44 protein-coding genes (1 of these 44 running past the window's edge) are annotated in these 57,671 nt (G+C 43.6%); 17 read left to right on the top strand and 27 right to left on the bottom strand.

The annotated features are described in order from the left end of the window. The 27 genes from ONB37_05770 to ONB37_05640 form a co-directional block, all read right to left on the bottom strand. Nucleotides 1–2, bottom strand: partial view of a hypothetical protein gene (locus ONB37_05770; GenBank protein MDZ7399657.1) — a 2-nt sliver only. 1,009 nt of this gene lie to the left of the window's left edge; just 2 of its 1,011 coding nucleotides fall inside the window; the start codon is cut by the window's left edge — 2 of its three bases fall inside, at nt 1–2; its stop codon lies off the left edge, out of view. Nucleotides 3–182: 180 nt separating this feature from the next. After that, the gene (locus tag ONB37_05765; protein ID MDZ7399656.1) at nt 183–4,925 is read right to left on the bottom strand and encodes a C25 family cysteine peptidase; all 4,743 of its coding nucleotides are present in this window, start codon (nt 4,923–4,925) and stop codon (nt 183–185) included. A gap of 377 nt (nt 4,926–5,302) precedes the next feature. After that, nucleotides 5,303–6,379, bottom strand: a complete 1,077-nt coding sequence (locus ONB37_05760; protein MDZ7399655.1) for a DUF362 domain-containing protein — start codon at nt 6,377–6,379, stop codon at nt 5,303–5,305. A gap of 223 nt (nt 6,380–6,602) precedes the next feature. Further along, complete coding sequence (locus tag ONB37_05755) at nt 6,603–7,475, bottom strand: decaprenyl-phosphate phosphoribosyltransferase (GenBank protein MDZ7399654.1); 873 nt, start codon at nt 7,473–7,475, stop codon at nt 6,603–6,605. A gap of 86 nt (nt 7,476–7,561) precedes the next feature. Next, the gene (locus ONB37_05750) at nt 7,562–8,836 is read right to left on the bottom strand and encodes a glycosyltransferase family 39 protein (protein MDZ7399653.1); all 1,275 of its coding nucleotides are present in this window, start codon (nt 8,834–8,836) and stop codon (nt 7,562–7,564) included. Then, nucleotides 8,823–9,854 carry a hypothetical protein gene (locus ONB37_05745; GenBank protein ID MDZ7399652.1) on the bottom strand — a complete coding sequence of 344 codons (1,032 nt, stop codon included), beginning with the start codon at nt 9,852–9,854 and terminating at the stop codon, nt 8,823–8,825. The genes ONB37_05750 and ONB37_05745 overlap by 14 nt, the downstream gene beginning before the upstream one ends. Nucleotides 9,855–9,941: 87 nt before the next feature. Further along, nucleotides 9,942–11,072, bottom strand: a complete 1,131-nt coding sequence (locus ONB37_05740) for a GDSL-type esterase/lipase family protein (protein MDZ7399651.1) — start codon at nt 11,070–11,072, stop codon at nt 9,942–9,944. Nucleotides 11,073–11,267: 195 nt separating this feature from the next. Then, nucleotides 11,268–12,002, bottom strand: a complete 735-nt coding sequence (locus ONB37_05735; protein MDZ7399650.1) for a class I SAM-dependent methyltransferase — start codon at nt 12,000–12,002, stop codon at nt 11,268–11,270. A gap of 179 nt (nt 12,003–12,181) precedes the next feature. Beyond that, the gene (locus ONB37_05730) at nt 12,182–12,601 is read right to left on the bottom strand and encodes a class I SAM-dependent methyltransferase (protein ID MDZ7399649.1); all 420 of its coding nucleotides are present in this window, start codon (nt 12,599–12,601) and stop codon (nt 12,182–12,184) included. A 91-nt stretch (nt 12,602–12,692) separates the two neighbouring features. Beyond that, the gene (locus ONB37_05725; GenBank protein MDZ7399648.1) at nt 12,693–13,478 is read right to left on the bottom strand and encodes a WecB/TagA/CpsF family glycosyltransferase; all 786 of its coding nucleotides are present in this window, start codon (nt 13,476–13,478) and stop codon (nt 12,693–12,695) included. After that, a complete protein-coding gene (locus ONB37_05720) occupies nt 13,457–14,623 on the bottom strand; it encodes a glycosyltransferase family 9 protein (GenBank protein ID MDZ7399647.1) in 1,167 nt (388 codons plus the stop codon). Before ONB37_05720 ends, ONB37_05725 begins: the two co-directional genes overlap by 22 nt. Before the next feature lie 49 nt (nt 14,624–14,672). Next, nucleotides 14,673–15,851: a glycosyltransferase family 4 protein gene (locus ONB37_05715; protein MDZ7399646.1), complete on the bottom strand. Its 1,179-nt coding sequence runs from the start codon at nt 15,849–15,851 to the stop codon at nt 14,673–14,675. A 30-nt stretch (nt 15,852–15,881) separates the two neighbouring features. Then, nucleotides 15,882–16,703, bottom strand: coding sequence for a polysaccharide deacetylase family protein (locus ONB37_05710; protein MDZ7399645.1), 822 nt, complete (start codon nt 16,701–16,703; stop codon nt 15,882–15,884). A 30-nt stretch (nt 16,704–16,733) separates the two neighbouring features. Beyond that, on the bottom strand, nt 16,734–18,068 hold the full coding sequence (locus ONB37_05705) for a glycosyltransferase (protein ID MDZ7399644.1): 1,335 nt from the start codon (nt 18,066–18,068) through the stop codon (nt 16,734–16,736). Continuing rightward, nucleotides 18,065–19,354: an oligosaccharide flippase family protein gene (locus tag ONB37_05700; protein MDZ7399643.1), complete on the bottom strand. Its 1,290-nt coding sequence runs from the start codon at nt 19,352–19,354 to the stop codon at nt 18,065–18,067. The genes ONB37_05705 and ONB37_05700 overlap by 4 nt, the downstream gene beginning before the upstream one ends. Continuing rightward, nucleotides 19,351–20,499 carry a glycosyltransferase gene (locus tag ONB37_05695; protein ID MDZ7399642.1) on the bottom strand — a complete coding sequence of 383 codons (1,149 nt, stop codon included), beginning with the start codon at nt 20,497–20,499 and terminating at the stop codon, nt 19,351–19,353. Before ONB37_05695 ends, ONB37_05700 begins: the two co-directional genes overlap by 4 nt. Before the next feature lie 139 nt (nt 20,500–20,638). Then, nucleotides 20,639–21,901 carry an O-antigen ligase family protein gene (locus ONB37_05690; GenBank protein ID MDZ7399641.1) on the bottom strand — a complete coding sequence of 421 codons (1,263 nt, stop codon included), beginning with the start codon at nt 21,899–21,901 and terminating at the stop codon, nt 20,639–20,641. 384 nt (nt 21,902–22,285) lie between these two features. Continuing rightward, complete coding sequence (locus ONB37_05685; protein ID MDZ7399640.1) at nt 22,286–23,089, bottom strand: CpsD/CapB family tyrosine-protein kinase; 804 nt, start codon at nt 23,087–23,089, stop codon at nt 22,286–22,288. Between the two features lie 367 nt (nt 23,090–23,456). Continuing rightward, complete coding sequence (locus ONB37_05680) at nt 23,457–24,506, bottom strand: AAA family ATPase (GenBank protein ID MDZ7399639.1); 1,050 nt, start codon at nt 24,504–24,506, stop codon at nt 23,457–23,459. Between the two features lie 92 nt (nt 24,507–24,598). Then, entirely contained in the window at nt 24,599–24,814 is a 216-nt protein-coding gene (locus ONB37_05675) for a helix-turn-helix transcriptional regulator (protein ID MDZ7399638.1), read from the bottom strand. Nucleotides 24,815–25,029: 215 nt separating this feature from the next. Continuing rightward, a complete protein-coding gene (locus ONB37_05670) occupies nt 25,030–26,469 on the bottom strand; it encodes a GumC family protein (GenBank protein ID MDZ7399637.1) in 1,440 nt (479 codons plus the stop codon). Nucleotides 26,470–26,880: 411 nt separating this feature from the next. After that, nucleotides 26,881–27,534 carry a polysaccharide export protein gene (locus tag ONB37_05665; protein MDZ7399636.1) on the bottom strand — a complete coding sequence of 218 codons (654 nt, stop codon included), beginning with the start codon at nt 27,532–27,534 and terminating at the stop codon, nt 26,881–26,883. Between the two features lie 330 nt (nt 27,535–27,864). Further along, complete coding sequence (locus ONB37_05660) at nt 27,865–28,647, bottom strand: sugar transferase (protein MDZ7399635.1); 783 nt, start codon at nt 28,645–28,647, stop codon at nt 27,865–27,867. Nucleotides 28,648–29,021: 374 nt separating this feature from the next. After that, the gene (locus ONB37_05655; GenBank protein MDZ7399634.1) at nt 29,022–29,984 is read right to left on the bottom strand and encodes a T9SS type A sorting domain-containing protein; all 963 of its coding nucleotides are present in this window, start codon (nt 29,982–29,984) and stop codon (nt 29,022–29,024) included. Nucleotides 29,985–30,629: 645 nt separating this feature from the next. Then, nucleotides 30,630–32,333 carry a T9SS type A sorting domain-containing protein gene (locus ONB37_05650; protein MDZ7399633.1) on the bottom strand — a complete coding sequence of 568 codons (1,704 nt, stop codon included), beginning with the start codon at nt 32,331–32,333 and terminating at the stop codon, nt 30,630–30,632. Between the two features lie 463 nt (nt 32,334–32,796). Continuing rightward, nucleotides 32,797–34,131 carry a T9SS type A sorting domain-containing protein gene (locus ONB37_05645; protein ID MDZ7399632.1) on the bottom strand — a complete coding sequence of 445 codons (1,335 nt, stop codon included), beginning with the start codon at nt 34,129–34,131 and terminating at the stop codon, nt 32,797–32,799. Between the two features lie 359 nt (nt 34,132–34,490). Continuing rightward, a complete protein-coding gene (locus tag ONB37_05640) occupies nt 34,491–35,717 on the bottom strand; it encodes a M28 family peptidase (GenBank protein MDZ7399631.1) in 1,227 nt (408 codons plus the stop codon). 553 nt (nt 35,718–36,270) lie between these two features. Between ONB37_05640 and uvrC the strand changes: the two genes are divergently transcribed. From uvrC to cas4, 17 genes are all read left to right on the top strand, one after another. After that, entirely contained in the window at nt 36,271–38,103 is a 1,833-nt protein-coding gene (gene uvrC, locus ONB37_05635) for an excinuclease ABC subunit UvrC (GenBank protein ID MDZ7399630.1), read from the top strand. Further along, entirely contained in the window at nt 38,070–39,509 is a 1,440-nt protein-coding gene (locus ONB37_05630) for an NHL repeat-containing protein (GenBank protein MDZ7399629.1), read from the top strand. The genes uvrC and ONB37_05630 overlap by 34 nt, the downstream gene beginning before the upstream one ends. A gap of 530 nt (nt 39,510–40,039) precedes the next feature. Then, complete coding sequence (locus ONB37_05625; protein MDZ7399628.1) at nt 40,040–40,417, top strand: VOC family protein; 378 nt, start codon at nt 40,040–40,042, stop codon at nt 40,415–40,417. Between the two features lie 644 nt (nt 40,418–41,061). Beyond that, nucleotides 41,062–43,542, top strand: coding sequence for an ABC transporter permease (locus ONB37_05620; GenBank protein MDZ7399627.1), 2,481 nt, complete (start codon nt 41,062–41,064; stop codon nt 43,540–43,542). Between the two features lie 266 nt (nt 43,543–43,808). Next, nucleotides 43,809–45,113 (top strand): aspartate aminotransferase family protein, encoded by a 1,305-nt coding sequence (locus ONB37_05615; GenBank protein MDZ7399626.1) that lies wholly within the window; start codon nt 43,809–43,811, stop codon nt 45,111–45,113. A 227-nt stretch (nt 45,114–45,340) separates the two neighbouring features. After that, nucleotides 45,341–46,252 carry a DUF6206 family protein gene (locus tag ONB37_05610; GenBank protein ID MDZ7399625.1) on the top strand — a complete coding sequence of 304 codons (912 nt, stop codon included), beginning with the start codon at nt 45,341–45,343 and terminating at the stop codon, nt 46,250–46,252. Between the two features lie 667 nt (nt 46,253–46,919). After that, nucleotides 46,920–47,882, top strand: coding sequence for a WYL domain-containing protein (locus tag ONB37_05605; GenBank protein ID MDZ7399624.1), 963 nt, complete (start codon nt 46,920–46,922; stop codon nt 47,880–47,882). Between the two features lie 297 nt (nt 47,883–48,179). Continuing rightward, nucleotides 48,180–49,952, top strand: coding sequence for a CRISPR-associated helicase Cas3' (cas3, locus tag ONB37_05600; protein MDZ7399623.1), 1,773 nt, complete (start codon nt 48,180–48,182; stop codon nt 49,950–49,952). Further along, the gene (locus tag ONB37_05595) at nt 49,937–50,719 is read left to right on the top strand and encodes a CRISPR-associated endonuclease Cas3'' (protein ID MDZ7399622.1); all 783 of its coding nucleotides are present in this window, start codon (nt 49,937–49,939) and stop codon (nt 50,717–50,719) included. The genes cas3 and ONB37_05595 overlap by 16 nt, the downstream gene beginning before the upstream one ends. Continuing rightward, complete coding sequence (locus tag ONB37_05590) at nt 50,716–52,119, top strand: hypothetical protein (protein ID MDZ7399621.1); 1,404 nt, start codon at nt 50,716–50,718, stop codon at nt 52,117–52,119. Before ONB37_05595 ends, ONB37_05590 begins: the two co-directional genes overlap by 4 nt. Before the next feature lies 1 nt (nt 52,120). Further along, on the top strand, nt 52,121–53,008 hold the full coding sequence (locus ONB37_05585) for a DevR family CRISPR-associated autoregulator (protein MDZ7399620.1): 888 nt from the start codon (nt 52,121–52,123) through the stop codon (nt 53,006–53,008). A gap of 10 nt (nt 53,009–53,018) precedes the next feature. After that, on the top strand, nt 53,019–53,786 hold the full coding sequence (locus tag ONB37_05580; GenBank protein ID MDZ7399619.1) for a CRISPR-associated protein Cas5: 768 nt from the start codon (nt 53,019–53,021) through the stop codon (nt 53,784–53,786). Then, nucleotides 53,783–54,460 carry a CRISPR-associated endonuclease Cas6 gene (locus tag ONB37_05575; protein MDZ7399618.1) on the top strand — a complete coding sequence of 226 codons (678 nt, stop codon included), beginning with the start codon at nt 53,783–53,785 and terminating at the stop codon, nt 54,458–54,460. The genes ONB37_05580 and ONB37_05575 overlap by 4 nt, the downstream gene beginning before the upstream one ends. 34 nt (nt 54,461–54,494) lie before the next feature. Then, on the top strand, nt 54,495–55,181 hold the full coding sequence (locus ONB37_05570) for a CRISPR-associated endonuclease Cas6 (protein MDZ7399617.1): 687 nt from the start codon (nt 54,495–54,497) through the stop codon (nt 55,179–55,181). 120 nt (nt 55,182–55,301) lie between these two features. Beyond that, nucleotides 55,302–56,288, top strand: a complete 987-nt coding sequence (cas1, locus tag ONB37_05565; GenBank protein ID MDZ7399616.1) for a CRISPR-associated endonuclease Cas1 — start codon at nt 55,302–55,304, stop codon at nt 56,286–56,288. Nucleotides 56,289–56,492: 204 nt separating this feature from the next. Beyond that, nucleotides 56,493–56,783 carry a CRISPR-associated endonuclease Cas2 gene (cas2, locus tag ONB37_05560; protein ID MDZ7399615.1) on the top strand — a complete coding sequence of 97 codons (291 nt, stop codon included), beginning with the start codon at nt 56,493–56,495 and terminating at the stop codon, nt 56,781–56,783. After that, nucleotides 56,758–57,372, top strand: a complete 615-nt coding sequence (gene cas4 / locus ONB37_05555) for a CRISPR-associated protein Cas4 (protein ID MDZ7399614.1) — start codon at nt 56,758–56,760, stop codon at nt 57,370–57,372. The genes cas2 and cas4 overlap by 26 nt, the downstream gene beginning before the upstream one ends. The last annotated feature ends 299 nt before the right edge of the window (nt 57,373–57,671 follow it).

Here is a 57,671-nt window from a genome sequence, read left to right as displayed (position 1 = left end):
ATTGAGGTCCTTGGTTCAAAAAAAAGACATAAAAGCCGATGTCGGACGCAAAATTACTTCCTTACCCAGAGTTCGTTGATTGTCAATTCAAATTGCTCTCAAGGCAATCTTGAAAGATGCAAACTCGTTTTTTCTTGGCATTACACTCCAGGTTAGAACATTCAATCGGCGAGGATCGAGTTCTATCTCAATTTGGCCAGCTTTTCGATCCGCTCAATTTTTTGATTGCCCTTTCTTGCGATGAATTTCAAATAATAAACGCCATTGGCTACTGGATCGCCTGTTTCATCGCAGCCATCCCAAACATGTTCGATGTAGCCGACTTCATTGGTAAATTCAAAGCGTCGAATCAGACGCCCCGAAACGGTGTAAATGTTAAGCGAAACAAGTTCAGCCTCATCGGTCAACGTATAGGCAATGATGGTTTCATTGACAAACGGGTTGGGGTGATTGGCAAGGGCTTGAAGCGCAAATTCGCCGCTCACCGTGACCGCGAGCGTTTGCTCCGACCAGTTTCCCGCAAGATCCGCAGCTCTGATTTTGATCACATGTTCCCCAGGAACCAGAGTAGGGGAGAAGCGAATGACAGCAATTTTGTTCGATTGTGGACTAAACCACACTGAAGAATTCGTAAGATCGACCTTTTGGTTGTTCAAATACAGCTCTGGCGGCTGGTTTTGGAGATCGATTCCAGATTCATCCTCGATGCTCACGCTGATGATCGGATGAGACGAAACGTAATCCATTCCCGCGAAATTTTGATTCTCGATGCGAATGGACATTAAGGGTGGCGTGGGATCGTTCACGTAAAATAGGCCGAAAATGGCATCGCTAGCGAGGGCGGTGGCGATCAATTTCGCATCGCTGGAATCCAATTGTGCAGGCCGATAGCTCCAATGCTGGTGAACACCATCCCAAGCATAAACGCGAGGCAGCTTTTCCCATTGTTCCTTTGCCCATTTGAAGCGAATAGAAAAGGGCTGTAACAATTGGGCATCCGGAGGATCAAATCGCAACTCATAGCACCGTGGCGGGTTCTCTTGAGACCCGACGGGGATAAAGCCAGATGGGATGGGACAAGTGAGGCTCATCTCCGCGGCGCTGCGCACGTGGATATCCCCTGAACAATTACTGGGCATGCTACTCGGGGATATGGTGATTGAAAAATTGCTATCAGCGCTAACGATTGGACCTGCGCTGCCATGCATCAAAGTGATCAAATGAAGTTGCTTTTGAATTTCGTTGTTGCTCTCATTGGATTCGGGCACATGCTGTTCGGCGTCGATCCTGATCACCAATCGATGGCGGCCGCTGGGTTGATTTGGCCAGGGAGATTGCAAAATAGTATCTTGTCCTGCCGCCAAACGAAAGATTCGCACCGGATCGATTATTTTTTTCTCATCATCGGGATCCCCTTCGAAAAACTCCACCGTAAAGTTGCGGGCATCGGTCTCTCCCTTATTGAAAACTTTGGTTTGTAGCATGACCGATTCCCGACCGAAAATTTGTAGCTCGGGGGCCAAAAATCTGAGATCAGCGCGGCGATTGACGGTAAACGAATAGATTTGGCTGGTTATGGAATTCGATAGGAAATTGCTGGCAGCGCGATAAAAGGCTTGGATTCGATAATAAATTTTTGAACCTTCGTTGGCAATCAGCGGTTGTTCGGTTTGAAAGCGGCCATCTGGCATGTGGTGCATGGAGAAGTTCTCCCAACTGGCTTGAGTGTAACTGATTTGGCAAACCGCTGAATCGATGCCGGACGGCGCGACCTTCGATGCAACTTCAATCTTAGCTCGAAAGAAAATCGAATCTCGATGACCTGGGCTACTTGGTATCGTGCTAATTTCTGTGAATGCCGGGGCTTCAATGCCAAAAGGTGCTGAGCCGATGCCATCACTAGTTTCATTCCAAAAATACGCTTTGGCGAGGGCAGACCCAGCATTAGTGAAAGGCATAGGCAGCGTGAGCTCGAACCGTCCAGCCGATACCGAAGCAGTATGTTCTTGAAATATGGCTTCCGATGAATCAATTAGCTGAACTTTGGCTTGACCATTTAAAGGAAGAGGCAGTTTTCCGCGGATCGTGAAGGTTTCTCCAGCGGGAACTGAGCTCGGATGAATTTCCAGATCGATCGGATGCGATGGGAATCCGATCCGAAGCGCTGGATCGCCCAACAGGTTGTAATTTTCCACATGATCCCAATAGCTGCCAGTCCAGGTGATCATGCGCCATTTGGCCTGGGTGGTGACTTGGCCGAGGTGGCGAAGGCCATTTTTAAATAGCGCTTCGAATAGGGCATTGTTCAAAAAATAATCACCATAAAGCCAGGCCCGACCTGCGGAACCAAAGGTGGCGATACAGCCTTTGTCTTTCGCTCGGAGCAGTTCTTCGCCCAGGGAGGGGGTCCATGGATTATCGAAATAGCCGATGAAACAGGTGAGGCTGAAGATTACTGGCAAGGTCCGAGGGTTTTTAAGGAGAACGATGTCCTCCAACAAGAACAAATCTGCATCGAAAAACACGCCACCGCCGCCATGGCCGATGAAATTGAGCAGCGCGACGCCATTATTGAACAACCCGACCAATTCTTGAGTGCTGCCGAAATATTTCGATCGGGGATTGGTGTAAAGCCGGGGCACTTCGAAACTGGCAGGGATGTAGTCTTGAGCCAGATAATCTGCTGACCGTTCGAAAAACGGATCATCTCCGCAGGCCAAGCAGATTCGTTTTCGCCACTCCCCAAGCAATGGCTGCTTTTCATATTGTATGATTTTATCGATAACTGTCCGCGCTTCTTCGATGGTATTTACTGGCAGTCTTCCGATGAACATATCAGGAAGCCGGTCGTCTCCGCTGACGCAAACAAAAGCATTATCGCTGGAAGTGAGCCCCCACGAATAGGTGTATTTCATGACGCTGGGGATGAAACAAGTTTTGCGCCAACTTCGAGCCAACGACTTATCACATGCCCAAGTGGCGTCGCCTAAAAGAAGCACATAGAGCGGTGCTGGTGGCTGCCAGTTCTCATAGGCATACTTCAGAAATTTTTGAATCGCCCAAGGATCGAAGATGCCATCATTGAACTCGTCGTAAATATCTTGAACATCGATTAGCGCAACGCGCAGGTTCTGAGCTTGACGATGCTCGGCAAGCAACTGAGCCGCATTTCGAAATAACTCATGGGTGATCAAAATGTAATCGGCTCCGTTTTGCGATGATTTGAGATTCGAAGGTTGATCGGACACGATCTGAATCGGTTTTTTTATTGCTTTCGGACTATAAAGAAAATAGTGCAGTCCTTGCAATGTGGGTCGATCCTGAAAAGTAACCTGATAGCCCGAATCAGTTTTTTGTACATCGAAATTGACCAGGCGTCGACCAAAATTATCAATAATTGAAATGTCTGGAGCACTGAAACCATTGATTTTGAATTGATGAAGTGTCCGATCGCCTGCGTCCCAGGGGATCTCGATGAAATCCCCCTCGGCAAAAAGCGCATGCCAGTAGGTGATTTCCGCCCAATTCAAAAATACCTGATCCACTTCACCGGCTGGAGTATCCCCGGGTAGCGTCACGCTTAGCGTATTCTCGCCATGCTTGAGTACTATGATGGGGATATCAGCCGTGACCTCATGCGCAACCTGACCATCCCAGGTCGCCTCTTTGATCAAATAGCCATTCAATTTTACAACAACATGATGATCTGGATTTTTATCTGGGTGGGTAGAACCATGTAGCATCACCCGAATATGAGCTGTGCCATCAGCAGCGGGGTGATTCAGATGAAATTTGAAATCATAGCTGCCAGAAGCATTCATGGTCTCCCAAAACCAATGATCCTGTATTTCATCGGTCACCAGCAGCAATCGATCGAACACATTATCTTGTTCGACATGTAAAGTAAATTGAAAAGCATTTGGTGAGACCAACTGATTTGTGCTCTTCACATAAAGACCACCATCAGTTTCGACTTGCCGTCGACCGATCCCTTCGCCCCAACTGAGCCAATAGACATTGCCATCGGAATAGGGTGAAAAATAGCTATTTCCCCCACGATTGAATTCACCATAAAATTCGATGTAATCATCAGGATCGAAGCGGCCGTCCTTTTCCCCGTGGACATAGATCGGCAGTTCAATGCCACGATTCACCAGCCGCAGCGTTCGAGGATCGATTGTCTCCACTGGGATGCCAGCGCTATCTAATTCGGTCCGAGTCAGCCGATAGATGCCATCTTCGCGGACGCAAATTTTATAGGCAGGTCGCGCAGCACCACTGGAGGTTGGCTTTCCTAAACCAGGCGGGCGATCTTTTTTTGCCCGCCAATTCTTGCCAATTTCATGGTTCGCCACCAGAGGCCGCAGCACTGTTTCGAACTGAGTCTGATCGACAATTGGCAGAGATGATAACATTCCATGCGAAAAATGGATTTGAAACAGAAGGAAACGATAGCAGCGAAGGGTTTTCTGAGCTGCATGATATTCGATGGGAAAAATCTGAACTGGCAGCACGCGTTGATCCCGAATCATCGCTGGCTCGCCCAATCTTACTGGCTGGGCTGGAAACCAGCTATCTGGTTCGTTCAATTTCCTATCGCTGACAATGTGAAGAGGAGTTATGCCGTTTTCGTCAATCAACTTTTCATCTGAAGCGATCAATTCGATCCCCTGATGCACCTCATAAGTTGACTCGATGATCTTGAACTCGGCCGAGCCGTCCATCGGCATTGCCAATAACAGCCCAGTTACTGGTAATTGCGGCTTGCCCAGCTCGGTCGTCATGTTAAAACCGGGGATCGAAATGACATGAAAGCTGCGACCGTCGTTGTTCTGTTCTTGAATAGCGACGCTGTCGATTCTCACTTGAATGATAATATGGTCGGCAGCGGATTCAACAATTTGAATCATATTGCTGTTGCCCATCTGGCCGACTGCTTGGCTGGTGCACAAGATCGCAATTGTTAGGCAAACAAGCAGTATTTTTGATCGGCATTTGGTCATTGCAATTTGGTTGTGATATAAATCAATGGCAAAATGATTAATAGAATGGGCTAAAGCCCAAAACTTCCCACTAGCTTATGAAAGTGTCCGTTCTGAAGAAGGGACCGAATCAAGTAATTAGAGAGAATCTGGGCTGAAACACAAATCTTCTGAATGGCTGACGAAAGTATCCCTTCAGAAGAACCGACTGAATCAAATTTAAAGAGAATTTAAGCTGAAGCCCAGAATTTCTTTTCGGCTCAGCACAATATTCGTTCTGCGGGCAATAGATAATCAAATCACTGAACTTTGTTATTGCTCTAATATTTCGAAAACAATTTTCCCCACTCTGTGTTCATGAATTTGCGAATGCGATTTCGGCCGATCAAGGGATACCAGAGCCAATCATGATAGATATTGGATGCCAACGGCGCCCAGACCACCAATGGCGAGTGCAGCGCGATCTTCTCCAGAAAACGCAATGGTCCCAACCGAAGCATCTGATCGCCCCAGATTACAAAGCTCCTTTTGGTATGAAAACCGAAATTTATATGAGAGATATCCTCCCCAATTATCTCAATCTCGCGCGGATCGGCGACGCCCAGCTTCATGTCGTGGCAGATCTTTAGGTACGGAATTTTAAGTGGATCAAAGCCCATCATTTTCGCAGCTATCGCGTCAATGGCAACTGAATCAGCACTGGCAAGCAGATAATTTTTAATTTTCGGGTTCATCGTTCTCGGACCGGCGCCATCCCCAGCAACCGTACCATCCATCACCGCAAAAATGCCAGGGTGCAGCTCCTTTTGCATCATCACCAGATCGACTAGCACCTCGTGGATGTATTTATGAGCATAATGACGCACCTCCTTCAATAATCCACCGAACGCATTTTTAATCGCCCCAGTGGTGATGGAATGACCGTGGGTCTTTACAGTTGGCAGATGGATCACGTTTTTGCCCACATACATCTTGGGAATTTCGATGCCCTCAGGGAAGATCTGGTTAAGTCGCAGGAGTTTCGTCTTAAACTGATAGACCATCCACTCGACCTCGGGCAATGCAGTGAACGAAAGGCCGTATTTTTCCAGCACTGGCAGCCAGCGATTGTTGCGCACGCCCTTATGGGGATTGGTTACTACAGTCTTATTTTCAACTGGCAAAAGTTTTTGCTTCTGAAATCCATCTGCTAATAGGGTTTTGATCACGCCCTCGACCTGCCATGGTTGCGAGGAACAGGCTGGAAAATATTTGGTCCAAGACAAATTAAGCTTAATCAGCGTATCGTTTTCTCTGGAAATAAATTTTTGATACTCCGCCAAATGGAATAATTTTTGATAATCATCTAAAATGGTTGATGGTGAGGTTTTTAAAACAGCGACTTTGGTTTTTGTCATAGATAAGATTTTCCTTCAATGTTTCGCTTTTGGCCATTCGCTCTTCGCTTTTGGCTTTTCGCTTTCAGCTTTCAATGCTCAGACTCAAATTACCTGATTTCGCTTTTACCACAGTATCCTATTTAACTAATGACGAAATTACCTAATTCCCCAATCACCCAATTACCCAGTTACTTAATTGCCTCCTTACCTCATCACCTGATTACCCAATTGCCAATTTGCCTTAAAACAAATACAGAATCACTACCACCACTACAACCCACAACACCACATCGACCACCAACAGCTGGTCTGAAAAAATCGCGATCTCCGGATTGCCGCCCTGGCTGCCTTCGTACACCAAGTAGAGATAACGAAAAATCCCAAAAATGACGAACGGAATCGTTACAATCAAATAGCTGGACCCGACCAGCGCCGTGGTGCGCGGCGCCAGGGTATAGAGCGCATAAGCGATCAACGTTGAGCCGGTCACCACGGAGATCATCTGATCCAGCAGATACGGGCTGTATTGCGAGAGGCTCTGCCGGTGATGGTTAGCCTCTTTGCCCAATAGTACCAGCTCATGCCGGCGCTTGGATAGTACCAGAAACAGCGACAGAAATAGGGTGCACACCAGCAGCCACGGCGAAATGCTCACCGCAATCACGACGGCCCCGGCCACGGCTCGCAGCACAAACCCAATGGCAATGATGATCACATCCAGGATGGCGATCTGCTTTAAATAAATCGAATAGCCGATCATCAACCCGGCATAGCCAGCGCAGACCAGCCAGAAGCTTCTGTCCAACCGATAGGCCAATAGCAGGCTGATCACTAGCAATACGCCGGCCAATCGTTTGGCTGTGCGCGGTGATATTTTGCCCGATGCAATCGGCCGTAATCGCTTCAATGGATGTTGCTGATCTTTTTTCAGATCGATCAGATCATTGATGATATAAATTGCCCCGCTGATCAAACAAAAGATTCCGAATGCAGCCAAGGTCCTTGTGAATAATACCAACGAAAATAGACGATGCGAAAAAATTAGACCTGCGAACAGCAGGAAGTTTTTGGTCCACTGGTGGGGGCGTAATGTTCTTAAGATTGCTCGAAACATAGCAGAAAATGGGAATCCCCTCCGGCTGCGATAGAATGTTTTTTATAAAATTTTAAAAGCTAATCGCATGGGTTATGACTTGGGAATTACTGGCGATGTTCTAAATGATTTCTTACAGTCTCCCTGGAAAAGCTCCTTTGCAAAGATAATTTTATATTTTTTTTCTTTCTCCCAAGCTCTGCAATTGCAAAGCTGGCCAGCATGATCAAATACGGATCCAGCGGCAGACGAAAGCGGGTTTTGGTGATAAAAAAAGCATAGCTGATGGTAAAGGAGACAAATAATAAAACAAAGAGCAAGGTGTACTCTTTTCTGTCCCGCCAGGAAATTATCAAGCCGAAAATTGCAAATAATAAAATAGGACCATAACTGAGAACGCTCATCAGCTTCGATAGCCTATCCATCATTTTATAGCCCGTGGTCGGCGTGGGATAAAGCTGCCATAGGTTCACTGCTTTTTTAAATGTTAGCAAAATGAATTTGCCAGGATTTTTTTTGATATATTGAAGCGCATCCTGATAAAATATTTTTTCCTGTTCCACTTCAGATTTTGCCTGAGTTAGTTCCTTAGCTAAGTAATCAGGATACCGAATGCTGTTTCCCGTTGTCGGGGTGGCCCAGGTATTATTTCCCATCCAGAAATTGTATCCGCTATTGGTTGAAAGGACAAATGGCTGGTTAAATACACAATAGTTTCTGATCAGCCAGGGAAGCATGGTGAATGTCATAAAAATGACCATAATTCCGATGGGAAAAAATCTTCTCGGATCGACTTCTCTGAGATCAAAATATAACCAGCCTAATGCCAGAAATATGAATGCTAAAAATGTTGGCACTGTCAGTACACTTAATCCTGCAATGATACCAATGAACATCAGCTTCCAGAATGATCTTTGTTGACGGGTGCTCACCAATAAATAGATGAACAATGCCAATAGAAAGATCGAAAGCGTGGTGGGAAAGAAGGTACTGGCGGTGTAAATAAGTAGCGGATAAAAGCTGTAAATAGAAGCAGAGAGGACAGCAGTTTTTGGGTTAAAAATTCGTTTGGCGATTAAATAAACCAGAACTAGTGTCAGGCAATCGATAAATGCCTGAAACATTCGCGCTGCCCAGAAATGCCGCCCCCAAAGGAGATAGTTTAAGGCCAGAAACAGCGGGTAAGCTGGTGGTCGAAAGGCAGTAGGCTTGCCCTCTTCATTTTGATAGCAATGCTTTTCGATCAGTTGCGTAGCTAAGCGATCGTAGGCAAATTCGTCGTCCCAATAGAGCCTCTCTTGTAACCAAAAAAGTATGAAAAAGATGCGTATAATGAGCGCAAAAATAAAAATGACTATTAACCACCGCCTATTCTCTAACATATTTAAACACCCCTCCGCCCATGGTCCCAGCATAGATTATTCGGGTATCTTTTGGATCAATTGCAATGGCTCGGACATCCAGGGTGGTGAGACCATCATTGAAACTAATCCAATCTAAATTAGCGTTTTTTGAATAGAGAATCCCTTCAGTAGTGCCAACATAAATATTTTCTGCTTTATTAAAATCGATAGCAATTGTTCTTAAATAATAGCCAGAGGGAAATGTCGCTATTTTTTGCCAGCTAAGCGCTCCATCATAGCTTACGAAAAGCCCAGACCAACCCGCTGCTAAAAAAAGATGCTGATCATTATAGGGATTAATTTGAATATCGGTCGGTGTGGCAAATCCAGATTCGGCTGTATTTGGTAATCCAATATTTTTTTGAACCCAGCTTAAACCCGCGTCATTGGTTTGAAATAATCCCAGATATTTTGCTCCAATATAAATAACCGATGGCTCATTTCCGTTAATGCAGATACTTGTAATTGGTCCTGCGCCGCCCGCAATTTCGATTTTATTCCATTTTTCATATTTCCCTTTTGAGTTAAACAACCCAGTTTCTGTTCCCGCATAGAACATCGGATTTATATCAGTAGTGGCGATGATCACGGAAACTCTTGGATCAGCCAGACCGTTGTTCATAGCTGTCCAAGATTCGCCAGCATTTTCGCTGATAAACACCCCGCCGCCCCAGGTAGCAGATAAAATTATCGCAAATTCGTTTGAAATGATTTCGAGATCGGTTATATCTCGATATGTTAAGCCATTATTTTTAAGCTTCCAATTTTTCCCTGCGTCATCAGTTCGAAACACACCTTCAGGGGTGCCAACATAGATGATTTTAGAATTTGATGGATCAATGGCGATGTCTCGGATCTGCAAATTGTTCAAGCCATGATTGATAGCCACCCACATATTGGATTGCGAAGGCTCAGAGGGGTTCTTTTTATGACATGATGGAAAAAAGAAAAATAAAATAATAACGAAGCCGATCAAGGGATAAGAAAATTTGGACATATTCATCTCTCACATTAATACCTAAATTTAAAAGGATACCTATGTTTGGTTTTCCGATTTCACCTTGATAATGCAGCGTCATTTAACTTACTTTTTTCTTGTGATATTCATATCGGATGTCATGATTCCTGTCATATTCTGGGCCACAATTTCGGCGATCATGCTTGAGCCTTTTGGAGTCAGATGAACGTGATCGATGAAAAAATCGCTTTTTCCAGTCATTGCCTTTGAAGCATCAATAATATGAACTTCCTTTTCTTTTGCTACTTGATATAATATTTGATCGCATTGCTCAAATGCCTTTAATAAAGCTTCATGAGTCAACTCTGTGTATTCATAAATGATCTTATTTCGATCCGCTGCTGTATTGTCCTTAGAAACTAAGCGAGCCTGAGTAATTAATATTGGAGTTGCACCAATATTTCTGGCACAATCCACAAACATTTCCATATTTAGTTTATATTGACGCAAGCCTATTTCATAAAATTCTGATGAAAGGGATACTTTTTTCTTTACTCCTTCAGTATCAATATTCAATTTCCATCGAAAGTAACGATTGCGAACGCGAACATAAAACTGCGAATGTTCACATAGGAACCTATCCAACCATCCTTGATAATTTTGAAATGGATCTTGAGATTCATCATAGGGCTTATAAATTCTCAAAAGTGGTTTTTTTGTTTTGAAATACTTAATATCATTCCAAGCATTATATACAGCTACATAGTCAGGGTCAAATAAATGACCTTCTAAGAATAATCTTTCAAAAGAATCAATGGATGTATGACCAGGGATTCCAGCGTTTATTACTTCTACTGAAAAACCACGTTCGTTTAGCAATTTTTCTACCAGGTGCGGCCAATCCTTTCCTTCCGTAGCGGCTTGATCAAAAACGGCCGACCCACCATAAATGATAATCCGAGTAACATTGCTATCCTTTTCAAATTTAAAGTCATTTCCTCTATACCCTTTATTTGAAATGTGCAAAATATTATTGTATGCTCCTTTAATTGTTTGCTCTTGTTCTGGAAATAAATGCCTTGCATAAAGCGAAGGGACATATTGTAAAGAGTTTTTTTTCTGAATGTTCGGAGTCAAATATCCTTGCCTCGAAAATAAACGTACATAAGTTTCTCCAAGCATTAGTGTTATTACTAGAAGCACTGAAAGGTATATCAAATAATATAAGATTTTTTTCGATTTTGGCAGCTTATCCAATTTCTTTTCTCCAATTCCAATGAATCAGAAGTCTCTCCAAAATGATCAATTGACGGCTATGTGAATGTCATCCGTGCGAATACAGGTCTTTCATTAGTTCTAATAAATAACAAGTTAAGAGATGCAGCAATCAAGAGTTATAATGTTACTATCATAAGCAACGATATTTTGATGAATTCCAGATGAATATCGTGTTTAACTAAGTAATATTGAATTCCATTTTTTAATATCAATTTGGTTTTGAATAAATCGGCACAATTTTTGGATTAGAATATTTTTTGAAATCTTCTTTCTAAAATAAAACCACCACAAATTTTGTTCATGCCACTTTGATTCTCGATCTTCCAAAGCTGGGATGAGTCGTTTTATCACAAAAATACTGCCATATTCTCGATCGCTAATTACTTGCCACATCCATGGTCTATTGAGAATCTTTTTATGGATCGCCCGGGGAACTCCAGTTCCATCACCATAATCATGAAATGCCACCATCCCATTCATCTTCACCCATTTTTGCCAGGCCAGAATGTCTCTCTTTACGCCTATATATCGATGATCGCCATCAATGAAAAGCAAGTCGATAGCGTGAGACCAGTGCTGAGCAACCTTTGTCGATTCACCGATAATCAAATCCGTCCAGTCTCGCACACCAGCAGCATCTATGTAATTATCGATAAGGGGATGCTTTTCAATATCGATGGAATGAACTGGAGTGCCATTGATGGCTCGTCTCGCCATTGCCATGCTGATGAGAGATTTGCCAGCGCACGTCCCAATCTCCACAATTGTCCCATCAGCGGGAACGGATTTGGCAAGAGCGTATAAAAATTCTGGCTGGGGACTGGAGCACATTGGCTCAGGAATTTTTGTTAATAGCTCCAATAGTTGCCTGATCTCTGGGGCATTTTGTTCGACCAAAATCTGGATCATTGTTTCTCCTAAATTATGCTGATTTTTTAATCACGATTTCTATGGAATATTCCCCATCGCTATGTTGATAAGGATCTGTAATTTGATGGCCATCATCGCAAATGCGCTGCGCTACTATTTCGTAATTCTTAAGCGTTCTCCTGATAAGCGGGACAATTCCCAATGTGTCTGGCGGCTCATCACGATCTAATAGAAAGAAATGCTTGTGATCTGAATTCCAACGTGATGGTAGTGTCAGTTTTTTTTTCATATAGATCACGATGCGGCAGATATAGGATCATGAACCCGCCAGTTTTCAAGACACGCCACCAGTTTTTCAATGCTGTGGCTGGCTGAGCTAAATGCTCTATCGTATGCGAAGAATAGACAAAGTCAAATTGCTGATCTTTGATGCCTTTGAGATAGTGAGCATCACCATGTTCAAAGTCCCAGCCTTGGCAGTTTTCAGCTAAAAGATCTCCACCATAGCCGATGTCAATGCCTTTGCCCTGACAGTATTTTTCAAAAAACCCTTCTTTGAGCCGTCGGCTTTTGGCTTTAGCAGTTTCTCCGTGAACTGGCTTTCGACCAAAGATCCGATAGGTGACTTTTAAAAACAAGAAATATCACCTTCGAACTGGTGGAAAAAGAAAATTTGGGAAAATAGCTTTACAGGCCTTTTTAATTACCGATATCATGAATGAGACTTCCTTAAATTACGCCAAGCTTTTTAGCGCGCTTTGTTCGGTTCAGATGCTCAAATAAGATTACCCTCATAAAAAACTGAGGTCCACCGATCAGGTAACGCTTCCACACTTTTCCTGGGGTGATCATCAGCCGACAAAACCACTCCAGATGGTGCTGATGAAATAACGCTGGCCCTCGCTTAAGATTGCCAGAGAGAAGATCAAATAAGCCGCCGACTCCCCAACAGAGGCGAACATTCAACTGATCCATGTGTTTTGCGATCCATTTTTCCTGGTGTGGTGCACCAAAGCCGACCAGAAGCACATCTGGCTCACTGCAGTTGATCTGCTCAATCACTCGTTGATTTAGATCCGAATCCCAGTGAAAATATCCATGATGATGTCCGACGATCTTTAATTGTGGATGAGCGGCTTGTAATCGAGAGCAGGCCAGTTCGTTACTCTTATCATTGCTGCCAAGCAAAAACAGCTGAATCCCTTGCTGTGCCCATGTATGACAGAGATCGTGAAAAATATCAATCGCTGTGATTCGATCTGGCAAATACTGGCGAGCCAGACGAGCAGCGATTACCACCCCGACGCCGTCGGCATAGACCAGATCCGCTGCGTTTAAGATGCTTCGATAATCGTCGTCGATATAAGCTTTATTGAGACAATCTGGATTTACATAGAAGACCGCCGATCTGGTTTTTGTCTCTATCAGTTGATGAATATCTTTAATGAGATCTGCTGCCGTTACTACATCTATTTTGACACCGAGCAGGCAAATCAACTTCCTTGATTGCTCCATATATTGATCCCCCAAGTTCTATTGATCAATTCATTAACCCCCTGAAACACATCATCAACAGATAAATCATAGAGACATCGAAACGAACGGCATCTCCTACGGTCGCACACTTTGCAACCGACATCTTTTTGAATGACTATATGGTTCGTTCCCCTAGGTTTCCATCGTTCGGGATGGTCATCGGGGTCGATGTGAGTGAAAATGGAAACGGTTGAGGTACCCACCGCAACTGCGATGTGCATAGGACCAGTATTACCAGAAATGAATAATTGTGCCCGCTGGATCAGCGCAGCAAGTTCTTGTAGCGAACATTTTCCAGCCACCGAATAAGCTTGATGCTTCATTGCCGATTGTATTATTTCGACCATTCCGATTTCTGCTCCACTTCCCGTGAAGAGCAGATCAATAGCATATCTCTCGATAATGCGATCTGCTAGTTGGGCAAACCGCTGAAGCGGCCATTGCCGCGCCTGGGAGATATAGTTCCCGGTTCCGGGATGAATAATAATGAACGGCTTATTATTTTCAATTCCTAGATCATTCAATAACCGCTCGACTCTCTTCTGATCTTTTTGAAAGATAAAAAATTCAGGTTGAGATGTCACTTTATCAAGGCCAATCGGGTACAATAATTCCGACACGCGATCAATTTGGTGTTGCTGAGGCGGAGCTGGCGGCAGCTTTTTCGTGAAAAAGAAACCTCGATGATCAGTATCCCTGCCGATTCGATGCCTCGCGCCACTCAGCACAGCCAGCAATGCGCTATTTATCCCTTGATAACTGTAGAAATCAATCGCTATATCGAAGTGACATTGACGAAGCTGCTTTGCCAATTTTATCATGCTGAACAACTTTCTAAGCTTACTTCGATTGTTAAAGATGAACAAATGTTCAAACAAAGGACAATTATCTAAAACATGAGTATTCTTTTGATCAATAAGAACGGAAATTGATTTTGCACCAAAATGCTCAGATAATAATCGCAGAGCTGGGGTACATAAGACCACATCACCGATGCCATATTTACCAACGATGATAACCAAAACCCGTTTGATCTCAATTAAATTTATTTCTCTTGTGGGTAGCCAGAACAATAGCTTACTGATAAACCGAAAGGTCAATTTTCGGCTTTGATGCCAGATCAATCTTAGATCTGCCTTAAATCGAGTGACTAGGGAATCCATAATTTTCTATTTAGATTTGCTCGTTTCGTCGTTTTTGAATTGCTTGCTCGAAAATTCGCATCAGCTTTTTCACATAATCATCGGGGTTATATTTGGTTATCACGCATGTTCTCCCATATTCGCCAAGCTTTTGATTTAAATTTCTATCGGTCAACAGCAGCTCGATCTTTTCAGCCAGTTGACGGATATTGCCTCTTTCGACAAGAAAGCCATTCTTGCCGTCCTCCAGCCAGTCGGGAATGCCGCCGACATTGGAGGCTATAACAGGCACACCATGAGCCATGGCTTCCAGACCAACCAGTCCGAATGGCTCAGGCCAGCGCGAGGGAACCACTAACATCACAGCATTCCGAAAGTAATTTTTTATTCTGTCATAATCAATCCATCCAAGAAATTCGATCCGTTCGGAAAAACCTAGTTTTGCTGCTAAAGATTTATTGTATTGTAATTCTTTCCCATCACCGATCACGATTGTTTGATAAGGAGACCTGACAAATTCCAAAGATTTTATTAGCCAATCTAGCCCTTTGCTTTTGTTCACGTTTCCTAAGAATAGAATAACATTTTGATACTCTTCTTTTGATGAGATCGTAACGATCTTGGCATCGAAAAACAATCTTAACACGGTCAATTTTTCCAGCGGGCAGCCATGCATGAGTAACTGATCTCTCATGTAGTTGCTGGCAACTATTATATGATCCAAGATCAATGTGCCTTTAAGCTCTTGCTTTGTTCTGTACAAACTTCCATGGCCGATAAAAGGAAGTCTAGCGTGAGTTAGGCGATAACAGCCTGGGAATAAATAGCATTTCAGCCCCATTTTTCTATAGCACAGCTTGCCAGAGAAATAATAAAATTTTCTGTTACTTGGGCAAAATGGCGCCACATCATGGATCATTCTTACCGTTGGTACTGATCGATGGATTTCATGGATCATTCTCGCATTTGAAATCTTGTGCAAAAAAGCAACATCTGGCCGCTCTTGAATGAGAATTTTTCTTAATGCAACGCCATCAAATTGAGGCGAATGGGAAAAATCAATCTGATAGCATTGGAAAAAATAGCGTGCGAATTGATCACAATTTTTGCCTGAACTTTTCGCATAAAGCAAGCTGCATTGATGACCATTTCCAGATAATACTTTGCTTAAGCTAAATATATACTGTTCCAAGCCACCAACAAAACCCATGGTTTCATTTACAAATAATATTTTCATTGTTCACATTTCCAAACAGCCCGAATTGGTGAGATATTTGACTTCTGGGCGCTTGCTAATATATTCAAAGATCAGTTCTAATGATTTCCACATCTTAAATTGCTCGATCTCCCAGGAATGCCCCCAGAGATGAAAAATTCCACCTGTAGTAAGAATTCTTTTAAAAATATTCATGATTAATTTTTTGTTGTCTACAAATGATAAGAGAGGCAATCCAATTCTGAAAAGCTTAAGATAATCTTTAACCTGTGGCTGTTTAATTACAATATTATCTTCTAATGACAATTGCTCGTTATATGAGTTCAATATTTTCTCTTTCAAATTTCCTAATTTTCTAAAAATAAATGAATAAAAAAGCGCTATGTGCATGGTTACTCCCATTTCGAAGGCATCAAATGCTAATTCGAAGCGAAAGGGATTGATCGTCCGTGCTCCTAGGTAACCGCAATCTTTAACGTGAGATTTAATCAAATTATTATAGGACCCATAAGGGTATGCAAACATTGCTATTTCATTTTTTAGGATGCCTTCAAGAAAATGTTTGCTTTCTTTTATCTCATGAATTGCTTCTTGAGGGAGCAATTTAGTCAAATCCCTGTGAGAAACGCCATGCGCTCCAATTTCATGACAATTCGATATCTCCTTTAAATTTCCAATTGAAAAGCCATGATTGATACAGCTTTGTGGAATATAAAAAGTCCCTTTCGAATTATATTTATCGAGCAAATTCGCCAATTTCAAATCGAGAACTGAACCGTCATCCCAAGAGGTCGTTACGATACATGGCAATTTTTTTTGCTGATTTTGTTGGTTTGAATCTGTCATTGTTCGCTTAGTTATAAATTTTGTTCTTTCTCATTTTCTTGCTTCAGTGACTTCATCGAATATCTCTGCCAACCTTTTGGTCTGATCCCGCCGATTGAATTTCCTTATCTCAGCCTCATTTCTTTGAAACGGCTCTTTTTTGATATGAATTTTTTCATAAAGAGATGTCAGAGAGGCTTCAATTTCAGCTACATCATCTGGATTGGCAAGCATTCCTGATGCTGTTTTTTCAATAATATTGGCTGCTTCACCATGAGGAATAATAGCAAATATGGGGGGCCCAGCGGCAAGATATTCAAAGAGCTTGGCAGATACTCTATCTTTTCCACCTTTGCATGAATGGATAATGAAAAGGAGTAGATCGGCTGATTTTTGCAGACTGCATGCATTGCGATGAGATAGATTCGGTAAAACTTTTATATAATTTTTTGTTCGAGTTTTTTCGATTAAGATTTTCAACTGTTCGCTCTCAGCCCCAGCAAAGATTATCTCAATCTCAGAAGGATGCAGATTATAGTTTCTAACAAATCGAGAAAAGGCGATGAGAAAATTTTCAGGAGTCATAAGAGTTCCGAAGAAGCTTCCTGTATAGACAATTCGAAAAGTCTTCTGCCCTTTCTGATATATGCCAGAATAGCTATTTTCAAAGTCATCCATATCGAAACCGTTATAAATCACAGTGAGTTTTTTATTCTGCTTTTCACCATGCGTTTTAGCTAACACATTTGCAAAACCATTGGTAACAGTTATAATTTGGTTCGATTTTTTTATAATTATCCTTTCCAGTTTTTTTTGTAATATCATCTCTAATCCATTCCTGGGATTGAATTCGGGATTGGCAATCCAAAGATCCCTAAAGTCAGTGATAAAAGGCAATCCTGTCGTTTTGTTCAAAGCTAAAGCAATCAAAGGACAAGTATGCGGACTATCGTTGGCATAAATGAGGTCAACGCCATGCTTTTTGATAATTTTTAATCCGTAAAAAAAAGCGATCGGGAACCAACTGATAAATTCATCAGGCACGCACCAGAGCATGGATATCTGGCGCATTAGCTTCCTGCACCAAGACGGTTTATCGAGTGCTTTGCCTTTATCTTCGCTGGTCGTCCCGAATTTCGCCTTGCCGAAGCTCAGCTTATTGATTAATGTAAAAGGCGAAATAAATGGCGTGCGATAAACGACTTCATAACCTGTTTTATGATCCTCGTTAGAGTGATCCCAAACTGTCCAATAGCCGTTTTTTACCGTTAATACGATGGGCTGCCAACCAAATTCAGGCAAAAACTTGCAGAATTTGGTGATCCGCTGAACCGCTACACCGCCCATAGGCGGGAAGAAATAGGAGATCATTAAAACTTTTTTCATGGCTGAATTTCAATTGCTTTTTTCAATCTGAATATTTTATGAAACAAAACTTCAAAACTGTGATCAATGGGGTAAAACTTGAACAAAAGATAGCTAAGCCCGCTGCTCACTATATAAGCTAACGTGATTGCCAGCGCAGCGCCAGGCAATCCCAATCGTGGAATCAGAATCAAATTCAATGGGATGCTCACTGCTAATGATGCCAGGCTAATGGCGGAGTTGATCAGCGGACGCCCATTGCCCGAGAAGTAAGTTGCCAGAATTCGGGTATAAACAAAAATGACCACACCTGGCAGCAGAACATAAATTGCTTTTGCAGCTAGCAGGAACTGTTCGCCATACAGCAAACGGATCGCTGGCTTACAAATCAGCGCAAGCATTCCTGCCGATACACCAGTCAATAGCAAACAAATCGAGGCGGATCGGTTGATCAATTCAGCGCTGCTTTTTCCCGAAGCTGAGGCGCGAGGGAATAAGCTGGTTGCCATGGCATAGGAGACGAACCAGCATAAACTCGCCAGATTCACGGCTATCGAATAAATACCCGTCGCGCTCAAGCCCAGCAGCAAATTGACCAAAAAAAGATCGACTTTGTAATTGACAAATTGGATCAGATTGCCGATGTAACCTTTGAATCCATAGTGAAGCATTTTTTTCGCCAGCGCCAGGCTGTTATGAAATTCGATGCCGATGCCTTCGACAAAAAGAAAAATTACTCCCATGCCAATAGCAATCAACAGCGAAGCGACATAGGAAATAAAAATGCCCCAGATTTGCCATTTCAAGATCACCAAACAGAGGTACAGGCTGATGATTTGAAAGAATAATTGGATCAGGATTAGTAAATTGTATTTCACGATTTTCAGACAGCCCTGAAAATAGCTGCTGATCAGCCGCAGTCCTAAGACAAGCGGCACAATTAAGACAGCACCAATTGACAAACCAGCATCAAACTCACCCTTGGCGAAGATGGCGTCGCCCCATAGCCAGATGATAGGCGTAAAAATAAATAGGGCGATCAGGCCCAGCCCTATCGTTGCATAAATGATGACCGAAAGGATTTGCCCTCTGGAATGATTGCCCTGCCCCAGATAATAGACACTGGCCGCATCTAGCCCCAGGTTGGAAAGCAACGCCAGGTAATCGATGATCATTAAAATAATGGCCCAAGCGCCTTTGCCCTCGGGACCCAACGCCCTGGCGATCATCACGCCGATAACGAGATAACAGATATTGGCGATGATTAGGCTGACGAATGAAACGGTGCTTTCTCGGAAAAGGCTCATTTTTTTTGCACCACATGATATTGTTCAATGATCCGATCAGCTATTAATTCCCAAGAGTACTTTAGCCCTTCTTTACGAATGGCGTTCTTATCCCAATTTTTATTCAAAGCTGCTTCCAATTTCAAAGCCAAATCATCACTATTACCTGGCTCAAACAAAAATCCAATGTTATCAGAAGTGATGATATCTATGATGCCACCAGTTCTGGCTCCAACAACGGGAACCCCGCTGGCAAGGGCCTCAATGGCCACTACGCCGAATCCCTCCTGGCGACTAGGAAGACAAAGCAATCGTGCTTTTGAAAGAATCCTGGCGACATTCCGATTTTGCATAGGGCCAAGGAAATTCACACGATCGGAGATGCCTAATTTCAGAGCTAAAGAGCAGAGCTTATCTCTCAGAGGTCCCTCGCCGATAATCTTCAAATTCAAATTCGGATATTTCTGATAGAACTTGTGAAAAGCCTGAATGAGCAAATCAATCCCTTTCAATTCGATCAAATTCCCCACAAAAAGAATATCAACATGTCCGTTCAAATCGATTTCTGGAATGAAAATGTTGGTGTCGATGCCATTTGGGATAACTATCATCTTTTCTGGTGCTATTCCTCTTGCGATCAGTACGTGTTTGAGATAATTGCTCACGCTGATAATTCGATTAGCCATTTGCAATGCAAAATCGCGATGATGCTTCCGTAATCGCACAATTTCGTTTGGCACGAATTCCTCCAAAATATCTGAGCCGTGGACTGTTAGAATATGCGGCTTGCGGAAGTGTTTTGCTATAATTGCTCCAATGTATCCCGCTGGGTGCGCAAAATGCGTGTGAATGAGATCGAATTGGAGTTTGTTACGCCAGATATAGTATAAGATTGACCAGAGCATTAAATTATCTGCTAGATACTTATTTAATCCTGGAAAATAGCGATAGGCTCTCGGGAAAAAGACAGTATAGCCATAATCTGAGCGATATTTTGGGAATTTTTTGCTGAACTTTAATTGATGCCGATGTTTGGGAATGGGTAATAATACCTCAATTGGGACGACCACGGATAGATGAATATATTTTGCCAATGCCCTTGCTTGTTCCGCGATGAAGGTGTAATAATGTTCCAGTCCCGGAATAGGGTGACCGTTGGCAATCATTAGTACTTTTAATTTTTGAATCGAGCAATTTATCATATCTTTGCGAATCTGCTATATCAAAATCTTGATCCAAGATGAAAGTTAATCCGAAAAGACGAATTCTATAATGCTAATTTTTTTTAATTGGTCTTGGTTGTTATTAGGTTTTCTCTCTTAAAAAAAACGCCATGGCTAATAACATCCAAAAAGCGGTCCAAATTTGCTCGAGCCCGATCAGTGCATCGACAGCTCCATGAATGACCAAACCTATACCAGCACCTAAAAGGCCGAGTCCAAGCGTACGTTGCAGCCGATCTGAGGATCGCTCGAAAATATTAAAGCCCCTCCAAATTAACTGAGTCATAAAATAAGCCAACAAAACCAGCGCCGGGATGCCGTTTTGAACAGCAAAATAAAGATACATATTATGTGGCGTTCGGCCGATCTCAGCCTCATTTGGGTTGTCTAATACTGCACTGCCTGTTCCTACAATCGGATTATGAATCGCAATCTCAAAGAATGCTTCCCAGCGCTTCTGGCGAAACGTGAATTCCTGAACTTCAGAGGGCTTGGAGATGCTTTTGGCGCGCGAGGCAAACTTATTTTTATGTTCACTTGGCATGATGATTATAGTAATTGTTAAAAACAGTAAACCCAATCCAATTATTTTTTTCTGTCGGGCCAAGGAGGCCATAATCAAAAATGAACTAGAGAAAGCTACCCAGCCTCCCCGGGACATGGTGAAAAGCAGGGCTATGATCTGTACACATCCAGAAATAATTGCCAGATACCAGAGCTTATCTTTCGGACCAAATAAAATGATTCCCATGGTAAGGGTCAGACTGATCACCAGATAGCCGGCAAAAGCATTTGGATGAGTAAAAGACCCAAATGCCCTCAAGATACCCGTATTCGGATCGACTTTAAATAAATCCGAATAAAGGACCATGCTCTCAGAGACAACTCCGTGATGGAATGGGCGAAATGGAGTCGCTGTTATTGTTTGTATGATTCCGCCCATGGCGCTAAGCATAGAGGCGAAGAGAATCAGGGTAATAATTTTTTTTAAAAGCTGTTCTCCTTTTAATTTTAAAAGAAGAAAAAGTAACGGAAAGACCAATAGAAATCTCAGAACCGCTCGATACAAATGCCACGGCATTTTAGCTAGTTCAGTACTGAAATAAGGGGAATGAATATAGGCAGCGCACATGAATATCGCCATTAAAGTCCAGGGCGCTATGCATGGGATCCGAGGAAATTTATTTTGATAACCTAAAAATTGGCGAAAAATAATGCTGGTTAAACCAACTCCAACCAGCAGAGACGTCGTTCCCACTTTGATACCAGCAAGCTGTGGCATCTCCCATTCAAGATGGAACGGAAGAAGCAGAGCGAGCATCATCGCCACCAATTCTGTCTTCATTAGTCCAATTATACCAAATACCATTAGGATGAATAATCCCAGGGTGATTTTGGGCGAAAGCAACAGCGCGACCAATCCAATTATCGATCCGATTATCCCATAAATGATGGTTTCGGGCAGGAATTGTAATCGCTGCCACCCGCTTTTATTGGAAACGAGGTCAATTGCAAAGAATCTGGGTGAATCTTTCTGAATCAATTTTGTCATTGAGTTTTTAAATATTAAAAATTATCATTTTGAACTGAGAATCTAAAAAGCGACAGCATTTTATGCTTTAATAAAAGGATGCCTGCATGCGCAGGGATAACAATTTTTCGAATGCTTTTGATTTTGAAATAAAAGACGATTGTAATTGAAATATAAAATCTGGTAAAATAAGAGGACTTAGATTCTTTTATAAATTCCCTCTGGTATAAAAAACCTTCTCTCATTCAGCACCACGCCCAAAATTTTCGCTCCAGCATCCTGTAGCCGGAGCTTCGCCTCGTCAATCACTTCCAGTCGGGTCTGGTTCGCTTTGACTACAAAGAGCACTCCATCGGCTAATCGCGATAGGGAAAGTGCTCCAGGGTTATCCAGCACTGCGGGGGCATCGATCAGAATATATGTGAAATTTTCCTTGAGCCGCTTGAATAATTCGGACATCGCAGCCGAATTGTAGATGTCATTGCTATGAGGGTAATTGGTGCCTGCGGTGATCAGGTAAAGGTGACCCGCAGCCACTGATCGAGCAAAGATGGTATTGCTATGGGAATTGAAAAAAAAATCTGTTAACCCTGGGCTTAGCGATGCCTTGAACAGCCGGTGAAGCATCGGCCGTTCCAGATTTGCATCGATCAATAGCACCTTGCATTTATCTTTTGGCATTGAGTCTGATCGAAAAAAATATTTTTCTCCTGTATTGTGATAGCCATTCAGGGATTGGGAAAGCATCAGCGCCAAAATATAAGCGATGGTGGTTCGTCCCTCTTCGGGTATGGAACTGGTTATAGTGAAAACCTGGATACCCTGCTGGGCGTGAGCCTGTTGGATCTTAACTTTGAGCATTGAAAATTCCTTGATCACCTCGCCAGGGAGCTGCCAATCCGCAAGCGCAACATCGGGAGACTCCATGGCCTTCATGGGGCCTGGTTCTATCCACTTCCCTTCCTGCTGCGCTTTTTTCAATGCCTCATATATAAATCCCATCTCTATTCCTTAGCTCAAAGGATTCTTCCCCCTGTTTTTGCTGATGATCTTTTTAAATTAGGCCACTCTTTGTTTGGTACCTCTCATATTCGAAGCAAAGCGATCTTTCACATTTTTTTGCTTGCAAGATGTGGCTGTCCAGACCCACGCTGATCGTCCATGAATTCCCCCTGTCCAATGCTCCATAAATCAGCCGATAGATCGCGGAAGTCATCTGTAAAGAAAGGTTTCGTGGCAATTTATGTTTTCAACAGGCATGAATAGCCTTGAAAAATCCTTTGATTTGATCATATAGATTGGTGGACAACAGCTGGCCATTTCGTACCTCAAGGGATTTGACCCTATTCTTTCATCGTTTGGTTGCGCTTCAGAATCCCTCGCTTCTCACCGCAGCTCTTCGGTCAATCGCTGGGGGCTTTTTGTGCCTCAATGATGAGAACAACCTCGCTTTTATTTTTTTCATCCAAGAGAGATGCCCATTGTTGCTGGTGTACGAATCCGCAGAGGGCTCTGGTATTTTGGCCGAACGATCGAGTGCTGGAACAGCAGGAGAAATGGTTTTAATTTCAATCTGACGGCTGGCCGATGGCCTCGCTGCCTCCATCTCCTGATAAACATCCTCAAATGCGACTTTTTTAACGATCTCTGGCGTGATGACCTGTGCCTCGATGGAGTAACCCATGATCAGCGCATTGTCACACAGGATATTGATGGCGCGCGGCAAGCCCTTGGTATAATCGAAAATCACATCTACTGCGGATGATGAAAACAATGGCTCTTTGCGGGAGTAGCCAGCCACCCTGAGGCGATGCCGAATATATCCATCGGTCTCAGCGCGATTCAACCGCGTCAGGTGATAGCGGAGGGCGATGCGCTGTTTCAGTTGGCGCATGTCCTCTCGGTCAAGCGTTTGACCAAGTTCTGGTTGGCCGATCAGCACCAGTTGGATCAGCTTGGTATTGACAGTCTCAAGGTTAGAGATCAGACGAATCTCCTCTAACAGTTGTGGCTTGAGGTTTTGCGCCTCGTCGATGATCAGGACAGCATTCCCCCCAGATTGGAAAATAGAGATCAAGTAATCATGGAGATTGAAGATCAGCTCGGTTTTGGTCTCGCTTCTGAAGAACGGGATACCAAATTCACGGCAGATGGATTGGAACAATCCTTTACCGCTTAACATGGTATGATAGATGTTGGCCGCATGGGTTTTGGCGTCGAGGCGCGATAGCAGCGCCCTGACCAAAGTGGTTTTGCCAGAACCGACCTCGCCGGTAATAGCCACCAATCCACGTCGCATTGTGATACCGCAAAGCATCTGCGCCAGAGCCTCCTGGTGGCTGGCGGTCATAAATAGAAATTTTGGGTCTGGGGTCAGGCCAAATGGCATCTCCACGAGACCATAAAAATCACTATACATTGTCCGATCGCTCTCATCGATGCGAAATGGTTATTGGCATCGGTTTGTTCGTTGCAAACACCAGCTTCTCTATTGCATAAAATCAAATCGGATCACGGAAGCATGCTAATCATGCGTGCTTTGTCAGGAAAAAGATCTTCAACGGTGGTATTCAAGGCCATCGCCGCCCGACGTTTGAAATCCTCGGTTGCTTCTACGCGGCCATTCTCCACCATTGAAAGATAGGGCGGGCTGCAATTTAGCATCTCCGCTAATTCATATTGCTTCAGCCCTGCCTGCCATCGCTTGATCCTTAACAAGTTCTTCATCTGTTACACTCCCAAAATACTAACTTGCAACTAAATTTTCATCTAAAACGAATGCATATGCAAATCTGTTGATCAAAAACGCATTCACGATCAAATGGAATTCTTATCACTCTTTGTTAGAACTACCAAAAAACGTGCTAATTGGCGATTCCTCCATTCACAGGAAAAATATGGTGGTTTCTGCTTAGGGTTTGTACGATCAGCAGACTGCCATGTCATCTAATCACTTCCTTCATATTTACGGTTTTGATCGTCGCCCAAACTGGTAAGCCGAGGCGCTGTTCCAGTTCATCGGGCGAATTGACGGTATGATCAAAATATTCCATCAAAAATCCAAATCCCAAGCCGCTCACCAACCCCAGCATGATACCGAGCAACAAGTTTAACGGCTTATTTGGCTTAAAGGGCCGAGATGGAACTAAAGCAGGAGAGATAACTTTGATTTTCACCCCTCGCTCCATTTTCGCCAGAGAGATACGAGCTTCTTCCCGCTGCTTCAATAGCATAGAATAAACTTCACGATTATCTTCAATCCCGCGGGAGAGCTGGGTGAGCTCGTAATCTTTCTGAGCCAGGATTTTGATCTCTCGGTTCAGATCGTCAATAGCGTTCTGTAAAGCCGATTCTTCCGCCGCTAGAGCGCGGATCGATGTCTCCTCCAACTCGATGATCTCATTCACCTCTTGTTCGATCCGCTTGCGGGTAGTGGCGATGGTTTGTTCTAAATTCACGACCTCTTCGTATTCGGGGGTGAACTTCTGCAGCAGTTGGTCGCGCCGAAGTTCCAGATCAAGCAGCTCACCTCGCAAGCGTGCAATGTGCTTCTCCCGGCTGAGGCTATTAGCGCTCTCAGTCGCTGGGATATTGATCTTATCTCCATTGGCCAATTGGCGTTTAATGACCTCCAAAATGGCTTCTTTGCCGATGCGCTGGGTGCGGACATTGGTAAGTGCTTTCTCGTAATCCGCTATTTTGGCCAATAAAATTTCGCTTTGGGCAGCAGGGGAGAGCAACTCCTCGGTCTGTTTGAACCGCGCCTGACGCTCTTCGAGCTCTCGCAATTTCTCTTCCGCTACTCGGATCTGTTCGGTGAAGAACTGATATTGACCTGATTCGCTGAACAATTGGCTTCGATAGTCGATATACGCCTTTGCGACGGTATTGGTCACTTCAGCCGCGCGATTCGCATCATTCGATTCGTAGCGGATCGTCAAGACATTCGAGTCTTTGGTGTTTTCGACCTTAAGCCGGCTTAGGAATGCGGACAGCATCTGGTTTCTTTGTTCAGGCTTTACTCCTTGGAACTCGCTCGTATGGAGTTTCAATTGCTCGATGATCTTGAGCGCCACCGGGATGCTTTTGATGATCTCGATCTCAGATTTAATCCAATCGTGTTTCTCGTACATCAAATTCAAATTCATGCGGAACAACAGCGATTTCTCGCTATCCAGTTCCCGCTCAACCAATACCTTTGCCTCAGCTTGGTAGACAGGACGCATCAACCATGTCCCAACTGCCACTGTGCCTGTCACCCCTATAAATACCGACAGCATGATATATTTGCGTTTAAAAATGATATTGAGAAGTGTACGCAGCGGGCTGGTCAAGGTCCCTGTTTCAAAAGAAGTCGATTTCATGATCATAGAATTTGCCAAGATTGTTGTTCCTATATCAAAATCACATGAGCTGCTCACTTAAGGAGCAGCATGATAGAAGATAATTTTGATTTTCATGGCGTCATTTTCCTAAAATTGAAGTGATGCTAAATTCAGCATAGCATAATAATGACGCAGACGACACAGGTTGAGATGAGGTTTTAATAGTTCTCGTTCCTCTTTAAAAAAAGAGCGATGAAATTCCGAAATCGTTCCGATACATTTGACATGCTCTCCACAATGTAACGGAAAAGCATTTTCCTGACTTTTTGCTTAAGGATCTGAAAAGAATTCTGTATCCTCAGAGGCGAGAGGCGACCGTTTATCAATTCATCGTTGTACAGCACGCAGATTAGGATCAGAATCGATCGAGATAATAATGTGAACGATTTTTTCTAAAGGTCAAAAGAATCACCACCGATTCCACCAAACGGCCCGCAGATAGATGTCTAAGGGCGGAATGAGCCCAGAAAAGGCTTGATCCAGAAATGTGTTGATATTGGCGATAAAGGTTTTGGGCACATAGATAATGTCCTGTGCTTCAAGAGGGATGTCGTTTTTTTGAATCATGCCGGGCGCGGTGTTGCTCAAATCAATACGACGGGCATCGGTAGAGCCGTCTGGTCTGCGTCGAATAAGCAAAATGCTTTTCAGTGTGGCGGACTCCTTTTGGCCGCCAGCAAGGGCAAGCGACTGCAAAACCGTCAAATTGCGTTGTAGCGGAAAAGCGCCGGGAGATTTGACTTCACCCAGCACATAGACTTGATAGCCGCCAAAGTTGCGGACGATGACAGTCACCTCTGGATCTTTGATAATTCGCGAGTAGGCTCGGGTGATATACTGGCTCAGTTCAGTGGGCGTCATGCCAGCTACCACAATATCGCCGATTTTTTGCATCGAGATTCTCCCGTCTGGTCGAACAGTTAATGTCTCGTTGAATTGGTTATTGTTGAAGAATTTCACCTCGATGACATCGCCAAAGCCGAGACGGTATTCGGCCGCAACTGTATCGGACTTTGCTGTGGTTGGTTCAGTGATCTTTGGCCGTGCCAAGTCTGGTCGCACTTGACTTCGAGGCCGAATCGCGCAATGGATCATGAAGCAGGATAGCAACAAAAGAAAAAAATGATTTATGCGTCGTCCATACACCTGGATTGAATGGGTCTTCAAATCGTTCATCATCTCCGTAATGAAAAACACTAAATCACATGATTATCAATGCCAGTTAATAATTTATTAAATGAATTGGTACACCTAATCTGGGACGATTTCTCGAATATTTTACCCTTCTGATTCCATAAATAGCTACTTAACCCCCATGTTGCAGAAAAAAGAGATTGAAATTTATTCTTTGTTTAATGAAGCTCAAAACCTCTCGATAGTTCGAAATTGACCTTAAACATTTTTTGTTCTCAATATAAATACGACCGTTTGTAATAAGATTTTGAGATCTAGCCAGAGGCAGCAATTTTGGATATAATTGAGGTCGTAATGTAGATTTTCATGAATATGCTTTTTCCTCGAGCCATGAAGCTGCCACAGCCCGGTGATCCCAGGTTTTGTCTGCAAGCGAACCGCTTCGATCGGGTTGTATCTCTGGACAATAAAGGGCATTTCTGGTCGTGGTCCGACCAGGCTCATTTCACCTTTAAGCACATTGAATAGCTGAGGTAATTCGTCTAGGCAGAGGCGACGAATGATTTTGCCCACGCGGGTCAGCCGAGGATCATTATCATCACCTGGCGAGACAGCGTAAGGATTTGCTTCTATCCGCATAGTTCGAAATTTGTAAATAATAAAAGGTTTCCCTTTTAGATCGAAGTTCCGGCGTTCCCTGAGATGACCATTACTATGATAGCGTCGATTTTTGCCAATGCGGGTTTGTCGAAATAGCACAGGTCCTGGTGAATCAAGCTTGATTGCTATGGCAATCAACACCATCAGTGGAAAGGCCATTATCGTTCCCAACAATGAAAAAGTGATATCAATGCTGCGTTTCAGAATTGGATAATATTTTAATGCCAGCCGCCTCTTGGATTGAGCAGTTGATCTCAATGCGGTCAGTTTAGAATCACATACCTCGATGGGCTCGACTCTAATCTGACTTTGCCTGATTGAATCATGCCAAAATTTAATATCTGGAGCGAGGATTTCTCCAGATTTCTCCCCCTGTAGCATTTTTTACCTTTCTAATGTCAATCGTTTTCTATTCGATTCCTATTCACCGCTAGCAAAATTGATCATTACATGTTTTCAAAATCATAATTGATTTCGGATATGGGTTGACTGAGATTCAATTTTGAACTTAGCCTTCGTGCCCCGCTGTTTTGAGAAAAGAGGGAGATTTCATGCACCTTTGATGATGATTCTTAAACTTGTTCAATGAGAAGGTTATGAGGTGCAAAATCTCCCTCTAACCCATTTTTTTGCCGAAAACAGTAGGCAAAAGCGCTTTTTCATTAAAATATTTTGACCGAGAGCATCAAATGAAAAAAGAACGGATTGACCCGCTAATAGATGAACAGGTCGTTTACCTCATTCCTCAAGATGCTTTATCGGATCAAAACCAATTTAACGCTTTGTTTAAAGTCGTTCACTTTAAACTGAACGATGTAAGTTCCACTGCTAACCCGATTGGTAGAGTCATCGGTGCCATTCCATAACAGGGAATACCTCCCCGCTGGCCGCGTTTCGTCGAGCAATGTGCGAACTAACACTCCTTGCAAATTATAGATTTTCAGGCTCACTTGGCCCGGCTCTTGAATCGAGAAAGCGATTACGGTCTCCGGATTGAAGGGATTCGGCCTTGCAGGTTCCAACTGATATTTTGACGGAGCCAAAGTTGTGGTCACCGAAATGGGCCCATGAAAATCCAAATTTCCAGCAAAGTCGACATCGGCCAATTTGTAATAATAAACACTGCCGAGCGCTACCTGGCGATCGACATAGGAGTAGCTATGGGATTGATCAGAATTTCCAACTCCGGGAATAAATTGAGAAGTGATTTGCTCATATAGCCCGTTTTCCGCACTGCTGCGAAACAGATGAAAGCCGAGATTTTCTGTTTCGGTTGCAGTTTGCCAGGAGAGCTGAATCGAATTGCCGTCCCAGTGCGCCGAAAAGCTGGTCAATTCAATAGGCGTATGGCTTTCTCCACAGAAAATCAAGTTGGAAACCGCGTGCTTATCCGGTGAAGAACTGGTTCCTTCCATCACCGCGGGATTGAAAGATTGAGTCGTAGTTGTGCTGCCATGTTTGATCAGCACTGCCGCGATGGTCCATTTGTTCGAAATCCAGTTCACGGACATTGGTTCATTTGGCTCGCCTGGCTTGGTGGTCCAACCTGTAATTGTTACCCCATCATTGTATTCTGGCACCCACGTTAACGTCTTTTCATCCCATTCGAATTTCGCTATGTTAGTACCGCACGGACATGATGCGCCTCCAGCTAAACAGAAAGAATGGGTAATGCAAAATAGCGATAAGATTGTCAAGAAAAGAATCGATGATCTCATACAGTTCCCCCTAAAAAAATATGTTGCGAAGGCTATTCTGGCTTTCATAATACCTTCGCCTCTATTACCCGTTTTCAACCAATCACATCGCAGATCTATCTGGATTCCTGCATGCGCAGGAATGACCCAACCGAATTGAATTCGACATGTTGCAGCAGGAACTAAGTAATGACAATTTTTTTGCAATGGCAGTGGTCATTCCCGTTCGAACCAATGCTTCGTTTGCCAGGTCATCACAGGATTATGAAGCAAAGGAACTGGATCAGATTTCCCTTCATCTGCATTCCATGTCGGATTCGTTTGATAAAATTTGCAGTCTAAACTTAGATCAGCGCAAAAGATTTTTTCATAAAAGCCTGTTCTTTAATCAAAGAACAGAGACTTCAGCAAGGCATTATCGACCTTGGCCCATTTTCGCTTGGCGTCTGGTGCCTGATTGGAATAAAACAATGTGCGGCATGCCCCCTGCCATTCTCAAAACAACTGATGGCTCCGAACATGGCTGCACATCTCCGATGAAATCCTTTCTTAAAATGAAATGGACAATTGTCAGGATATTCGATAAAAAATTAAAAAGATGGTAATCGGCCAGCCTAGGATGGCCGATCACCATATGCTAATAAATCACCTTTATACGGCTATTCGTTACTTCATGAAGGTCAATTTCTTCGTTGCTTCAAAACCATTGACCTGCATGGTGCACAAATAGGTGCCGCTGGCGACCAGTACGCCGTGGTCATTAGTGCCGTTCCAGATGAGCGAATAATTGCCTGCCAGTCGATCTTCATCCAAAAGAGTGCGGATGAGCTGACCTTGCAAATTGTAAATTTTTAGCTCAACCCGACCTGGTTCTTTGAGTGAGAAATTGATGGCCGTTTCTGGATTGAACGGATTGGGATAGTTCTGGCTCAAGGAATAGCCCGATGGTTTTGCCTCGACCGTCACTGAGATTGGCCCATGGAAACGCATGTTGCCCGAATAGTCCACATCAGCCAGCTTGTAGTAATAAGTTTCGCCAGGCTGGACATTCTTATCCGTGAACGAATAATGTTGTGAACGATCGGAATTGCCTGTTCCTTGGATCAAGTCGGGATTGATCCGTTGAAATCCTTCAGTCATGGTGCTGCTGCGGAAGATATGGAAACCGAGATTCTCGGTTTCGGTGGCAGTGGTCCACGAGAGGACGACTTGACCATTGATCACCTGAGCCGAAAATGAAGTCAGTTCGACTGGGATGAGCCAATTCTGACCAGCGCAGATGGCCCAAAGCGCTTCTCCAGTGACTTCGTTATTTTCACCATCAGGATCTCCGACATAATTCTCCCACCCACCAGTAGATAACTGAACGCTAATAAGATAATTTGTCGCTCCCTGAATATTGGTGAGATAGGTAGAACGATTGAATTCATTCAATGCCAGAATAGCGTATGCGGTCTCCTGAATCGTTTCGTTACCAGAACTGACATAGTTCGAATTCCACGTAAAGCCGCCACCACTGATTTGATAACTAGCCAAAATCGCTGCCAGATCAGCCAAGCTGCTAGCGGCTGCATGTTCGCCAGAGGTGGGATCAAAATCCTCATTGACGAATGCTAATCCATAAACGGCGCCAGCCAAACCAATCACATCATAGTACTGATCGCCATCTAATTCGTTAATCTCCGCTTTAGTACCAGCGATCCACTCTGAGGTACTCGCTCCAACTGAAGCTGCGGCTACGAGTCCCATACCAATGTCCCAGGCCGCCAAATTAGCGATACCCTGGCTAGCGCGGCTATCACGAATAAGCTGCACATAGCTAGCTGTGTTATAAAGCGTGCCAGCCCCATTTTTATCATATGTGCTATCCGCCAATGGCCCATAAAAATAGGTCATCAAATGATTCGTGTAAGTGGTGCCACCAAAAATATCGTCCAATGCTTTGGCTAAATATCCATCGCACGGAGAGAAGTTGTTGGTTTTTGTCAATAGAAAAGCACCCGCATCTTCTAACGCGTCGCGGTGGTCTGGATCGTGGGTATTAAAATAAGCCTGAGCTAATCCCATCGCCGTGGGACCGACAATATTCGGAGCGCTCGATCCCGTAAGGGGCCAACCCCAGCCACCATCGGTGTTTTGCGTCTCAGCCAAGCGATCGGCTCCTTTCTGAAGCGCCTCTGAAGCGTCCTGAGGTTTGCTCAGATGAATAAACCCTTGAAGCACCAAGTTGTGCATTCCGTAGTTGCCCATCGATTCACCGAATGGAGCTACTGGATCGCTGGGCCGATTTGCATTCTGTCCTGCCCAGCTTGATGTAATCAAAAGCAATGCCATTAAAGCCAGAATCGATTGTGTTGTGATTTTGTGCATGATTTTGCCCCCTTCAATTTTAGATGAGTGAATACCCGAAATCATAAAATGCAAAATGCGATTTAAAATTGGTCAGCGAAGCGGGCCGAAAGACCATGGAATTGCTTCTCAATTACTAAAGCTTTCCCTGGTTCTCAAACACAAAAAGCCTTTAGCGCATTTTATTGGCATTTTATAAATTCAGGGAATCAGTTAATTAATGATGAAATCAACACGGTTTCCAAAGAGCTCGTAATCACCTCCTTTCCGATTAGTCCGTATTGAGAATAAATTCCAGCTCGATTTTTTTTGTAGCGTTTGATGTATGAAAGGACTCCTCAATGCAATTCAGGACCATGAGCAATTGAAACAGAAAATTGTTTCAAGAAACCCTTTTTGGGGATCGCGGTTTTGAATTTTAGTGCTCTTCCACGAATTTTGAAGCTGAAGAAAAGGTCAAATATTTTTTCTCCCCGAATTCAAATCATTTTATCAGTGCTAATTTCTTTGATGCCTCAAAACCATTGACCTTCAGCGTGTAATAATAAATCCCGCTGGCCAATTTTGCGCCATTGTCCGCGGTCCCATTCCACATCACCGAATAGCTACCAGCCAATTTCTCTTCATCTACCAGCGTGCGCACCAGTTGGCCTTGCAGGTTATAGATTTTTAGAGTCACCTTGCCCGCTTCCTTCAATGAGAAATTAATGGCCGTTTCGGGATTGAACGGATTGGGATAGTTCTGGCTCAAGGAATAACCAGACGGCTTCGCATCGACCGTCACCGAAATCGGGCCATGGAAGCGCATGTTGCCCGAATAATCCACATCGGCCAGCTTGTAGTAGTAGGTTTGGCTGGGCTGTACGTTGCGATCGATGAACGAATAGGAGTGTGCCTGCGCCGAGCTGCCGCTGCCTTTGATCAATTCGTGGGTGATTTGTTGATAATCCTTCTCTGGTTCGAGGCTGCGGAACAAATGAAACCCCAGGTTTTCGGTTTCCGTAGCGGTGGTCCAGGTTAGACGAACTTGTTGATTAATCACCGTTGCTGCGAAATTGGTGAGCTCCACTGGCACTGGAGCATCGCGCCATGACAGGCCTATGCGGATTCCATCAATAATTATATTTTGATCTTCATTAAATTGTCGCAAGGCAATTGTGCCAAGATTCGATGGATCGCTCTGTGAACTCTCATTGATTGGGCCGAGTGTGGGCACTGATGGCTCGCTTATTGGCAGGTTCGGGTCAGCAAACACGAAAAGGCTTAGCAAGTCATTGGTGCTGCCCGAGACGAATTCATATTTTATTACCAAGAGATAAGTAGTATTAAGACTGTAGTTATTATCTGTGTACTCAACTGGCGTATTGCTTTTTTTCGTAAGAGAAAATTCGATATTCCCAGACTCATCCTTTTTTGACCAGACCTTTGCAAAGTAATTAGATCCCAAATTGGTCGGACCCAGGTGAAGAAAATAATCCGCCCTCGGCATATTTGCGATATTGACGAGAAATGAAACATAAAATACACCGCTATTTTGTTCCAAAAAATTGCGATTCACATCTTCACCGGTATTATCCAGAAGTGCTGCATTGCCAATAATTGATGGATAGTTAGTGTAAGTGAGTCCAGGCGAAGCAACCGTGATGGGGTTAGTGCCTGCCCCGCTGTGGGCGACCCAGCCATGATCGGTTAGCTTATCGCCTTCTGGATAATCGAAATTTTCTTCGAATAATAGTTGGGCTTGAACAGTTCCACTGAATAGAATTACAATACTAAGCAGTAGAAATACTGCAGGCAAAAAACGGAATATTGTGCTCATAACGCCCCCCCGCGCACAGAGTTATTTTTTATCAGTCTTAGGAAGGATGAAAATCGGTATGCAAAACATGGTTAACACGTTTCGCTTATACCATACAATCATCATGGGGTTTTTGCGGAAAAAAGGAGTAGAAATTCAAAGAATCGCAGTTTTCTAAGAAGATTTCAGAAATAAATTATTAAGCGTTTGGGCAATGCTTCCGCGGTCAAAATGTAACCTCAACATCTTTCCCAGTGATATCCAATTGATAATCACCACTTACTGCTCAATGATAACTGATTACTGATCACTGATCACTCATCACTGATTTCTGATCACTGATTACTGATTTTTTTTTTTATTATCACTGACCACTTTTACTAAAGATTCTCCGAATTGTCAGCTAGTTCTTTTCTAATCTGTGCTAGTTCAGCTTGTCGCTTTTGGATCCTGGATTGGAGCATGTCATGGAGCTTTTTGACCATTTCCATTGCAAAATCCGCAGCAATTTGCGGTGTCGTTAGATCAATGTTATTGACCGTGTCGCTGGGCCAATGCCAATTCGGGATCAGCTCCCGATCATCAAGCGCCAGAATTAAAATGGCGTGATAGCCGCGACTCGCAGGAACAATTGCATCCGTGTAGGCAAGTCGATATTTGGCTGGTGTGATTCTCATAAATTGTTTGAGCTGTGCAGCCTGTTCGGCAGCGGCGATCAAATCGGGGGAAAATCGATAGAAATTTAACATCCCCTCGCCAAGAAAATAATGCGGCGTTCCTGCCCCAAGATTGTCGAAATTGATGAAATAGCAGCTTTCTTTCGAGAGCTCTGCGGCATAACTTCTCATAAAGTGCGCCATGCCTACCGCACCTACCTCTTCGCTTCCGGTTGCTACAAACCAGAATTCAATAGCAGGAAAAGATTGTTCTTTTAATCGGGCGGCGATATCCAGCATCACAGCTACTCCCGAGGCATTGTCCGAGGCGCCCTGAACCAGCTCACCTCGCAACCCAGCGACCAGCAATACCACAATATTGCCCAAAACATAAATGCCAGAAAGAATGACCAGCAGTTTTAAAATTGGCCCATTGATGGAGAGCAATTTTAAGAGGACGAAAATTTGAAGCAGGACAAGAACAGATGTACCGATGAGAAAATTGAGCCGAAAGTTAGCGACGGTTTTTGGGTTCCATAACGGACCGGATCGGGCGGTGTCATGATGCGCCGTGAAAATAACTTTGTAGGAGGCATGAGGATTGTTAAGATGACCAACGACATTGCATGATTGTGCATGACGGAACAGCGGTGCCAGAGGTTTAAATTGATTGGTGAAATATCCCCAAAATAAGATTGAAGCAACCACACCGACAGCTACTGAGCCTATTGGCACAAAAAAATAAAGAACCACTTCTGCGATGAAAAGAAACATGATCGTCGCCAATTCCCAAGTCATTCGTTGTTGCGATTTAAATTCATCAATGGTGGCGACCAAACCGATGTTTCGCATGATTTGATAGATATGTTCAGCAGCCTTACGCTCGTTTGCAGAAGCCGAAGCTCGATGTTTCAAAATGCAAAGTTCGCCGATAATCCGTTTGATCCTCATATCCCTCCTTGCGCGATGCAATAATTGCATTGTGTTTTACTCAGATCGTTTTTGTTCGCTGACGCTTATGCCGTTACAATCCACTTGGTGCTTTGTATAGGTTGATCACTTCAATTTTTCATCAAAAGTTTTTACTGAGGGGTGGCCTTTGGTTCGCTTTACCGATCACCGCATTTCAGAACAACATGAGTTGTGAAACGGGACATAAAGGACTCGTTCCAAATTTTATGCGCTTCCTCAAAAACTGGTTTCATAATAAAAAAAATTTAGACCAGAATCAAGAATTTTTTCATGAATTTTTTGGATCAATCCAGTTCTCAAAATTTCGCTTGATTTTTCAGAGGAAAAAGTTTAAAATAACTCGGATTGGAAATGGGCCAACGGTCCGTTATCACTAATCTGTGATCAGTGATCAGTGATCAGTAATCAGTAATCAGTAATCAGTGATCAGTAATTCGTGATGAATTTAGGTAATAGGAGTTTTTGTTGTAGAAATATCAATGAGAGAAAAAATGAATAGCTAAGAAGGTTTATAAACCGAAACCGATGAGATATGACAGCGTTAGAAGAAAAACTTGAAAATTTGCCGCGGTTGCCAGGCGTTTATCTGTTCAAAGATAAAAATAAAAAAGTGATCTATGTGGGCAAGGCATTGGTGCTGCGGAATCGGGTGAGGTCCTATTTTCAAAGCGGCAAGATCGACGATCCGAAGCTACAGCGCCTGCGGTCGAAAATCCATGATGTAGAAACTATTGTGACAGATTCGGAGATCGAAGCGCTGATTTTAGAAGCTAATTTGATCAAAGAGTACAAGCCGCGCTATAATGTCAATTTAAAGGACGATAAAAGTTTCCCCTACATCCGAGTGACCAACGAGCCATATCCGCGCATTTTTCCCACGCGCAGGATCGTCAACGACGGTTCCAAATACTTCGGGCCTTACACCGATGTCCGTTCGATGCGCGAGTTGTTGAAAACGATCAAGCGGATCTTCCCAATTCGAAGTTGCAATCTCAATTTGACCGATGAAACGATCCGGGCTGGGAAGTTCAAGGTCTGTCTAAATTATCACATAAAAAAATGTATGGGGCCTTGTGAGGGATTCATCAGCCAGGAGGATTACGGGCAAATCGTCAAAAATATCATCGATTTCATCAATGGTCGGGATCGAATTGTGGTTGAGCAATTGACCCAGCAGATGAACCGCTATGCGGAGTCGCTGCAATTTGAAAAAGCGGCGCGAGTGCGCGATCAAATTAATGCGATTAAGGATTTTCAGTATAAGCAAAAGGTGATCACTCCGGAACCGATTGATCGCGATCTGTTTGCAATTTATGCCGAAGACAATGACGCCTGTGCGGTCATGTTTAAGGTCCGCCAAGGTCGCGTGATTGGTCGGCAGCACTTTTATCTTGACGGAGTGGAAGGGGAGACGCTGGATCGAGTGATGAGCCATCTGGTGATCCGCTTTTATATGCATGCGGATTTTGTCCCGAATGAGATCTATCTGCCGATTCAATTGGAAGATCGTGCCCAGATTGCCCAGTGGCTTTCCGAAAAATCTGGCTCAACTGTACAATTGCTCTTTCCGCAGCGGGGCGAGAAGGCCAAGTTGTTGAAGATGGCAGAACAGAATGCCAAACTACTGTTGGAAGAGCTGAAGCTTCAGAAATTGAAAGATAAAGATTATGTCCCCCATGCAGTGAAGGCGTTGCAACGCGATCTCAGGCTTGACAAACCGCCGCTTCGGATTGAGGCATTCGATATTTCAAATATTCATGGCACCGATGCCACCGCTTCATTGGTCACCTTCGTCAATGGCCAGCCGCGTAAATCCGATTATCGTCGCTTCAAGATCCGCAGCAAAGCCACGCCCGATGATTTTGCCATGATGGCAGAGGCCATCCAACGGCGCTATCGCCGAGTATTAGAACAACAAGAGCCGCTCCCCGATCTAATATTGGTGGACGGAGGAAAAGGCCAGCTATCGGCCGCACTGGAGGCATTAGCTCACCTCAATCTGACCGAGCAACCAGTGATTGCCTTGGCCAAACGGTTGAATGAAGTGTTCGTGCCAGGTGCATCAGAGCCCCAGAATATTCCAAAAACTTCTTCTGGGCTACGATTGTTGCAGCAGATCCGCGACGAAGCCCATCGTTTTGCCATCACCTATCATCGAAAATTGCGCAGCAAGCGGGCTGTGAGATCCGAGTTGGACAGCATTCCCGGAATTGGCGCCATGCGCCGAAAGCGGCTGATCACCCATTTCGGCTCATTGAAAAATCTTATGGCCGCCTCTTTGGATGAGATCAAGCAGGTCAAAGGCATTCCAGCAACCTTAGCAGAGAGAATATGGCAACACTTTCACCCCGAACCCACATCATAATCTTTTGGACATTCTCGATCGCTTGCGCCATTGGGATGGCTAGTCCGAGCAACACCCCAAACAAACGGTCGAATCCCAAGGATCCGACTACCTTGGTGTTTCCCAGTTTCTTGCACACGTACGGCATTCGCAAAGCGACGCGGTTTCATCTGTTTTTGTTTACGCAAAACAGAGCCAAATTTATGGACCCACAGGGGCTGGCAGTGGTGCGATTAAAAGCCTGGGAGGACACCACCAGGACCAGTGACGACGATGAAGTGACGGTATACGGCGTTAATTCAGGCCAGGACTGTATCATCTACAATACCTCGATGAAATCGATCGGAATCTACGGTCTGGATGAAACTGGCGAGAGGCGATTGCATCGGCCGCGTGGTATTGCTGCTAATGATCTGGGTGAGGTGTATGTCGCCGATACCGGGCATCATCGTGTGGTAAAGTTTTTTAATCCAGGTCATGAGCTGAAATTTGACAAAAGCGTGGGACAATTGGGAACCGGACCAGCTTACTTCACCGAGCCCCATGACGTCGCGGTCGACTCCAAAGGTACCGTATTTGTTGTCGATACTGGAAACCATCGCGTGCAAATTTTCTCTTCCGAACTTGAATACCTCGGTTCTTGGGGCAAAAAAGGCCAAGCACCTGGTCAGCTCCATCAACCTACGGCTATCGCTTTGGTCGATAAAAATGAGCTGTGGAACTATTTTCATGAAGAACTGGTCGTGATCATCGATCTTAATCATTCGCGAATTCAGATATTCACGCTTCAGGGCAAATTCATCCGAGCTGTTTCGACACGCGAATTTGGCTATCCCAATGCTCAACTGGCTTATCTGGCTCTGGACTATTACAATAATATCTATGCAACAGATACTCGCAATCATTGCATTCACAAATTCGATCATCGTCTCAACTATTTGACCAGCTATGGCAGCTACGGCAGCGACGATAAGCAGTTCATCGAGCCGCGCGGTATTACGATCTATCGCCGGTTTGGGCAGGTATTTGTCGCTGAGAAATGGGGTGCGCAGTATTATTGGATCGGCACGGATTGTTTCGATTTCCAGGTGATCACCCATCCAGCCCAAGAGCTGATTGAATTTAAATATTTTCTTACCGAACCCTCGTTCGTCACTGTAGATATTTTGGATGAGCGGAAACTGTTGGTGACACGATTGTTCATAAGACAATTTCATTTTTCTGGTTGGCAAAGTGATTATTGGGCTGGCCATGTGTGGGCTGTACCCGATTCCGTGTTTGAAAAAGAAGGTTATCAGCCATCCCCATTATATCAGCCAACGAAATCGATTCCTCCCGGTCATTATTCAGTGAAATATAGGATCGAGCCCACTTATTCATCCTATCATTATTTTTCCAAGACCATCACCGGTGAGTTTGCCCGATAATCGCATCGCGCGACATTTAACCGATCATCCCACGCAACCGTGAATCTTGCAAAGCTGTCTCTTAACTTGAGAAGTTCGCTTGGCTTAAAGAAATGCTCTGGGATATATTTCACAATATCTGAATATGATTACGTGGATATAAATCTAAATTGCCAGGGCAGTAGGGTCAACTATTGACAAAATTGTATCGATTATTCAGTATGAATTTGCTCGGTCGTATGAACAATTGGATAGTTTAGAATTCTATTGTGATCTATTTCAGAAAAGAAAAAATTTCGCTTGACTGTTAGAAAAAAATTGATAGATTATTGGCGATAATTTAACTCCATGCTAAGAGGATCGTATTTGATTCCACGGAAAAATTCTCATGAGAACTATGGGTCGATTTTGGTGGTGAAAAAAAGCTTCGCAAATATATCATTGCTGAGCAAGTCAGCCAAGGTCATTTTGAGCGACTCCCCCTCGAACGCAAATTTCGGATGATCGACCCAAACCGATGCTAGTTAAACAAAAATGAGGAAAAGAAAAGCATGAAAATCGCATTGACCAGTATCTTTGTGGATGACCCGATCAAGGCGTTTCAAATTTATACTGAAAAACTTGGTTTCATCAAAAAAGTGTACATTCCAGAAGCTCAATTAGCCGTCGTTGCCTCTCCCGAAGAACCGAATGGGACGAGCCTCCTTCTTGAGCCAAATAACAATCCAATTGCGAAAACGTATCAGGAACAAGTGTTCAAAGCTGGTATTCCAGTGATTGTGTTCGGCACGAATGACATCAATGCTGAATATGAGCGACTCAAAGGACAGGGGATCGCCTTTCGCAGTGAACCGACCAAAACCGAATGGGGGATTCAGACCTTGTTTGAGGACGGGTGCGGCAATCTCATCCAGCTTCATCAGGCTTAAATTTTATCCCAAAATATTTTTGTGCGCAATAAAAAATCGTGATCAATCGAAAAATGAGATCATTCCTGTATCTCTGCCCCATTTAAAGTTCAGGTTGGGATTCTGAGATGTAGAGTTCATGGATGCGTTCTGATCAACTGCGGTTTCGAAGTTTCAGGCTCGATTCCGCAATCACCAAAACGAAAGGAGATCATGCTTCTCGGGTTTGAAATGTCCAATAAGTTACGACAATTGCTGCTTCTTTTCTCTCTACTCCTCGCTGGACCCATTGATTTCTATCAGGCAGAATCAAATACCTATTGCAATCTGCAAGATTCGAGCTGCACCTATCGTGTCGTCGTGAATTTTTTGCGCCTGAGAATACTTCTTGTCCAAATAGATCCAGCGATCCTTTTTTATCAATTCAATGATTTTCCTGCTGCAATAGGTCATTTCTACTATCATAAATTTTTAAAATGAAAACGGAAAAAGACTCTGAATACATGAAATAATAGGAAGTTTATTTCCGAGAAAAGCATTGCATCTGGTACCTCTAACAATTACTCTTGTGCATTTGGGCGCAATGCCAGTTATATCAACCTAGAGGTCTTTTTTGTTTCACCAGATATTGAAAACTGTTATCACCCTGAACCGAGGAGATTCCTGTGGATTTTGAACTATCGAATGGCTGGGAATTCCGTCAGGTTGGTCAAACGCAATGGTTACCCGCCACGGTGCCCGGCTGCATTCATCTGGATCTACTTCATCTTCAGCTAATCGAAGATCCGTTTTTTCGTGACAACGAATCGAAAGTGCAATGGATTGAGGATCAGGACTGGGAGTATCAGCTCGTCTTTGATGTGCCGTCAGAATTTCTCGTTCGGCGACATCTACAACTTATTTTTCAAGGTTTAGATACTTATGCCGAGGTTCAACTCAACGGTCAGCTCATTATAAAGGCAGATAACATGTATCGACCTTGGTCGACTGAGGTGAAATCCATCCTCAAACCAAAACACAATGTGTTGCTCGTGCACTTCCGTTCGCCAATTCAGCGGTTGTCGCACGAAATCGAAAAAATGGAAGTCCCTTTGCCCGCAGCGAACGAGCCCAAAAGAGCCACCAGCCCATATGTCCGCAAGGCACCCTATCATTTTGGCTGGGATTGGGGACCTAGATTGGTTACTTGTGGCATCTGGCAGCCAGTGAAATTGGTGGGATGGGATCATGCCAAGATCATGGATCAGCGCATTGCAATCTTGGAGCTGAATGAAAGCAAAGCTCTATTGGAAATCACCACTCAGGTGATCTCGGACCTAAACCAGTCCGCCATCGTTAGGATTTCGGATGATGAGCATGATATTTCAAAACACTTTGCGGTACAACTCGCTATAGGGACAAACCAATTGGCGCAGCGATTGGAGATTGATCGTCCTCAACTCTGGTGGCCTAACGGATACGGCGCGCAAGCGCTGTACACATTTCGCACCGAACTTGTCAATAGCCATGAAATTGCTGATCAGCATACCAAGCGCATTGGCTTGCAGCAATTGGAGTTGCGCAGAGAGACGGATCACTGGGGAGAGAGCTTTACCTTTGTTGTCAATCAAGTGCCAATTTACGTCAAAGGTGCGGATTGGATTCCAGCCGATAGCCTTGTCCCGCGAGTATCAGCCGATAAATATCGCCAATTGCTTACCAGCGCAGCTCAGGCGAATATGAACATGCTCCGAGTCTGGGGCGGCGGTATCTATGAGGCCGATCTGTTTTACGACCTGTGCGATGAACTCGGCATTTTGATTTGGCAAGACTTTATGTTCTCTTGTGCATTGTATCCAGGTGATGAAAAATTTCTGAACTCAGTCAGAGAGGAAGCCAGCTATCAAGTGCGGCGTTTGCGCCATCACCCGAGCCTGGCGCTGTGGTGCGGCAATAATGAGATCGAAATGGGTTGGCATGATTGGGGTTGGCAGGAAAAATATTCGGCAAACTTATGGGAGGATTATCTCAAGCTATTTCATGGCGTGCTTCCCGAAGTCTGTCGCCTTGAGGATCCATCGCGAAGTTATTGGCCATCCTCTCCAGCCAGCGATGCCGATGCCATCTTCGATCCGAATGATCCCAAGGCTGGCGATACGCATTACTGGGGTGTCTGGCATAAACAGGAGCCTTTTGAACGCTATCTCCAGCATCTGCCGCGGTTCATTAGCGAGTACGGTTTCCAGAGCTTCCCTGAACCAGAGACCATCGCTCAATTTACCACTCCCGAAGATCATGATATTTCCTCCCCGGTGATGATTACCCATCAGAAGCATCCCGAAGGCAACAAGTTGATCAAGCGCTACATGGAGCAATATTTTGTCGTTCCCAACGATTTCGATCATTTCGTCTGGCTGAGCCAGATTCTCCAGGCTGAAGGGATTAAGATCGGTGCTGAGCATTTTCGCCGAATTCGGCCTCGTTGTATGGGAGGCCTCTACTGGCAGCTCAACGACTGCTGGCCGGTCGCCAGTTGGTCGTCGATCGATTATTATGGTCGCTGGAAGGCGCTCCATTACTATGCGAGGAGGTTCTATTCACCTGTTTTGGTCTCTCCAGTATTCGAAAATGGAGCTTACAATTTTTATGTCATCTCCGATCTCCACCAGCCCATTGATGCCAATTTTTCCGTCACATTACTCGACTTTGACGGGACCAAGATTTTCACGCAGCGCAAAACTTTTCAGATTCAGCCTCATGCTAGCGCAATTTGTTATTCGATCTCGAAGTCCGATATCCCATCTGAGATTGATCTCCAAAGCGCTTTCATTCATGCCAGCTTATTTAATGAGGAACAGACGCTCTTATCGGAAAACGCTTTTTATTTCGATTGGCCTAAAAATCTAAAGCTGATAAAACCCATGATCCGTTTTCGGATCGCCGGCAGCGATCGCCAATTTTCGATTGAGATCAGCTCAACTAATCTGGCCCGTTCAGTTATCCTCGAATCCCCTGGCGTTCCAGGGCAATTCAGCGATAACTTTTTCGACCTCTATCCCAATCAGACGCGCACTATCACTTTCCATGCGGCTCGAGCTACGAATAAAAGGGAGTTCCAATCGGCCTTTCGTTTCGTTACCCTGTTCGAATTGATGGAACTGGGATAAAAGGAGAAATGCAATTTAACTTGACTTGCGACCATTTTTTCAGCATGACAAATTAAATTTATGCTTATCCACCTTAGAGACTTTCATTATTTGGTTCTGATGAATTGGAAGCCGAATAATCCTCATCGATCAATTGCTATCGCCAACATGGTAAGCCATACCGGAACAATTGTCATGCAGCGATAGCTTTTGTCTCATAACCGAAACGAGAAAAAGGGTTCTTTTGGATAGCAATGTCGATAAGCAATTCAGTTAAGGAGCGATTCATGAAGTTGTCATTTTCAAAAAGTAAGCCATCCACCGAGAAGCAGCGAATTATCGCTACATTTCGGGATCATGTTTCCTGGGGCAAGGCTGCATTTTTCAAAAAATATGGGATGGATTTTGTCATGGGCCGGCGCGAGGGGCCTTATTTATGGGATTATGACGGCAATAAGCGCCTGTTCAACCTTCATTGCAACGGAGGGGTGTTTAATTTGGGGCATCGCCATCCAGTGCTGATTGAATTGCTGCGTCGGACCCTGGATGAGTATGACATAGGTAATCATCATTTAATGAGCGCTGCGCGGGCCGAGTTGGCTGCTTACCTTGCCCAATTGATGCCTGGGGACTTGAACTACACGGTATTTGGCGTGGGCGGCGGCGAAGCGATCGATCTCGCTTTTAAGGTGGCACGAGCCTTTACGAAAAGGACAAAGATCATTTCCGCTCAAGGTGGCTACCATGGCCATACTGGGCTGGCGCTGGCCGCTGGGGATCCTAAATATCGACTTCCCTTTGGACCACCTGCCCCAGGCTTCCTTCAGGTGCCATTTGGCCAAATCGAACCCCTAGCGGATGCCATCGACGGCGATACCGCCGCTGTGATCCTCGAAACCGTTCCAGCAACCATGGGGATTGTCGTCCCGTCTGCTGAATATCTCCAGGCCGTGCGACAGCTCTGCGATCGGAACAACGTCCTCCTCATTCTTGACGAAGTCCAGACTGGCTTGGGACGCACCGGAAAGCTCTGGGCGTTCCAGCATTACGATATCATCCCAGACATTGTCGTGCTCGGCAAGGGCCTCTCTGGCGGATTATATCCGATCAGCGCTACCATCCTGCGCCAGCCCCTCGAGGCGGTGTTTCATCCCGATCCCTTTATCCATATCTCCACATTCGGTGGCGCGGAGATCGGATGCGTCATCGCCAAAAAGGTGCTGGAAATCTCGTCCGCGCCTTCATTCCTCGAACATGTCAATAACCTGGCACGCCATTTCGCTTCTGGCATCGAAGCATTACGAAAAAAGCATAGCCGCTTTTTGCTGGGATTGCGCCAGCTCGGCCTGATGATGGGGCTGAAGCTCAGCGAAGAGCTCTCTGGCCCAATCCTCACCAAAACCGCCTACGATAACGATCTGCTTTTAGTGTATGCCAACAACGATACATCTGTTTGCCAAATGCTCCCGCCGCTGGACATCAGCTTCGAACAGGTCGATTGGGTCATGAATCAATTGGACCATGCGCTTTCCGCAGCGCGGCGCTTGAAACCAGTTGTTCGATTGAAAAGAAAAATTGAAAAATTGTTCTGATGAAGCCCGATAATGTATGGCAGACAGAGGCTTTGGAATTTCGCAAAACGGAATAGAAAAATCCTCCCATGCAAGAGTTTCGAGCATTCGCATGGGATTGGGCCGTGGTCTTCAATTTCTTGATTTCAATACCTGATTCGAAGGTGTTGCGTGCAAATCGTCTTCCTTCAATTTATGAGCTCTTCATTTGCTCTGCAGTTATCGAGATTTTTACAGGAGTCATGGCTATGAAAATTGATATGAACTTGCTCGCTCAATTCGAATCCCAACTCGATCCACAAAATCTCGCTGGCTCGCCGATCCCGGCCAAAATTTTGGGCTATGGGGAAATTTCTACGATTTTTCAAATCAAAGACGACACCAGCGTGGCTTATAAACGAATGCCACTGTTCCGTTCCAATGAAGCTGCGAATCGCTACGCCCGATTATATCGGGAATATTGCGACAGCCTGAGACAAGCGGGCTTAAGCTTGCCAGAGGACGAGGCGATCATTGTTGCCTCGCAGCGGCCAATCATCTCGCTTTACATCGCTCAACAACAGTTCCCCACCGAAAGCTTCGTCCACCGTCTGATCCACCAGCTCGAGCCCTCCCAAATTGCTCCATTGATTGAGCGCGTGGTGACTGAAATCGAGAAGGTTTGGCAGTTCAATCGCCACAATCGGCCAACCATTGAGCTCTCGCTGGATGGTCAATTATCCAACTGGGTATGGCACGAGGACCGGCTCTATTTCATCGACACCAGCACCCCACTGTTTCGCAAAAATGGAGTTGAACAAATGGATCCTGAACCATTATTGCGCAGTGCCCCAGGCTTTCTCCGCTGGATCCTCCGCTTGTTCTTTCTGGACGACGTCATGACCCGCTATTACGATCAGCGTCTGGTTTATCTCGATCTCACCGCAAATTTATTTAAAGAGGGGCGACCACAATTGATCCCGATGGTGCTGGAGATCATTAACCAGAGGCTTACCGACGATCTCAAACCGTTGAGCGAGCAAGAGGTCAATAAATATTATCGGGAAGATCGACTCATCTGGACACTGTTTCTCAGTTTTCGTCGAATTGACCGCTGGATCAAGACTAGAGTGCTGCATCAGCGCTATGAATTTATTCTCCCAGGCAGGATTAAGCGCTGATGAGTTCCCCAGACAGCACAATGGTTGAGCTAACCATAGGTTCCCTTTCTCGACCATCAGAATTCGAGACAAATCCGTTAACTTGACGATGGGATGATTGGGATTCGCGGTGCTGAACTGAGTTCAATTAATGGTTACAAAAAAATCTTGAATTTTATGTTAATTTGTGATAAATTTTATCTCGCTAAAATTTCTCCAATCGTCAAAATAATAGTTGTGCTTTCATATTTAAATCGAAGGCAATATTTTTAAAATATCACATTTTGCAAAAAAAGTTGATCCTAGGTCTATCAATGTCCGATCCTCGTTGCTATATTTTAGGTACAATTTTAAAATTCCGCACGCTTAAGAATCATCCTATTGAAATCGAAGCGAGGAATTTTGAAACTCATCCGACTATCGCAAATTGTCCCTTCTCCGACCACTGGTGGATCCTCGCAACGATCGCTATCTTCTATTTAGCAGGAATGAAAATCTGTTCTCTCTCATTGTTCTAAAAAACAGAATCGATTTATAATTTTGACGACGTGCTTTGGAATGAAGGTATCTTATCGCGTCCGATTTATCAGAATCAATGCGACTCATGCATGCGTAGCAGCACCGGATATTTGTTCAACATTTATTCACTATGTAGAAATCAAGGGCCCTAAAAGAAGGGAGCTTTAGCATGAAATATTCTCGCCCAGTAATTCATCGGCTTATGATCATCGATCAGCGGATACGGGAGAACAAATATCCGAATTGCACTTCCTTGGCTCGCGAAATCGAGGTGAGCCCCAAGACCATTGCGCGCGATATCCAATACATGCGCGACATGATCCAAGCGCCTATCGAGTTTGATGCACGAAGGAATGGCTATTATTATGCCAAGCCCAACTATTTCTTTCCAGCCCTGCAACTGAGCGAAAAACAAATCATTTCATTGATCATTCATAAGCGCTTTTTGACACAATATGAAAACACTCCTTATTACGAAGACATTAAAACTGCCATTCAGCAAATCCTGTCCTTTATCCCAGATCGGGAGGATGTTGAACAAGATGCTGACTTTGTTTCATTTGAACCGCTGCCTAGCTCCAAGATTGAACGCGAGTATTTTGAGCTGCTCCAACAGGCGATCCTGAACGAACAGAGGGTAAATATTGCCTATCACGCCTATCATAGCGGTGAGCAGACTAAGCGACTGGTCGACCCGTATCTACTGCACAATCACTATGCCAATTGGTATCTGATTGGCTATTGTCATTTGCGGGGCGATGTGCGGATATTTGCCTTGAGCCGCATCATTCAGATCGAACCTACTCAACTGCATTTTCGACGTCCTAGGGATTTCTCGATTGAAAAGCTCTTGCAGCATAGCTTCAATCTGATTTGCGGGGGAGAAATTTATCATGTGGTTCTGAAATTCACCCCTTACCAGGCGCGCTGGATCCGCGAGCGGCGCTGGCATAACACCCAAAAGCTCACTGAGCTGGAGGATGGCGGTTTGATGATGGAGATGGATGTCCAAGGCTTGCAAAATGTGCTCCATTGGGTGTTGCAATTCGGGGCTGAGGTGGAGGTGATTGCGCCAGAGGTTTTGAGGACGTCGATAAAAAGGGAGATAGAGAAGATGATGGGGTTGTATTGAGCTCTTGAGGATAAAAGTTTAAAATGCTTGTTTATCGTTCAGGTTTATTTTATCTTTAAAAATGAAAATGTTAAGATGAGTAAGAGGCTAATTTAAGATATATTTATTATCAATCTGATAACATCCGAACAGCTTCCAAAGAATTTCTAGTATTTTCAGGTCAAAATTTCTCTGTCATGCCTCTGGGGCTTGGTGTTTGTTGCTAAGATTAATGATTTATATTAAAAAAAGCTGAGCTATTTATAGATAGTGTGTTACTTAAAAAATTAAATCATCTCTATTTAATGGAGAATTAATATGAATTTTAATGAAATTTATCATTCTATTTGTAATTTCTCGCCTTATTCAGAACAATCTTTGGTTTTTGAAATATTGAGTCAGCAGGAGAAGAAAGAAAAGCTTTTATTTTTAAGATTGCCTTGCGGTTATGGAAAAACTGAAGCAGTCATAATTCCTTATTTAGTCCAAGCAATAAAAAATGATTGGATTATTGCACCAAGATTGATCTATGTTTTGCCTACCCGAGCGTTGTGTAATCAAATCAAAGATAGGATTCAGAAATATGCAAATAGAATTAAAGAATTAATTGGAAGATCTCTTATTGTTGGAATAGAACATGGAACAAGCTCGCTGGATCCTCTTTTCTTTGCAGATATATGCGTTACTACTTTTGATCAATTTTTATATGGATATGCGCGTTCAAAACCCCAGGTAGGAAAGCATTTCGATCTTCCTGCTGGTGCAATAGCTAATTCTATGGTGGTATTTGATGAGGCACATTTATACTCGCCATACACCCATTCACTTATGCGTGCTATGATAGAAATACTTAATGTAAGTCGAATACCAACAATTGTAATGACAGCTACCATGCCCAGGACTTTAGAAGATGATTTATTTTCAAATTTTGGCAGACCTGAAAAAATAGAATATTCCGAAACGAATTCAAAGTCAACTTCAGATAGATTCATTCAATGGGAACTACAGGATTGGGGATTAATTGAGAATAGCTTTGCATCAGCAAAATTGCTTAAGCTTCTTAATGAGAACAAAGGGAAAAAAATATTAATCATTGCCAATCGTGTAGACGTCGCTCAAAATTTAGCTATTAGTCTCCAAAAGCGAGATGATTTTATAACTTTGCTTCACTCACGATTTGCGACAAAAGATCGTGATTCTAAAGAAACAATTGCTGTTGATAGTTTTGGCAAAGAAAATTCCAAATCTGGAATCATAATTTCAACCCAAGTCTGCGAAGTTGGTCTTGATATTAGCTGTGACCTTTTGATCACAGAATGTGCAGCAGCCGATGCACTTGTCCAGCGTGTTGGGCGTGTGGCAAGATGGGGAGGGAATGGGCGAGTAATTATTGTTCGGCCCATGGGAACTGATTCATTAATCAATGATGATGAATGGGGGCAGGCTTTCCCTTACGTTGATAATAAAAAAGATTCACCAAGTCAATTTGAGGGAATTAAAAGTGGAGAATATGCTGGTATTGCATGGGAATACTTGAAACACAAAGCACCGCAGAATCTATTTGTCGATTGGTCTGCTACCACTGCCTTTTGTAATGAGATGAAATATCATACCGACGACATAGAAGCTCGAGGAGCTTTGGGACAATTGTTTGACGCCACGCTCTATGCTGATGAAGTGCCTTGGAATTTATCGGCGCGAGAAGATATGTATTGCACTTTGGCAGTAATCTCCAAAAGTCGCATTGATCAGTTATTGAGTTCTTCAGCACAGATATCAAAAGAAGATAAAAGGCGGGGCAAGAAAAAATCCGAACAGGGCATCTACTTGCCATATTCTGAATTGCGCCAGCATATAGTTAATTTGAATTTCAAGTATCTTGTCAGCAAGAAAACAGATCTATTAAGACCTTATGATTTCGGAAAAAGCAGTCTTGAAAATGAATTAGATAAGAAACGTGTGAAGCCGTTTCAAACTTATGTTCTCATTTCTGATGATAAAAATATTTATGATGAAGACATCGGACTTAGATTAGAGCATAAAGAAAAAGCTGATGAAACCGAGGAGGGCCAATCATGCCTGATTTTATAATTTGGAGCGCACCCAATGAACTTTATGAAAAACATATTCACCTTTGCCTAGAAGCCTGGAAAAGAATAGCTAATAGATTTGTACCGACTCTGAGACGGCTATTTAATCTACATCAAAATATCGTCAATGATTTTATCCAGTCAACCATCTTATGTCATGATATTGGCAAATTGACCCAGCCATGGCAAGAAAATATCCATCTTCCAAAGGATGAAAGAAAGAACAAATCTAAACCCCCCCATGCTACATTAGGAGCGCCTTACCTCATGGATTTTTTTATAACTGAGAATGATGATTTGAAAAATGCAGGAAGTTTGGCTATTTTGATGCATCACCTTGATAGCGGACTGGCAAAAGCGAATCTGGAGTACCCCGCGGAAGATTCAATAAATCGTGGCCTGGTAAAATACGGAACTGAAGAATTTCGCTGGGCGGATGGGGCAGAAGATGCGTTTCAGCGCTCTTGCGATCAAATTGCAATTCCTGGTTTGAAATTTAATCCATTGAGCTCAATAAAACTTCATGATCTAGAGAAGATTGCCCAACGTTTACGCCTATGGTCGCGTTGCCCAAAACAAATTGAGCAACACCAACACCGATTACAAGCGCTTGCTATCCACCATATCTTGAAAGTCTGTGACTGGCGCGCAGCAGCCCAGCGGCCGCAAATTGAGCATGATGAAGATGAAGAAGGTGAAAAGGTAGAATCGCCTGAATGGCATCAATCAATTTTAAATATTTATCTTCAGGGAGGAATATTGCCATGAATCAGATCAGAACGTTTTATACTCCTGGTACGGGACTTCCTGATTTTGAAATGCGGATTGCATTAGGGCTTTGTGCTGCTGCTTTGAATTCAGTCGATCCAGAAAAAATCACTTTAGTGGAGCAATTTGACCGTTATGAAGTAAGGATATCTACAAATGCAAATCCCTCTAATTTTCTGGCTAGTAGTTTGGGCTGGTTATGTCAAAATAAATTGGCTGATCAATCTCTACTGCTGCGAACTCCGGGGTTTAGGCCGCTTCATTTAGATAAACAAGCAGTAGGAGTTGCTAATTTTGGAAAGAAGCTTCTAAAAGGTCTTGCTAATTTAGAAGAAATTTTTTCGGATATGACGGAAAAACGAATGGGGGCTCATTCTTCAGCCTGTGGTCATGCAGTTTCTAAAGAAGAGAAAATATTCGGAGCACTATTGGCATTTTCGCCTCAATTAGGACAGCCGCCAAAACGTGATAATGCTACCTACCAGATAACACTACCTATATGTCCCTATTGCGGAGCTGCAGCCCTTGCGGGTACTAACTTTTTCCAAATAGATATTTCGATTAGCTCCACCAACAGACAAAAAAAGGAGCGATTTTTCTTTCTGCCTCATTTTAGGGGAGAAATACAAGGCGAATCATTGATCCAATACCTTTCGGCTGCAAAGCACGTTCGTGGAAATTTAGAAGATATCCCTGCCTCAAGTGGGCTATTATCATTATTAGCCCTGCACCCGCATTTGATTGTGCCGCTCGAAGGTGCTGTCGATGCATTTTTTGTTAGTCGAATTGACAGTAGTGGCAATGCTCCCCGCTTTGGTTTTCAAGTAGAACAGCCTGCACAAGCCGAGATAGGATTTTTAAAGCTAATTTATAATAGATCATTAGTTCAGAATTGCTATCGACTGGATGATCGAAGTAAGCTTTTGGGTTTTCTATCGAGGGCTCTTCAGAGCGGAGAATCAACAGCTTTGATAGATTTTGCCAAATCATATTCCAGTGCAACAGAAAGCAAAGCTTTGTTGCCCTGGTCAACAACTGAATTTTTTATAACGGAGGTGCTAAAGATGAAAAAAACTCTTTTAGAAGGCGACGAATTCAAAGTCATCAAAGAAGTCGCTGACATGCTTCAGTATTTTGTCAGGGATCGAAATTTTGGCTATGTCGATAATCTTCGCAAAGCACGAGATGCTGATGAATTCGCTCGTCTCTTACTTGATGCACAGAGAGATGCCCAAAGTGCGATGCTCGATCCTAAGAAGCAGCACAAACCTTTTTTACCAGGTCAGAGCACAATTCAAAAGCTGTTACAGCTTATCAATGAAAATAGTGAGCAATTTCAAGCGATAAAAACCTTAATTGCTCTCTTAGCATTCACCTATTTTAAAATACAGGAGGCATAAAATGGCTGGTTATCTTTCGATTGCTGCAAAATTACTTTTAAATGTCCATGATCTCAATAATGAAGGCAGTGTTGGACAATCTTTAGATATTCGACAAATCAGAATGGTGGCTGAGAATGGCGAACCTTTACCCGAAATGCCCGCTGTAAGCGGACGGATGATGAAACATTGGCACCAGGAGTACATGCGTAAATATGCTTTGGAAAAAAAGCTGCCCTTGTGTAGGCTCTGTAACGACGGTCAACCTGATCGACAATCGGACGCAAAAGATGAATTGAATGCCATCCAAAGCTGTGTCATTTGTGATGTGCATGGTTTCCTTTCTACTGAAAAAATGACAAATGCACCAAGGAGATCTTCTTGTGCTTCATTTTCATGGCTATTGCCTGTTCTGGGAACTAATCCCACCAGTAAACAGGTGATTCATTCGCGAGTTGCTTCTGGCACAGCAGCAACGGCAGGTACTCAAGATACTTCGCAAATGATTTTTTATAAATCTTACTCATCTGGTGTATTCTCTTTTATCAGCAACATTGAGTTGAGTCGTATCGGAAAAACAATAGATAATCGATTAATCAATGGTACTATTCAGGATCGTCAAAAACTTGCGGTTCAATCTCTGTTGCCACTCGTTATTGGTTCTTTCGGAGCCTCCCAATCCCATGCTTTACCACACACAAAATGCCTGGGATTATTGGCGGCACTTTCAAACCCTGATAAGCCGATTCCTAATCTCATCAGTCCAATATACTCAAATGGATTTGAAGAATCTATTGCGCTACTTGAATCTCTTGGCGATAGTGTTTCTTGGTGGACTTATGGTGAAGGCTTAAAAAATGCAAAAAACACAGTACAGGAAATCTTTAATGAAATTTTAAATAGACTATAAGGAGGCTGGTATGGTTGCCATAGAGTTTACCCTTCGAGTATCTTCGATGTACTCGATAAGGGTGCCCTACTCCTATCAATGTGCTCGCACTTATCCATTACCGCCACCATCGACCATAAAAGGGCTTTGTGCAAATGCGTTATGGATGCGATTTGGAGGAAATCCTGTTGATCATTTAAAAAATTTGCACCAGGCGATCATCGGGGCAACCTCAAGATCGGAGTATCCAATAGCAATTTCCGCGTGCACTGTTCGAGTAGTTCCGATGAATGCTTTGATCAGACAATTTGCCTTTGCGCCTGCGATTTCTTGCCTAATTTTATTCAACGACGAAAGAAATTCTTTAGCAAGTAACCTTGCTGATGCCTTGCTTTCATCTCCGATCTATTTGGGTGACAGCGAGTCATTGGTCACTTGTCTTAAGTTATCTAAAGAAACTGAGATCGTCAAAATAAATAAAGGTGCAATTGTTAAGGTGAATACGGTCTCACCATTCAATCTAATTATCCCTGGTTCGCTCAATTCGGTGCCTGAATCTAAATCAACCGTCTTTTATATGCAATCCGACCCTATTTCACCAGAAGCTGAGCTGCAGAGGTATTTAGCACCTCTTAGCCATGAAGCAGATACATATTATCCGCAGGAAAGCTATTCTTTCGAGATTGCTGACGAATGCTTTTTGGTACGAGGGGAAAAATTAGCTGCTGTATTCAGTCCCGAAAAACCAAATTTTGTTCAAGAAGAATCTAAAAAGGGAAGGAAAGCCAAAACGAAATGATTGACTCCAGATTAAAAAAAGAATTAGTAGTTCCTTCTGCAAATATTTCTTTAATAACAGAAAAGCAGCTTGTCCCCGAAGATGCCATTGGAATTCGAGGCTATCTTGCTGGCAAATTTCCAGAGGAAACCCTTTTCCATAATCATGCTCCAGGCGGTTTGATATATTCCTATCCAAGAGTTCAATATAAAATTCTAAATGGCTATGCATGCATAATCTGCCTTGCCGAGGGTATAGCCGTAACAGAAAAAATTCAAAGCATTACCAATGTAAAGCTGGGCAATGATTTTCTGAAAGTAATTCGTATTAATTTAGAAAGCAATGAAAGCAAAATTGGAATTTCAAAATCGGAACAATTCTATTCTTTTATTGCCCCCTGGTTAGGTTTAAATGAAGATAATTATCGGAAATATCTATCATCTCACAAAAGAGAAAGAAAAATTTTGCTTGAAAGAATCTTGATTGGAAACATAATTTCTCTATGTAAAGGGCTCGGATTTACTGTTCCAGGAGATATAATAGCTAAAGCCCAATTAGAGGAAGTTCCAGCAATTTTAAAGGGCAACCGAATGCTTGGTTTCATAGGAAATTTTTCAGTTAATTTTCAAATTCCAAACTTATGGGGCCTTGGTAAATCCGTCTCTCGAGGATTTGGGACTATCATTAAAATTTAATTTGAAGCATTTGTGGAATATGCAACCTCAAACTATGCCCAAACTCCAACTCCTAACCCTCACGCTCGGAAACCAAAAATTTTTCCTGCGTGATGTCCCAAAGCTGCGCGGCTTCTTCGCCAGCAAGTTTCCAGAGTACATCGAACTGCACCACCACATCGAGGCGAAAAAATATCTCTATTCCTATCCTCTGGTGCAGTACAAAGTGATCGACTACAAACCAGTCGTCATCGGCCTCGGCGAAGGGGCGGAGATCTTGAAACAAATCTATTACCAGGTGAACGAAATGACCATTGGTGACCTGGCCATTCCCATCCACGAAAAACAGATCTTGGTCACTGAAGCCGAATTTGGGCTGACCGATGAGCTCAAGTTTTACCGTTTCCTCAGCCCCTGGTTGGGCTTAAACCAAAGAAACTATCAATTCTATCAGGAAAACCAAGATGCGGAGGCACGGTTCGAACTGCTCAATCGGGTGCTGATCGGCAACATGATTTCCCTAGCCAAGGCTTTGGGCTACACCGTTCCTGGGCAAATCAAGGTCTCCGCCGATACACGGCTGCGGCTCATCAAACTCAAAGGTCTGCCAATGTCTGGCTTTACCGGTTTTTTCGCAACCAATTTTCTAATACCAGATTTACTGGGATTGGGCAAATCCGTCTCCCGTGGTTTTGGAACCGTACAACAAATCACTCTCGACCAGTTGGTTAAGTATTATTAGCTCCGAAATTATTTATTGGATTCTATGTAGCACGACACTCGAAAATTTTTTGCAATATCCTAAGCGCCCTTTCTTTCCAAATAAAGGGCCAGCGGAAGGTAAAAATAATGGAGCTCAGCTATGCAACTTGTGCTCAACACCTATGGAAGTTACCTTCACAAGATCGAGGATTGCTTCGAGATCAAAACCGATCAGCAGAAACAACAGATTTCTGTAAACAAGATCGAATCGATCCTCATCACCACCGGCGTCATTTTCTCCAGTGACGCCATCGAACTAGCGATCAAACATAACATCGATATCGTGTTTTTGGATAACTTTGGCAATCCCTATGCCCGCATCTGGCAACCTAAACTTGGCTCCACTACGCTGATCCGGCGCCGACAATTAGAGTTAGCAGAGACCGATGCAGGGCTCAACCTGGTTATCGAGTGGGAACAACAAAAGCTCGAGCATCAGATTCAATTTCTCGAAGAACTCAGCCGACACCGAGAGAACAAAGCGGCGCAGATCACAGACCATATCCAGGCGCTGCGATCCGCTCGAGAACGCCTTGGCCAACTACAAGGCACCATCGAACAAAAGCGGTCCGAGATCATGGGCCTGGAGGGCAGTGCCAGCCGCAGCTATTTTGCTGCTTTGGCCGAGCTTATTCCCCCCAGATTCAAATTCCAGGGCCGTAGCCGTCAGCCTGCCAAAGATGAATTCAACGCCATGCTCAACTACTGCTACGGCATCCTTTACAGCCAGGTCGAAAAAGCCTGTATCATCGCCGGTCTCGATCCCTTTGTCGGATTTCTCCATACCGATAATTACAACAAAAAGTCTCTGGTGTTCGACCTCATCGAACCATATCGCATCATCGGCGACAAAACCGTCTTCTATATGTTCAGCAAACGCCAAGTCAAAAAGGAATATTTCGACCCAATCAAAAACGGAATCATGCTTAACAAAGAGGGAAAAAAAGCGCTGATTACCGCCTTTAACGAACGAATGGAGACCACCGTGCGCCATCGAGGGCGTAACATCAAGCTCAAAGACATCATTCAATTTGATTGTCATCATCTGGCCAATTCGCTCATTAAACAGCACGACCAGAGGACATGATCAGCCATTTTGCTTCTCGATAAAAGTTTTGATGACAATCAATTTGACTTTTATATTATGCCCGAGCATCGTCGATAACAAGATAATCGGCGAAAAAAAATCAAATCAACCTGATTTGAGAACTTTAATTTTCAAAAAGAGGACATCACGCAATGCTTGAAAGTCATTTGAATAATCAACTTCTACAACTAAACCTTTGGGACAATGCTGGTCTGGGTTATCTACGACATCATCAAAACCAAAACGCGCACCAAAGTCGCCAAAGCCTGTCTCAGCGCTGGCATCTATCGCGTTCAAAAATCTGTGTTCCTGGGTGAACTGAACCTCAATCAAATCGATCAATTGAGCCTGAAGATCGAACGACTTATCGATCTTGAGAAAGATTCAGTTTATATCTTCCCATTATGCCGCGATGATTTCAAAAAGGTCAAATTATTGGGACAGGCATTTGATAAAAAAATGGTGACCGATGAGATCAGAACCAAATTCTTTTAGCGAGGCCGTAGAACTCTCGGTGACGCCGTCGCTGGTCTTGGAATTTCTGTTCTGTCCAAGATTCATTTATTTCATGGAATGCCTAAATATTCCCCAACATGAGGAATTGCGGCTCAAAGTCCAGCTTGGTAGGAGCGTCCATGAAAATAAGCAGCGCATCAACAAGGACTATCTTCGCAAAAAAATTGGTTGCATCAAAAAGGAAATTTCAGTATATTTAAACAGTCCAAAACATCATATCAGAGGTTTATTAGACGAAGTATTATGGCTCAAGGACGGTACCCTTGCTCCGATGGAATATAAATTTGCCAGCTATCGTGAGCGCCTCTTTCGGACTTACAAGTTTCAGCTAACCCTTCAAGCACTGATGATTGAGGATAATTATGAATTGCCAGTGCAGCGCGGTTTCCTTGTGTTCGTTCGTAGCAAGAACCATTTGCTCACAATACCCATCGGAGATCGCGAGCGTCTCCAGGCAAAGAAAGCCATTGAGCAAATTTTTGACATAATCCTGACAGGTAAATTTCCATCGCGCACCAGGTCCAGAGCCAAATGTGCCGACTGCTGTTATAAAAATATTTGTGTGTGAGAGAGGCAAGAATGATAAAAAATAGAATATCTGAGGGTTACCGTACGAAAAATATATGTAAATCTATCGAAAATTGGACAAAAACTAGTCCAAAAGAATGCGAAATTAACCTAAGATCGTCGCCGAAAAAAATATCTGAAGGCTACATTTTATAATGCATTAAACATTAGGATCTGTTTGAGAGCCGCTTCCACTAAAACAAGGATTGAAACATTTCTATCCCAAAAAAGACTTTTCCCGAATTTGAAGTTTGAGAGCCGCTTCCACTAAAACAAGGATTGAAACTGTAATTATAATGA

The organism is candidate division KSB1 bacterium, assembly GCA_034506395.1.
Lineage (GTDB): Bacteria > Zhuqueibacterota > Zhuqueibacteria > Thermofontimicrobiales > Thermofontimicrobiaceae > Thermofontimicrobium.
Note: the sequence above shows the minus strand (reverse complement) of the source record. Positions and strands in the feature narration are given on the sequence as shown.

What these genes read in the sequence shown, in the direction of transcription:
- ONB37_05660 (MDZ7399635.1), bottom strand. Translation starts at nt 28,647, where the DNA reads ATGCTACAGGGGGAGAAATCTGGAGAAATCCTCGCTCCAGATATTAAA.
- ONB37_05735 (MDZ7399650.1), bottom strand. Translation starts at nt 12,002, where the DNA reads ATGATCCAGATTTTGGTCGAACAAAATGCCCCAGAGATCAGGCAACTA.
- ONB37_05685 (MDZ7399640.1), bottom strand. Translation starts at nt 23,089, where the DNA reads ATGGGATTTATATATGAGGCATTGAAAAAAGCGCAGCAGGAAGGGAAG.
- ONB37_05625 (MDZ7399628.1), top strand. Translation starts at nt 40,040, where the DNA reads ATGAAAATCGCATTGACCAGTATCTTTGTGGATGACCCGATCAAGGCG.
- ONB37_05675 (MDZ7399638.1), bottom strand. Translation starts at nt 24,814, where the DNA reads ATGAAGAACTTGTTAAGGATCAAGCGATGGCAGGCAGGGCTGAAGCAA.
- ONB37_05585 (MDZ7399620.1), top strand. Translation starts at nt 52,121, where the DNA reads ATGGCTGGTTATCTTTCGATTGCTGCAAAATTACTTTTAAATGTCCAT.
- ONB37_05650 (MDZ7399633.1), bottom strand. Translation starts at nt 32,333, where the DNA reads ATGCACAAAATCACAACACAATCGATTCTGGCTTTAATGGCATTGCTT.
- cas3 (MDZ7399623.1), top strand. Translation starts at nt 48,180, where the DNA reads ATGAATTTTAATGAAATTTATCATTCTATTTGTAATTTCTCGCCTTAT.
- ONB37_05615 (MDZ7399626.1), top strand. Translation starts at nt 43,809, where the DNA reads ATGAAGTTGTCATTTTCAAAAAGTAAGCCATCCACCGAGAAGCAGCGA.
- uvrC (MDZ7399630.1), top strand. Translation starts at nt 36,271, where the DNA reads ATGACAGCGTTAGAAGAAAAACTTGAAAATTTGCCGCGGTTGCCAGGC.
- ONB37_05690 (MDZ7399641.1), bottom strand. Translation starts at nt 21,901, where the DNA reads ATGAAGACAGAATTGGTGGCGATGATGCTCGCTCTGCTTCTTCCGTTC.
- ONB37_05715 (MDZ7399646.1), bottom strand. Translation starts at nt 15,851, where the DNA reads ATGGGTTTTGTTGGTGGCTTGGAACAGTATATATTTAGCTTAAGCAAA.
- ONB37_05680 (MDZ7399639.1), bottom strand. Translation starts at nt 24,506, where the DNA reads ATGTATAGTGATTTTTATGGTCTCGTGGAGATGCCATTTGGCCTGACC.
- ONB37_05640 (MDZ7399631.1), bottom strand. Translation starts at nt 35,717, where the DNA reads ATGAGGATCAAACGGATTATCGGCGAACTTTGCATTTTGAAACATCGA.
- ONB37_05595 (MDZ7399622.1), top strand. Translation starts at nt 49,937, where the DNA reads ATGCCTGATTTTATAATTTGGAGCGCACCCAATGAACTTTATGAAAAA.
- ONB37_05755 (MDZ7399654.1), bottom strand. Translation starts at nt 7,475, where the DNA reads ATGTTTCGAGCAATCTTAAGAACATTACGCCCCCACCAGTGGACCAAA.
- ONB37_05590 (MDZ7399621.1), top strand. Translation starts at nt 50,716, where the DNA reads ATGAATCAGATCAGAACGTTTTATACTCCTGGTACGGGACTTCCTGAT.
- ONB37_05580 (MDZ7399619.1), top strand. Translation starts at nt 53,019, where the DNA reads ATGGTTGCCATAGAGTTTACCCTTCGAGTATCTTCGATGTACTCGATA.
- cas2 (MDZ7399615.1), top strand. Translation starts at nt 56,493, where the DNA reads ATGCTGGTCTGGGTTATCTACGACATCATCAAAACCAAAACGCGCACC.
- ONB37_05610 (MDZ7399625.1), top strand. Translation starts at nt 45,341, where the DNA reads ATGAAAATTGATATGAACTTGCTCGCTCAATTCGAATCCCAACTCGAT.
- ONB37_05745 (MDZ7399652.1), bottom strand. Translation starts at nt 9,854, where the DNA reads ATGTCCAAATTTTCTTATCCCTTGATCGGCTTCGTTATTATTTTATTT.
- ONB37_05710 (MDZ7399645.1), bottom strand. Translation starts at nt 16,703, where the DNA reads ATGACAGATTCAAACCAACAAAATCAGCAAAAAAAATTGCCATGTATC.
- ONB37_05570 (MDZ7399617.1), top strand. Translation starts at nt 54,495, where the DNA reads ATGCCCAAACTCCAACTCCTAACCCTCACGCTCGGAAACCAAAAATTT.
- ONB37_05760 (MDZ7399655.1), bottom strand. Translation starts at nt 6,379, where the DNA reads ATGACAAAAACCAAAGTCGCTGTTTTAAAAACCTCACCATCAACCATT.
- ONB37_05765 (MDZ7399656.1), bottom strand. Translation starts at nt 4,925, where the DNA reads ATGGGCAACAGCAATATGATTCAAATTGTTGAATCCGCTGCCGACCAT.
- ONB37_05645 (MDZ7399632.1), bottom strand. Translation starts at nt 34,131, where the DNA reads ATGAGCACAATATTCCGTTTTTTGCCTGCAGTATTTCTACTGCTTAGT.
- ONB37_05705 (MDZ7399644.1), bottom strand. Translation starts at nt 18,068, where the DNA reads ATGAAAAAAGTTTTAATGATCTCCTATTTCTTCCCGCCTATGGGCGGT.
- ONB37_05630 (MDZ7399629.1), top strand. Translation starts at nt 38,070, where the DNA reads ATGGCAACACTTTCACCCCGAACCCACATCATAATCTTTTGGACATTC.
- cas4 (MDZ7399614.1), top strand. Translation starts at nt 56,758, where the DNA reads ATGAGATCAGAACCAAATTCTTTTAGCGAGGCCGTAGAACTCTCGGTG.
- ONB37_05695 (MDZ7399642.1), bottom strand. Translation starts at nt 20,499, where the DNA reads ATGATTGCCAACGGTCACCCTATTCCGGGACTGGAACATTATTACACC.
- ONB37_05605 (MDZ7399624.1), top strand. Translation starts at nt 46,920, where the DNA reads ATGAAATATTCTCGCCCAGTAATTCATCGGCTTATGATCATCGATCAG.
- ONB37_05750 (MDZ7399653.1), bottom strand. Translation starts at nt 8,836, where the DNA reads ATGTTAGAGAATAGGCGGTGGTTAATAGTCATTTTTATTTTTGCGCTC.
- ONB37_05725 (MDZ7399648.1), bottom strand. Translation starts at nt 13,478, where the DNA reads ATGGAGCAATCAAGGAAGTTGATTTGCCTGCTCGGTGTCAAAATAGAT.
- ONB37_05700 (MDZ7399643.1), bottom strand. Translation starts at nt 19,354, where the DNA reads ATGAGCCTTTTCCGAGAAAGCACCGTTTCATTCGTCAGCCTAATCATC.
- ONB37_05575 (MDZ7399618.1), top strand. Translation starts at nt 53,783, where the DNA reads ATGATTGACTCCAGATTAAAAAAAGAATTAGTAGTTCCTTCTGCAAAT.
- cas1 (MDZ7399616.1), top strand. Translation starts at nt 55,302, where the DNA reads ATGCAACTTGTGCTCAACACCTATGGAAGTTACCTTCACAAGATCGAG.
- ONB37_05655 (MDZ7399634.1), bottom strand. Translation starts at nt 29,984, where the DNA reads ATGAGATCATCGATTCTTTTCTTGACAATCTTATCGCTATTTTGCATT.